Below are 53,038 nucleotides of genomic sequence, written 5' to 3' on the forward strand. Positions count from 1 at the left end.
TTAATGAGCAAATGCTCAGCTTTTTGAAAAACAGCCATAGCTGGCTTGCAGGCAGAGAAGTAACTGAAGAGCAGCCTCTTAACCTTGTAATGGCACAGCTTGATCAGAGCTATTATTTTCAAGACCGCATTCTCACTAGAGAATGGTTCGATACGCATTACAAGGACCGAGTTCGGTATAACGAGAAAGCCAGCTGTGATAACGATGCCTTAGCGGGGTGTTTAACTGATGACACCGATATATTAATTATCTCTCAGCATGAACGCGAAGGATTAAATATTGATAATGTGGTTGCAGCAGTAAAGCAGGCGCTAGCGAATGATATTGCCGTGATTTATGTTCAGCGCGATGGTAGTCAAACAGCGTTGGGTAACGCCTTGTTTGAGTTATTCCATGTCAGTGTTGCTGGTGATAACTATTGGCACCGATTAGAACTCGCAGAATGGAACCCAAGTGTAATCAGCAACAGCCTACCGAGTGATGTGCTCACCATTAAAGCCCTATTGAACCGCTTTAAAACAGGTGAATTCACTGTAGATTTAAGCACCTGTGATAACCGTAGTTGTCCGAGTGATAGTCAATACCAGCAACAATTCAGCGATGCAGCCACTAAAGTGAACTCATTATTTAGAGGCTTTGACCAAGCAAAAACCGATATTTTTGCAGAGCAAGGCTATCGCTTTTATCAATTATTAGCGCTGCTTGGCGATCATTATCGCCAAGATGTGCGTTTTCCGATGGATAAGCTCAGTACTGATAATAATGCTTTTTTTCGTTCGTTATTTGCTGATCATGCGGTATTAAATGTGCGTAAAGTGAACCCAACCCAAAGTGATATGGGAAATTTTAGCCGCAGTGACTTTAGCCATGTAACGCCAAAAAGCGTGACAGTAAACATGCAAAGTAAAGCGCATTTTCGCTCAACAGGTGTGTATGCGCTGCCCGGGCAAACATTCTCGATAAAGCGCACCGACAACCAAGCCGTTAACACCAAGGTGTTTGTAAATACCTTACGTGATGGCGCAACGCACTATATGAGCAGTAATGGTTATAATCGTCCTGCTAAATTGCAGTCGGTGCATGTGCCAGTGACAAGCAATGAAACCGTGTACTTTACCTCACCCTATGGTGGGCCAATTCAAATTGCGTTCGATCAAAATGATTTAGACGTCAGCTTTGAATTTAACAATGTTGGTGAGCATCCGTATTGGCGAAGCAGCAGCGATGATACACGTTTTGCTGAGCTACTTGAAAAAGGCGACTACGATTGGGCCGAAGTAGCAACAGGCGGTTTTGAAGTACACTCAAAGCTTGAGAAAATGCGTATTTCGATCAACGAAGGTTACTGGCCAATTGCCTCTGACTTTGCCCATGCCGTGGAGCGTTATACTCATAACTACCCGCATGTATTAGCGGGTTTTAAAGGCCCTGGTATTGATGTAGTTACCGAAATTCATGACTTTGCCAGCGCACGCAACCTTGAAATACAGACCATTGATATTGTTAAGCACATGAATGCCGACCAACCCACATGCGGCTGGGGCTGCTCGGGTAACCCGTATGACGCAGGGTGGAATTTTAATCCGACTGGGCATGGCGATATTCATGAGTTAGGCCATGGTCTTGAAAAAGACCGATTCCGTATCGAAGGCTTTGGTGGTCACTCCAATACCAATTTTTACTCTTACTACAGTAAGTCTAAATTTGAAGATGAAACGGGATTCTCGGCGTCGTGTCAAAACTTGCCATTTGAAGGTTTATTTAATCACTTACAGGCCAGTCAGCAAACGGCTAACCCCTATGCTTATATGCAAGAGTTAGCGATGTCAGAGTGGTCACAAAGCCATGCAATTTACTTACAAATTATGATGGCGGCACAGGCATACAATAAGCTTGAAAACGGCTGGCATTTATACCCTCGCTTACACATTATTGAACGGGCTTTTAATCTAGCTGATAACAGTGATGCTAATTGGCAGGCACAAAAAGATGGGCTTGGTTTTTCGAACTACAGTCTGTCGGAGGCACAGAGCATAGGTAACAATGATTGGCTATTAATAGCGTTGTCAGAAGTAACAGAGCTCGATTTGAGCGACTACTTCAGCATGTGGGGCATGGCAACCTCAGATAAAGCACAGCAGCAAGTGAAATCCAAAGGCTACACGGTGTTGGGCGATGTTTATTTTGCTTCTTCTGCGACAGGCTATTGCACAACGCTTAGTCATCCTATGCTTACTGTTGACGGGGAGCAAAGCTGGCCTGAATAACCAATAAACCTTGCTAAAAAGCGCCTGCGATCATGAATGTTCGTGGGCGTTTTTGTATATAAGTTAGTGATTTTGTGAACAACTGCTACCTTTAGAGAAGACACGTTCCAACACGAGGTTCAATATGGCTATATCTGCAATACCTAAAGGTTACCATGCGGTAACGCCTTATTTGATTATTGAAGGTGCCACGAAGGCAATAGAGTTCTATAAGCAAGCGTTTGCTGCTGAACTGGTGATGCAAATGCCTTTACCAGACGGTGGCGTGGCACATGCCGAAATTAAAATTGCCGATTCCCACATCATGCTTTCAGATATGTGCCCCGATGTGCAGTTTAAGTCTCCACATCAGCTTGGTGGTACACCTGTGAGTATTATGCTGTATGTTGAAGACGTTGATGCTGTATTTGCCAACGCGTTGTCGCTGGGTGCAAAAGAGCTGCGCCCAGTTCACGATCAGTTTTATGGCGACAGAGCTGGGACCTTAGAAGACCCTTTTGGTCATATTTGGACTATAGGCACACACAAAGAAGATCTCACTGAGCAAGAGTTGATGCAGCGTATGAGCGAGTTGATGAGTAAAGAGCAGGATGCTTAAAAAGTTGTTTCAACCGACATTCCTATTTGCCATGAATCAACGTCTTGGTAACTGCCAAGAGGCGTACTAAAGTCAATATGTATAACGTTGTCGTTACTTGAGCGCGATGAATATAGGCGAATACCAAGACCTGCACTGGTTAGCATTGAATCTGATATATTCGCAGTTTCAGTGCTGCCAAATGCTTGGCCTACATCAACAAAGCCAACAAAGCCTACATCTACAAACTGATACAGATTGATATTTGGGTACATTCTTAGCTCAGCGGTTGCTTGTACGCTTGAAGTGCCATGTTGGTAACTTTCAGGGAAGCCACGCATGCCTTCTTCACCGCCTACAGCCAGCGGTTTATCTGCAAACTCATGGTTTTGCCAATGACCATTTAAATGCGCATAAAAGGCAAATGAATCTGACCAGCGATAGTTCATTTGCGCTTTTGAGTAAATAGCTAAGCGGTCATCAAGCTCTGTACCAATATTGCCTTTGACTCCAGCGGCAAATCGATACAAGGCGTTATTGTTAAACCACGCTTTGGTGAGGTTAGTATCAAATAAAAAGCCTTGCCCCAAATTAACCGTATCGATGGCAAACTTTGAATTTAGCTCCCAACCGAGGTTAACGTCTTCGTTGTGGTTTATTAGGTCAATATCGTGCAACACAGCGTAATTGTCTTCTAACCAATGCAATCCTAGCCAAGGTGCAGCAATGCTGTAATCGTTGAGACCTGCAAGTAAAGGTTCTGTTTGAAAAGGGCGGTAGCTGACATCTTGGTAGTCAATCCCTGCAAGCCAGTGGAAGGTTTGCTGACTGTCTTGCGATAAAATACCACCATAGGCAAACTGGGCGATTAATTCATCAGTAAAAAACTCTGAACGAGTTATACCATTTTGATAGATATAACTTTTTTGCTTTTGAGATTGTGCAAAGTAGCGCATTAGTGCGTCACTGCTGCGTTGATAAAAAGGCTGATGATAATCCACTAAAAAGACTTGCCCGTCATCGTAATCATCAGCTTGTAAAGTGAGGGTCGCATGAGGCTGCCAAGGTACTGGCATTTGCAGTACTGAATGGAAGCCCGAGCGTTCGTGATCAGATTTATACTTTAATGATGCGCGAATACCGTACCCTAAAAAGTTTTCTTCTTTAAAGCCCAAGCTGTATTTATTGTTGCCACTACTTCGCCCAAAATTAACGGTTGGTAATAAACTCCAGGTATCCCAGGTATCTATTTGTACAACTTTAGGCTCATCCACAAGGCAATCTTTTGTATAGCTAACTTTGGCATCTCTTAAGTATTTTTTATTGCGCAGAATACGCTCTGCTTCTTGTAACTGACGCTCACTTACTTGCTCACCTTCTTTAAAGGTAATTTGCTCACTGATAACTTTGTTTTTGGTATCTATGTGTAACCAGTTAATAAAGCGGTGTAGGGCGGTCGTTTCAGGATCGTTTGGATCAAAAATAGTATGTGTATCAATGTTGAGTTTATCAACAGTGATGTCTTTGTCTTCGCTTAACTCAGCAGTGGGTTTGCTTTTTACCTCACAGACGACATCTAAGCTTAAAGGCTCGTTTGCATAAGCTGTCCCTGTAGCAGTGCATGTGAATAATAAAACAGGTGTTATTTTATACATTTGGAACTATGCCTACTTAATACTTAGCGATGAGGTTGTCATGCTACATCAACCTAAGTCGTTAAAAACGCTTCATTTTGAAAGCATAAAAGAACTAACTTAAGAAAAACTTAACTAAAACTGAAACTTAGTTGAAGATTGTAAGAGCTTGATAACTTTTGATTTAGATAATGCGTTAGCGTGAAATTAATCGGTAAAAGGCTGGCTTGCGTATGATTTATTAAGATTTCTAATAGAGTAAACAATGAAAAAGCGTGTTTTATATTGGCTGCAAAATGACTTAAGAATTAGTGATAACGTCATACTATCTGAACTTGAACACTTTAATGGTGAACTTGACCTTGTTTATGTGATTGAGCCTAGGTGGTTTAAACAAAGCAATTATCAACAACGGCCTGTTGGTAAGCATCGATATCGTTTTTTAATACAGAGCCTACAGGCTTTTTCTAACGCTGTGGAGGCGCTTGGGCAAACCTTACATGTGGTCACAGGTGAGCCCGAAGTGGTTATTCACGAGCGTATAAAAAAGCACGGTATTTCAACGCTTGTCTGTACAGAGCAAGTGGGCTATTACGAGCAAAAACAGCTTAAAAAAATAACTGAGTTATGCCCAGAACTTGACATTAAAACCTACCAGCAAGACACTTTATTTACAGCACCTGATTTACCGTTCTCAGTTGCCGATTTACCAAAAAATTTCACGGCTTTTCGTAAAAAAGTTGAAGCAGAACCTGCGGCTATTGCTGCACCGCGTGATGCGGTTTCGCGTTTGCCACACCCAGTGCAGCTTTGCCCAGCTCAACCAATCCCAGATGCAGTGACAGAGCCTGAAAGTGTGTCTGGTGGCTTGTTTGCTGCTCAACAACATTGCCTGCACTATTTTTCATCGCCCGCACCTGCCAGCTACAAAGAAACACGTAATGAATTAGACGGCTTCAGTAACACGACTAAGTTTAGTTTGTGGCTTGCGGGTGGGTCTATTAGTGCAAAACAAGTGTATGCTGAGGTTGAACATTATGAGCATATAAATGGTGCGAATGAGTCAACGTATTGGATTAAATTTGAATTACTCTGGCGTGAGTATTTTAAGTGGCATGCTAAGCATGTTGGCAGACAGCTATTTCGCTTTAAAGGGCAGAAAAAAACGGCGCCGCTAACAACATTTAATAGTCAACGTTTTGCATCTTGGTGCCAAGGAACCACTCCTTTTCCACTGGTAAATGCAATAATGCATGAGCTCAATGAGACGGGCTATATTTCGAATCGTTCGCGGCAAATTGCAGCCAGTTGTTTGGTCAATGAGTTAGCGGTTGACTGGCGTTTTGGAGCGGCTTACTTTGAGCAACAGCTCATTGACTATGATGTCGCTGCGAATTGGGGTAACTGGCAATATATTGCAGGAGTTGGCGTGGATCCGCGAGGTGGGCGTCATTTCCACATTAATAAGCAAACGGCATTATATGACCCAACAGGGTGTTATATTCGCAAATGGCAGGGTGATAAAACAGTGAGTCGTGTTGTTGATATATACGATGCTGCAGATTGGCCCTTAAATGAGTAATTTTAATTTAAATCAAAAATCTAAATGTCATTTTTAGTCTTTTTTTATTTTGTTATCTAAAATAGAAATAAAGGCTTACTTTTTCACCGTGATCCAACTCAAAAGGTTAACTATGGCATTTAGTAAAGGATACGAGGGGATCCAGTCGAAGCTCGGAATAGACATCGCCCAGCTTATACTTGATAGTAGCGATGCTGGGATATGGCTATGGAATATAAAAACAGGTGAAACCATTTTTAATGAAAAATGGGCGGCAATTATTGGTTATAGTTTAGCTGACTTACAGCCGGTATCTATTGATACGTGGCTTGTGCATGCACACCCTGATGATCTCGAAAAATCGCATCGACACCTTCAAGCCCATTTTAGTGGCGAAACTGAGCGCTATATATGCGAAGTCAGAATGAAGCACAAAAAAGGGCACTGGATTAAAGTACTCGACAAAGGCCAAGTGCAAACATGGGATGAAGAGGGGGAGCCTGAATGGATGTTTGGCGTTCACATAGATATAACCAATCAGTGGCGAAAAGAGTGCGAAATAGAGTCTTTACATAACAAACTGCAAAAATTTACTGATAACTTACCGGGCCTTGTTTTTCAGTATGTGATAGATAAAAAAGGTCACGGTTCATTTCCTTTCACAACGTCAAAAGTAATAGAAATTTATGGTTGTACGTCAGACCAATTGAAAGAGTCTGATGCTTTTGTCATGCAGGTAATACACCCTGATGATCTGCCTCGTGTGTTGACAAGTATTGAGCGTTCGCGAGTTGAATTATGTGACTGGCATCAAATCTATCGGGTAAATCACCCAAAAAAAGGGCTCATATGGGTAGAAGGTAAATCGTCGCCTATTGCGCGCCATGATGGTTGTTTTGAGTGGAATGGTTACTTAGAAGATGTCAGTGAAGAAGTGACGAGTAATGAAAAAATAAAATTGTTAACCGCCGTCTTTTCAACCACCAGTCGAGGAATTTTAATTACAACCCCAGAGCCACGCATTGTCGATGTTAACCCCGCATTTGAACAAATAACCGGATACAGTAAATCTGAAGTGGTAGGCCAAAGTCCAGCGATACTTTCAGCTAAAAAACAAGGAAAAGAAGTGTACCAACAAATGTGGGCAACACTACTGAGTAAAGGTCGCTGGCAGGGGGAGGTGTGGAACAAGCGTAAATCGGGCGAAATTTTCCCAGAGCTGCTTTCTATCGATGCTTTATATGATGAAAAAGGATGTGTAAGTCATTACATAGGTGCTTTTGATGACATTTCGCTGGCAGTTGAAAAACGTCAATTATTAACTGAGCTGGTTAATCAAGACCCGCTTACTAAGTTACTCAATCGACGAGGGTTAGATATTCAGTTACGTGCAATCACGCAAAGTACAACGGCAAATAACCCTAAGTTTGCGTTAATTTACCTTGATCTTGATAACTTTAAATTGGTTAACGACACCTTTGGGCATGAACAAGGCGATAGTTTATTGCTTACGATTAGTCAGCAGATAGCGTTACAGCTACGTGAGCAAGATATTCTTGCACGCATAGGAGGTGATGAATTTGTGATTGTACTACCTAGTTTAGCAAAGCCTGAAGTATGCGAAGAAATTGCATTGCGTTGTCAAAAAGCGGTGGAAGTAATTGCAAAAAACTATGCCACTGCCCAGCCTGTCAGCGCAAGTTTTGGTATTGCACTGTATCCGCATCATGGCAAAAATGTGAAAGAGTTGCTTACCATGGCTGATAAGCAAATGTATAAGATGAAATCGATACCAAAATCGTTACCATTCGGTTGATATTTCAACACTGGGCAGTTTATTGAGTAGCGGCAATAGCGCCCGTTCTTTGCGCAAGTCATTACGTTCATCTTCTAAACTTTTACGCTCATGGTAGAGGTTTTTACGCTGTTGATTATCGAGCTGATTACTGTTTAGTTCAGCACGAATAGTATGTAGCCGACGATCAATTTCTTCTATACGATCATCGATATCAATAAGTCGTTGCTGTACTTGGTAGCGGTCGTTACCTTCTTGCCATGCTTTACGAAACGCAGTACTGTTACACACGCCGTTATAAGGCATGCCTTGCATGGCCAATGTAAAGCCGTTTTCGGGTTCACAATACACATTGAGACCTTGATCATAACCCGATTTATATTCGCTTATGTCTGCACGCACGCCAAACTCACTGCATTGTGCTAACGCATTTACGCCATCTTGGTATTGGGTGCCATTAACACCATGTTGATAGCCAATGCCATACCAATTTGCTTGCAAACATTCATCTTTACTCAGTGATGTACAACCCGTTAAAACAACCAAAGGCAAAAGAGGGTAAAGCCATTTTTTCATGTGTTTAAGGCTCATAAAAATACGAAATAAGTTCAATAAGTTTAGCGTGTTATTCGTTTTTTGGGTACGTTTAGTTTTATTTTAAAGCAGCTTATTGTCGGTAGGGTAAATAATACATAGCGTGGCTTTCAGTAGAGTATAAAGGCCTTATTAAAAGGCCTTTGGTAACATTACAAAAGCATTTAGCGATTGTTTAGTTGTTGGTTGATCTCGTCAAAAATAGAGGCGTCATCAATCGTAGATGGAATGTTTAATTCTTCCCCATCGACTAATTGACGAAGGTTTTTTCTAAGAATTTTCCCTGAACGTGTTTTAGGTAATCGTTCAACATGCAGAATATTTTTCAAACAGGCGATTGCGCCAATTTGATGCCTAACAGCGTGGATTAACTCTTTTTCAACCTCTTTGCTATCACCGAGGTAATCATCTTTTAGAACGATCATCGCCATTGGCAATTGCCCTTTTAGTGAATCACTTACACCAAAAACGGCACATTCAGCGACGGCAGGGTGAGCCGCGACAATTTCTTCCATTTCCCCAGTGGATAGGCGATGACCCGCAACATTAATCACATCATCGGTTCGGCCCATAATGAATAAATAGCCATCGTCATCAATATAACCCCCATCACCAGAGAGGTAATAACCAGGGTACTCACTCAAGTAACCCGCGTTAAAACGCGCGTCATTTTGCCAGATAGTGGGTAAACAACCCGGAGGTAAAGGCAGTTTTATTACAACCGCGCCGTTTTCATTTGGTGCGCAACGCTCACCATTCATATCTAAAATTTGCACATCGAAGCCCGGTGTGGGCACCGTTGAACTGCCAGGTTTTGTGCCTAGCTGCTCAATGCCAATTGGATTACAAGCAATGGCCCAGCCTGTTTCTGTTTGCCACCAATGATCTAGCACCGGTAATCCCGTGTGCTCTTTAAGCCACTCATACGTCGGAGGGTCAAGGCGTTCACCGGCTAAAAATAAGCGTTCTAACGAGGAGGTATCGTATTTTTTAAAGCCTTCGGCTGTCGGATCTTCTTTTTTGATAGCCCTAAATGCGGTAGGTGCACTGAATAACGCGGTTACCTTGTGCTCTTCTACCACCCGCCAAAATGCGCTGGCATCGGGCGTTCTAATGGGTTTGCCTTCATATAAAACGGTGGTACAGCGATAAATAAGAGGTGCATAGACGATGTATGAATGACCGACTACCCACCCGATATCGGAAGCCGCCCAAAAGACCTCGCCCGGCTTCATGCCATAAACCGTCTCCATGCTGTAATGCATTGCAACTGCATGCCCCCCGTTTTCTCTCACCACGCCTTTTGGCGTGCCTGTGGTACCTGAGGTATAAAGGATATAAAGCGGGTCATCCCCATTTACTGCGACAGGCTCTATAGGATCGGCTGCATCGCTGGCCGATTGCCAGTCAATATCGCGACCTGCTTGCATATCGGCTTTTGCTTGTTCACGCTGGTAAATAATGCAGTGTTCAACATGATGCTTTGCGGTTTCAAGGGCTTCATCAAGCAGTGGCTTATATTCAATGACATGATTGATTTCGACCCCACATGATGCGCTAAGCACAAGTTTAGGCTTTGCATCATCGATACGCACGGCAAGTTCGTGGGGTGCAAAACCACCAAAAACCACCGAGTGAATAGCCCCTAGTCGTGCACACGCTAACATGCCAATAACCGCTTCGGGGATCATCGGCATATAAATAACCACGCGATCACCCTTACCAACGCCCAATGAATGCATTAGGCCTGCAAATGTTGCAACGCGATTTTGCAATTCTGAGTAGCTGATTTTTTGTTTTGTGTTTGTAACGGGTGAGTCGTAAATTAATGCTGTTTGTTCGCCGAAACCGGCATCTACATGCTGATCAAGTGCTAAATAACAGGTATTAAGCGTGCCATCGGCAAACCAATGATAAAAATTGTTTTCATCGTTTTGATACGGTGCGCTGGGGGCTTTAAACCACGCAATACGTTTACTTTGCTCAAGCCAAAACTGACCGGGATCGCGCTGAAACTGTTGATATTGTTGTTGATATTCGCCCGACATAAAGAGGCTCCTATACTTTATTTGTGAGAGATTTATATCCGCTCCCCTTGAAGATGCAATGTTAAGTGCTATCACGTGGGAGCGTGGATATTTAAAATGTAGGCGCTTTTTTGGTTAAATAATATGCGACCTTGGTCTGCACTTAATCAAGGCCTGAGAGGCGATAACAGGGTTGTTAGCAGTGTTTTAATCTTAATAATTTTTTAATTAATAAGGTTAAAGTGTTGGTGTGAATGCGTGTAAGAATAAGCGTGCTTGTTGCAGCATAAAGTGAAAAACTAATGTGGTTTTTTACTGCGTGGAGCACCCAGCAATATACCAATATGGCACAGACACACGGCGAGAAATGCACTGATCCCCAAAGCCCCACCATAGCCATTTAAAAGTGGCACAAGATACTCAAAAAGAAGAGAAAAAAGTAAGGCTGCAATGGTAATGGTAAAAATACCAAAGCGTTTAGGGGCACTCATGCCAATAAAAGTGCCGCCAAAAAACGCCACACTGTATAAATCAGCGTGAGGGGTGATATAAACCATCACACAGTAAGCAATAATTGTTAACGAGGCCGAGGCGCGGATGCCGTCAAAGCGATTTTGTTGTGCAAGAAGATAGGTGCCAAATGCGGCAAATATTGACAGTAAAGTAATCGAGAGGTTCATAAAAACGCACTTTTCGTAAACATGTAAAGAGCCACACTGGCAAATGCGACACTGCCTAAGCGACCACCAAAACCAGCAAAAAGATTCATTGTCATGACATATAAGCTCGCACCAAAAAATGAAATTAAACCCAGTTCCCAGTAATTATTAATTAAACTTGATGAGCACATACCTGCAAAGCTGCCCGCATAAATAGCTGCATAGGGGTGAGATTTATACACGCGTGAAAAAGGAATAAAGGTGCCAATTAACCCAGTCCCAGCTGCGGCCACTACAATGGGAACAGTGAATTTATCGTGCAAAATGAAGCTTAAAAAGCAGCCACAAAAGAAACAAATATACTTAACTAAAAAAAAGCTGAAGTGATATGAAATGCGCTGAGTGCACAGTTTAGACATGTGGGGTTGTAAAGCGGACTTAAGCGATTTCATACTTACTTTTAGGTAGTTATAAGGGCGCTAATTTTCACATTTTATACTCATAAAGTACAATACGATAAGGCACTGATTTACGCTCAGCGCCTTATTTTTTATATCGTATTGTTACTACTTATTCGTGTTTATGTGTATTTTTGGTGCCCCGAGTATGGTGGCCATAAAGAGAGACAATTAAAAAGCACAGAAGAGGAATAATAAATGAGCTGGCCGTATCCAATGTATCAATTAATGTTGCTTGGAGTAACGGTAAAAATGCGCCCCCTAGAATCGCCATTACTAATCCTGCAGCGCCAATTTTTGCATCATCGCCGAGTCCCTCGAGTGCCGTGCCATAAATAGTCGGAAACATAAGCGATAAGCAGCCAGAAATACTCACAAGTGCCACCACTCCCAGTAAATTAACTTGAGTGATAACCAAAACACACAGTGCAGCTGCGACTAAAGCCATAATCCGCAGTAATTTAGCGCCACTCAAAAAACGCATGAGCCACGTCATAATAAACCTAGAAATTAAAAAGACGAGCATCGAGTACTGTAGCACTTGACCCCCAGTGACTTCATTTGTTGTGAGTGCCTCCATGGTGTAACCGATAGTGTAGGTCCAGACACATGTTTGCGCTCCAACGTTAAAAAACTGCGCAACAACACCAAAACGATAATGCTTATTTTGATATAAGGTTTTAAAAGCGCTTGTTAAATTGCGTGATGGGGTGTGGGTGTGCGTTATTGTTTTAGGAGATTTACTAAAAAAGATACACAGCCATAATAAGATTAAACAACCCGCCATCCCCACGTAAGGCACCATCACTGCACTGAGCTCACTGCTCACAATCGCCTTTAATTGGCTTTCACTCATGAGTGCTCGGTGTGCATTATCGGCCTGATTTAAACTGGGTAAAATTAACGTGGCGGCCAGAAATACACCGATATTGGTGCCCACTGGGTTGAATGCTTGCGCCAAATTTAGGCGGCGAGTGGCCGATTTTTCGCACCCTAGCTGCATTACATAAGGATTTGCAGAGGTTTCTAAAATAGATAACCCGCCAGCCAGAATAAATAAGGCAAGTAAAAAGTGGCTGTATAGCATTGTTTGGCTCGCCGGATAGAACAACAACGCGCCACATGCGGCCATGGCCAAACCAACCAGCAGACCTGTTTTGTAATTAAAACGACGATTAATTAGAGCCGCAGGCAACGCTAAGCAAAAATAAGCGCCATAGTAACTAAATTGCACCAATGCTGATTGCAGCGCACTCATCGAAAACGTTTTACTGAAAACCTTTACTAAAGGATCGGTCATGTTTGCTGCTGTACCCCATGCAGCGAAACAGGTGGCGAGCAAGATAAATGGCCATAGCATTTGGCGCGATACAATAGCTGATTGTGTTGGCATAGATCACCAGATTGTTGTGTTCATATTGTTGTGGCCGATAGTATTCACGACTCCAGATAATAAATCAACATAGTTGATTTATTATTTTAACTAGCGGATAGTATGGCAAAAAGGTCTAATAGGTGGGTCTTTAACCGTATTAAGAAGGATGCTATGAAGCGTAGTTTATTGCCGACAAGGCGAAGTAATAATGAACGAGCTATTTTGAGCTTGATTAGGCAATGTGAAACGCTGCCCAAAGCACAAATAGCGAAAGCGCTCTCGTTATCTGCACAAGCTGCTACGGTGAATATTAATAAGTTGGAAGAAGATAAATTATTGCTTCGTGATGCCCCTGTAAAAGGGCGAGTAGGGCAGCCAAGTGTGCCTTTTCGACTGAATCCTGATGGCGCTTTTAGCTTTGGTTTAAAGATTGGACGCCGACGTTTTGATTTGATTCTAATTGATTTACAAAGCACGCAAAGAGCCAGTGTATCCGTTGAGGTCAATGTGCCTAACATTGACGAACTCAAGGCTTTTTTGAAAACCAATATCCCACGGCTATTGCGAGAGTTAGGCTGTGACTTAAGCACGCGAGTATGTGGTTTAGGAGTGGCAATGCCTTTTGATATTTGGCATTGGCATGCTGAGAATCCTGAGCAACAAGCGCAATTACTTGAATGGCAACATTTCGATTTAAAAACGTATCTAGAAACTGAATTTGAGCTACCTGTTTACATCAGTAATGACAATAATGCAGCGTGCTGCGCAGAGCTCAGCCTAGGTAATCGTCAAAATTACAGTGATTTTTTATATGTTTATTTGGGTGCGTTTTTAGGTGGCGCGGTCGTGATTAACCGCCAGCTTCTTGAGGGTAAAAGTGGCAACGCGGGCGCAATCGGTTCAATGTTAAATGCTCAGCATGAACAGTTGCTTACGTTATGCTCGTTGCTAGAATTACAAAAACAGTTTGACGCTGCACAGTTAAATTTATCGGTGTATCAGCTTACAAATAGTCAATTTAAAGAACATTATGCCCTGATACTACCTTGGCTTAAAAAGGCGGCTGAGGCGATAAGTGTGGCAATGCATCACAGTTTAAGTTTATTAGATATGCAGGCTGTTGTTATCGACTCACCGTTACCAAAAGACGCATTGGATGTTGTAAGGCAATTAACACTTGAAGCATTTGCACGCTTAGACAGCAGAGGGCTGCGTCTGTGTGACGTTAGTGTTGGGGTCTGTGGTGAAAAAGCGCAGTCAATAGGCAGTGCTCAACTTGCGCTTAGTCATCATTATTTTTGAGCAGCAATGAGTCACCCCATTACTGCTCAAAATGATTATTTCTTATATTGATTAAACCACGCAAGCGTGTATTCAATTTTAGAAATCATGCGTGATGGACGACCCGCAATACCATGCGGTGAACCCGGAACACGTATTAGCACAGTATCGACCTTACGTAGTTTTAAAGCTTGATAGAATTGCTCCGATTCAGAAATCGGTGTACGGCGGTCTTCTTCGCCAGTCATGATCAGTGAAGGTGTTGTTACATTTCCCACTAAAGACAGAGGCGAGCGTTGCCAATAGTGTTCAACATTATCCCACGGCATTCCAGGGAATTGGTTACGAATTTGACCAATGTAGCTGTCGGCTGTTAGCGTTTTACTTAACCAGTTGATAACCGGTTTTGTGATAGCAGCCGCATTAAAGCGATTTGTTAAACCCACCGCATACGCCGTTGCAATGCCGCCTGCTGAACCACCAGCAATGAACAAGTTGTCTTTATCAATAAAGCCTTTTTCAATCATGGCATCCACGGCGGTATTATGATCGGCAAAGTCTTCTTTTGAGCTGTATTTACCATCAAGAAGTAAGGCAAAGTCTTTACCGTAACTAGTTGAACCACGGTAATTTACATACACAACCACATAACCTTCAGCAGCATAGCGTTGCAGTTCGGCTGTAAAACTTGGGCCATAGGCTAAATGAGGACCACCGTGAATTTCAACCATCAGTGGGTACTGTTTGCTTTCGTCAAAGTCGGGCGGTGTGATGTACCAGCCTTGAATTGCTTGACCATCAAATTGTGATTTCACATTCAGTTCGTGCACTTTGCCCAGTTTTTTGTGGCCTAAAACGTCTTCGTTTAACGAGGTTAACGTTTTGTTTTTGCCTTTGTACAAGTAACCTAAATCAGCAGGGCGGTATTCACTGCCGGTCGTGTAGGCAATGGCACCATTGCGTGCCATGCTAAAACTACCACTGACATACGGGCGACCTATTGAGGTGCCTGAGACCGTGTCGGTTAAATCGGTGACTTTACCGCGGCTTGATACTTTAGCAAGCTTGCGCTTACCGAAGTCATCATACTGAATAACAAAATCGCCATCACCAAACCATTTGAAGTCAGCTACTGAACGATCCAGCTTTTCTGTTAGGTGTTTTACTGACTTATCTTCTAAGTCAAGCACCGACAGTGTCGAGTTTATGTAAGGCACGGGTGCGTTATCACGGGCAATAAAGGCCAGCTCGTCTGCATCTTTAGCGTAATGAGGGTTACTTTCACGACCCGGAAGGTCTGTTAATTGCGTAAGTTCACCCGTTTTTACATTTATTTCGTATAAATCAGATTCAGTGGTGCGGTACTCCCACTCGTCATGGCGGTCTGAAGAAAAGACGACTTTGGTATTGGTTGGATCCCATGCTAATGGACCGCGGTGTTGGTAATTGCCCGACGTTAATTGGCGGGGTGTACCACCCGAAACAGGAATCACAAATACATGGCGATAAGCGGGTTCTAAGAAACCGGCACCGTCGGCTTGGTAACGCGCTTTTTCAATGACTTTGACCGGTTTTGACCAATCGGCACCTTTCGGTTTTTTTGGTAACTTAACCGATTTCGCAAACGCCGATTTACCTTCAGGAATGCTCATTGTAAAAGCAATGTGCTCAGCGTCATGTGACCACGTTAAGTCGCCTACTGATTTTGGTAATTGCGTTAACAGTGCTTGTTTGTCTTGTGCTAACCAGTACACGTGTAATTGGTTTGAGCCACTTTTATTACTGGTGAACGCAATTTTTTGGCTGTCTGGCGACCACGTTGGCTGACTGTAATTGTGCTCATCAGAAAAAAGTGGAGTGTGTTGCCCTGATTTCAAATCGTAAAGCCAAAAGCTGCGTTTGTTACCATCTTTCATGATGTCGTAGCCACTTCGCACATAAACGATTTTTTTACCGTCAGGGCTTATTTGCGGGTCGCCCGCATATTCAAGTTGGAAAATATCCTCAGAAACAAATTTGTCGTTCGCGTAAACCTGCGCTGTTGTTGCAGCACACAGCAAACTGGCCCCAATAATGAAGTGTTTTTTTAATTGCATGTTAGCGTCTTTTTTTAGCCGTAAAATTTCATCCTAAAAGCTGACCATAAATCACGCAAGGACAATGAGATAAAGCAGCACTAACTGAAGTTGAAAAACGCATCCCAGCGTTTATCTAAGCGTTGTTTTGCTGTTTTTAAATCAACGGCAAGGTATTGACCCTTGTTTTCACTGACCAATTCAAGATTGACTAGTTTATTTATTGCATCGTCTATTTCAAAATCAACAGTGCAGTGGTGATTGTTGCTAAACCAAGTTTCAATGGTGTCATCGAGTTGCTTGGCAGTCATGGCTGCGTTTGCGTGCAGTAAAAAGGTGTAGGCTAGGAGTGCTTCTTTTACGTCTTCTTCTTCGGCCGCATCGACCAAAGTATGAAACACGCCTGCATTATTATCGAGGTTTTTAAAGTACAGGTTATCGGCTAAGGCTTTCATAAAGCGAATTTTACGGTTTTTAAATTTACTCCACTCTTTAAAGATAAAACTGCCGAACACCCCCATACCAATGGCAAAGGTGATAAAGTGCTGTTGGCTCATATGCACTTCTTCGCTGCGCCAGCCTCCCCAAAATGCAAGCATGGCAATTAACAGTAAAATTGATGCGCCAAGCTTAGTAACAAGCACCACCGCTCCCCCGATAAGGGCTGATGAGCCAATAATGAGTTTATCAATGGGGCGCATTTTTACTTCGCTGTTTGGAAACAGCATTTCTAAATCGGCTTTGGGGACGTTTTGAAACAATTTGACGATTGTTGAACTAGGCTCAAAACCCACCGGCATGCGGCCTTTATCGATAAAGTATTGTTGGTCTTTAAAGCGGATGAAAACCGCAACCCGATCGTAATTAGTAAACGATATGTGCTTTTTCTTCAGCCCCCACCAGGTGCGTAACGTTTCGGTTTTTTGTGATTCGCCTCGGCGATAAAACACCACTTCAGCGAAGTCATCAAACTCGACTTCTAAACGCACTTTAAACAAAGACTCTTCGGTTAATGCCTCTTGTAAGTCTTGAGTCGTGATGGTTTCAAAATTAGCGGCATTGAGTACTGTGGCAAAGTGCTTAGCAAATTCGTTTTGGTACTTTCTGCGCGCCTCTTCATTAATCGACGTGAGTGAGCGAGTGTCTGAGTTAGGATCAAATGGCGCATAGCTATTTTTTAATGACTCAAGTAAGCCGTGATACTGATAATGAATAACACTTTGCAATAAGCTGCAAAACTCTAGAAATGAGGCACGGTGTTGCGCATCTAAATAATCATTGCATAAGGTGATAATGTCGTGCTTTCGAAAGGGAATAAAACGTGCGTTAGTCATTACATTGGGTATGAGTCGTTAGTGATGGCACAGATAATAAGAAAATATCGACTTGAATGCGACACATTATATCCTATGGTACTAATTTGGGTAATTTTATTACCCCTTATGTCTTGTTTTTAGATTAATTACTCCAGCCCAAATGCTGGTTTTTAGGTGAACAGAGTGTAATTTTCTGTACATCTATTTACCCTTTGATACTGTTTGTTCACTTGCTGTAAATTGTAGTTATGCCTATGAATGAGACGATGATTCCTCTTGAGGGGAGTGCTAATTCTGCTCCTGCCCCGATATTTTTGAAGCAATTATTTATTAGCTTCTTTATTGTAACTCTGTTGTGTATTGTGGTGGGTTATTTATCAATTTTTAATCGTCTAGAAGTCAATATTTATATAAATGGCGTACTCTCTGATGTGATTAATTTATTGATCCTAATTTTTATCTTTTCATTTGTACAAACGTCGGCGGTTGCTAAGTTAAGTTACTTATTTTTGAGCAGTGGGATCTATTTATGGAGTATTGGCTTAACCTTCGACTTTCTTGATGAGCTGGTTTATCAACCGGTATGGATTGGTATTTATATCGAAGACATGTTTAGAACAATTGGCATGTTAGTCACCAGCTTTGGGTTGTTTTTGGCTTTGTCAGACTTAGCAAAAGCGCACAAAAACTTAGCCGAAGAGCTTAAAACAGATGTACTCACCAAAGCCTATAACCGCCGCTATTTTTACCATTTTGTTCAGTTAAACCAAACCAAAACACACAGCTTAGTTATTATCGATATTGATCACTTTAAAGCTATTAATGATGAACACGGTCATGATGTGGGCGATCAAGTCTTGATCGACTTTGTTTATCAGTGCCGACAACAGCTTGATCCGAGCATTTTATTTGCCCGCATAGGGGGAGAAGAGTTTGCGCTTTATATTCCCACAGATGATCTAAATGTGGTGCAAACGATATGTGAGCAGTTATTAGGTTTAGCAAATAATGTGATGATTTCACCCGGTAAAACGCTCAGTGTCAGTGCGGGATCAGCGATAAAAAGAGCAACCGAAACCTTTAGCAGCACCATGAAACGAGCCGATCAGGCGTTGTATCAAGCTAAAAATCAAGGACGTAGCCGCTATATCCACGCACCGTAAGCGACGGTTAATCATTTTTGCTGTAACCTTAAAAGCAACACGATTGTTAAGGATAAATGATGGGTATAGCAAAAAAGCTTAAGCAAAAAACACGGCAGTTTGTTGATTCTAAACATATGCTGAGATCAATCACGATCGCCTCGTTTTTAGAATCGACTATTGTGCCCATACCTCTAGAAGCGGTGCTTGTGCCACTTATGCAAGCGCGCCGCGAAAAGTTGTGGTTAATTGCGCTGATGGCGACAGTCGGGTGTATTATCGGTGCTGTATTTGGCTATGCGTTAGGGTATTACTTATTTGATGTAGTTGGGGATTGGGTTATCAATACCTTTTCAAACCCTGAGCAATTCGAGCAAGTGAAACAAAAGATGCAAGGTCAAGGATTTTGGTTTGTGTTGAGTCTTGGCATTATCCCCATTCCGTTTCAAATTGCGATGTTAGCCGCGGGGGCAACGAAGTTTTCGTTGGTGCTGTTTTTACTTGCGACCGTGATAGCACGCTCTATTCGATATTTTGGTTTAGCGCTTGTGGTGTATTACGCAGGTAATCATGCTGAACGCATTATTCAAAAGCATAAAACCAAAGCATTGGTAGGGCTGTCGATTTTAGTGTTACTACTTTGGTGGTTAAGTACGCTGATTTAATTTATTTCGTGCCTATAAATTTAGTTATTCTGTCTATACTTAGCGGGTAATGGACGCTAATTATAGACAGGATATATCATGAATACCTTTGTGGCTGCGTTGCCCATTTTTTTACTCATTTGGATGATGGTTAAGCGCAGTCCCGTGCCTTCTTATGTTGCACTCCCTGTGTCGGCATTGGCTGGTGTGCTGCTTCAGTTATTTTATTTTCAAGCCGACCCTCGTTTACTTCTCGCCAACTCCTTTATGGGCATGTTGTCGGTACTGACCCCTATTTCAATTATCGCCGGGGCAATTTTACTTAATCGGATGTTAGCGGTGTCGGGTGGTGAAACCACGATTAAGCATTGGTTAGAGTCGATTAGCGGTAATCACGTTGCGCAGTTAATGATTATAGGGTGGGCGTTTGCATTTATGCTCGAAGGCGCGTCGGGGTTTGGCACCCCCGCGGCAATTGCGGCACCTATTTTAGTCGGGCTTGGCTTTTCGCCTTTTAAAGTGATTGTGTTTACGCTTATTTTAAACTCGATTCCTGTGTCGTTTGGGGCTGTGGGAACGCCAACGTGGTTTGGTTTTTCGGCACTTTCGTTAAACGAGCAACAGGTGTTGGCTATCTCTCAGTGGACAGCGCTGTGTCATGTGGTTGCCGCTTTGGTGATACCCATGATTGCGCTGTGTTTAGTATTGCCTTTTCACACGGTGCGCAAAAACAGCGTTTTTGTTTATTTAAGTGTGCTGTCATGTGTTTTACCTTATTGGTTGTTTGCGCAGTGGAATTACGAGTTTCCATCACTCATTGGCGGAGCAGTGGGGTTATTGGTGACTATATTTTTGGCAAAAAAGGGCATTGGACTGGTTAAGTCACAACAGCCCCCCGTCTCTAATAAGCCAATAGATGGCAAGGCGTTATTCTTGGCTTTTTTTCCGCTTGTGTTATTGATTTTGGTGCTTGTGCTGACGCGTATTCATCAGTTAGGTATTAAAGCACTTTTAAATGATGAAACCGTTTGGTTGAGTATTCATTTAGGATTTGCCCAATTTGAGCTCAGTAAAGCACTGATAATATCGTTGCATGAGCTGTTCGGTACAGCCGTTAGTTGGTCATATAAAACCTTGTTTGTGCCAGCACTGATCCCGTTTGTGTTGGTGGTATTGGTGAGTGTTCCGCTGCTTAAGATGAATAAAAAGCAGGTGTCGCACATGGTTCATGACACCTTAAGCCGAATTGCATTGCCTTGTGTGGCATTAATTGGCGCGTTAGTGATGGTGAATGTGTTAATGCAAGGAGGGCATAAGGCGCCGATATTTTATATCGCCAATACGTTTGCTAATTTAACCGGTGAGCATTGGGTGTTATTTGCATCATACCTTGGTGCGCTAGGTACGTTTTTTTCGGGGTCTGCGACAGTGTCTAATCTTACTTTTGGGGGGATTCAATATGGTATTGCCCAACAGGTTGGGTTATCAGAAACCTTAGTGCTGGCTCTTCAATCGACAGGAGCGGCAATGGGCAACATGATTTGTATCAGCAACATTATTGCTGTGGCCAGTATTGTTGGGGTGAACAATCAAGAAGGCCCCGTGCTTAAAAAAACCTTTTTCCCAATGCTGATTTATGGGGCGCTGGTGGGCTGTTTTAGTTACCTGTTTTATCGCTAAGGTAATGCCACAGGTCGCCTTACTTAATAAAAAAGGTGTTGAGATAAGCCCAACACCTTAGCGGAGTCACTTTAGCGGTTATTTCAGCGCTTTTTTCACTTCACGCCAGTCAATAATCTTAAAGTTTTGCGGTGCTTGTGGCATGCGGTTATAGCCATCTTGCACAATTAACACTCCTTCAGGATAGCCCGGCAGAGGGGTTGCTGTGACCGTTAATCCGTCGGTTTCTGAAACGCCGTCAATGGCACGTTCAAGGTTATTACTAATTGCGAATTTACCAGCAAATTCAAGGCGTGGCACGTTGCCGTCGATGATTTTATACAGCACATAGCTGTTATCTCCTTGACTAGACACGACTAAATAACGCGTATCTGTGGCGTGATAAATTTCCATGCCTTCTATGTCATCAACCAACATGTCGTTGATTGTTTGTAACATCACGGGCTGTGTGCCTGCTGTTGGTTCAGCGCCAATAAACCAAATACCTTCGTCTTCTTCACCTAAAAAGAGTTCCCCGGTTTTATCATCCGCGCTGCAACCCTCTGGTTGGCTCGGTACATTAAATTCTCGCACCAGCTTGGCATTAACTGAGGTGGCGTTACCGGTTAATTTGTACTGTTGAAATAGCCCCGATTTATCATTCATGAACACGTAGTTACCCGTGGATGATGAATACATACACATACCGTAAATCTCAGTCAGTGTGGTTGGCAATTCGGCTAAGTGTTGCACCTTGTTTTGTGTATCAACGGTATACACACTGATACTGTTATGAGTGCGGTTACTGCCGGTGATCCACGTATGGGCTGGGTTATCAATGCTATTATTCTGGCGTACATCAACGTTATTTAAACGGCCCGTTTCTAATGCTTGAAGCTCGTTCCCTGCAAGGTTATACACCATTAAACCGCGGCGTTTATCAGTGCCAAGAATTAAGCTGTGCGCTTTATCATGTGTGTTGATCCATATTGCAGGATCGTCAGCGGCGTCTCCAAAAGCTCGCACAGCATCTGTTTGCGCTTGTGCGGTAATGTAAGTGACCGCCTGTTTGGTAGGTTTTACCTGTTCTTGATACGGCGTGTTGATGAAGCCTTTTACATAATGCCCCGATTCATCATCGTAAAAAACAATATCAGCTTTGGTGTTGTTAAAGTGGACCGCTGCTGATTCGAGTGCTAAGTCACCTGCAAATTGCCAGCTGCTGAAGCGTTTATCTTTGCTCTCATAGCGATGTAGCGTGTTATCTTCAGTGGTTGTAAACCACAGGCTGCCATCGCTTGTCGTGCTTAAGCCGCCAATCTCAGGAACCAAGTTGCCAAATGGGGCCATAAGTGCGACAGGCGTTTTATCTGCACGCGACTCGGCATCGGCATTAATTCGCCAAATACCCACCTCTCCCTCACTTAAGTAAAGGGTTTTATTGTGATCGTCGACCGCACAGCCAGATGTGTCACTTATTCCTGCAAATTCACGTAATTCAAGGTTTAAAGGGTGATTGTTTTTGACATCATAAACCAAGGTTTCGCGAATAAGGCCGCGCGCATCACTCACAAACGCCGACACCGCGTGTGTGGTTGAGTTTGAAAATAAACACACCGCTTCGGGTTTCGCTTTTGGTGGCGTAATTCTGCTTAACGTTTTTAATTGCCATTGGGCATCTTTTTGAAGTTTAAATATAACGGCTTGGTCTGTTTCATTGTCAATACTTGCGACAAGGTAGTGGCCGTTATCAAGCGCCTTCACCGACAAGGTTTCAAAGTTACCGCTTTGTAAAGTATGGCTGTTGCCCATTTCATCAATGAGTTGTAACCCTTGGCTTTCTGAGCTTATTAACCATGTGTTATTGGTGAGTGCTGCTGCTTGTGAACCTTGTACATTTTCAGTGGGTCCAAATGCGCGAACCTGATTAGCACTGTCGACAGGGGCGTTTGTTTGGCTACAAGCCGCCACTGTACTGAGCAAAATAGCACTGGCGATAAGGTTAAATGATTGTGTGATATTCATGTGATTTCCCAAGATAAAACAAGGCAGCAATGAGCTGCCTTAAAACGGTCTATTAAAATTAAAATGCGTAACGCAGCATTAATTGAATAACAGGCCCTGCTTCTTCAGACTCCAGCTCATACTCGTCAAAGTCACGGTTGACTTGATCATCAAGCGTATCGAATTTGTTGAACGTTTCGTCTTTGCTTGCATCGAGCAAATTTGAGCCGACTAATCGTAGGGTGATGTCTTGCCAGCGTTTTTCTACGAATACCTCAAGGTCGGCTCCGTAGTGTGTTGTTACTTCTTCACCCACTATGCGGCCATACGCATCGCCTTGTTTACGGTATGTGGCACCAAATGAAGCGCCCAGATCTGGTAAGTCTTGAATAAAGCCAACGTTAAATACGTAGTCAGATTGGTCATTAAACTTACGTGAACCAAAATTGTCATTAACGTCAGAGTCAAGCCATGAATAGTTAAAGAAAATCCCTGTATTTGGCATACTTAAGGCTGTTAAAGGTGTTGATAAATCAAGCTCAATCCCTTTTACATTACCATCACCGGTGTTGCGCGGTTGCAAAATATAGGTGCCTTCGCCTTCAGAACCTTGTTGGCTGGTATTGGCAACTTCAATTAAGTCACTTACATCACGGTAGAACACGTTAACACCCACTACACCGCTTTTACCTAACCGGTATTCGTAGCCAAGATCCATCCCCCACGATGATTCGGGTTGTAGGTCTGGATTACCTAAAAAGTCGTTATCACCCAGCTCTTTTTCAAGCAGAGCAGGGGTAATGTAGTCAAAATCTGGGCGACGTAAGCTACGAGCCACAGAGGCGCTAACACGGCCGTTTTCAGAAACGTTGTAGCGTAAGTGGGCCGATGGTAAGAAAAAATCGTAATCATTCTTCGCCGTCACATCATTGACATTATCCGTGATGGTTGAGTCGGTTGTTTCGTAGCGTACCCCCATTTCCCACGAGAAATCTTGGTCTTCGTGTTTGATGAGTGCGAATACATCTAGACGGTCTTCTTTAAGCTTATTTACACCCCCCGCGGCGGCTTCAAATTCATTGTTAAAGCCGGCAAGTGACAGTGGGTTTTGACTAAATTGATCCCAACTTGCAAAACTTTGCTCATTTTCATCTTCTGCTTGATAAACCGCTGTATCACGCTCTTTACCTTGCACAAATGCACCAAACTGAATGGTTTTATTTTCACCAGCAAATAGGCTATGTTGCCATTGCAGTGACCACTCTTTATCGTCGATATCAACGGTTTCTTCCTCTTCTTCGAACACCATTGGGAGTTCTGAGGTATCAATTTCGACCTCTTGCTCGTAGACCGACTCTTCGAAGCGGGCATAACCTACTTTAAATTTACTGGTGCCACCAAATAGCGGTAACTCGTACCCAGAGTTAATGTTGTAGTTAGTTTGATCAATGAAAGACACATTGGCGTTATCGGTTTCGAGGTTTCCGCCTTCTGCAATTGCGTTACTTGTTGCTGTTGGGTCATCGTATTCAAATGAGCGTTCATCTTCAGTCCGGTCGGTATCAACCCAAATGGCACTGATATCAAACTTGCTGCCATTATCAAAGGCAATTTCGTAACTGGCATTCAGTGACGTGTCGTCGCCATCGCGAATATCAGATTGATCTTCGCGGTTATCAAATTCTTCAGTTTTGTAATTTTCGTTGTTTTCAGGGCTGTCGCCATACCGCAAGCTAGATTTTTGTTTTGGGTTATAGCGTCCTTGTAAGTTTGCGCCAAGTAACAAACGCCCACCGGCAAATTCAGTACCGTACACACCTGCAAAGCTTTCTTTTAATTCGCCGTCGTCGTAACGCAGGCCGCCAGCACGAATATAACCACCGTCTAAGCTGTAGCCATCACGCAGAACAATATTAAGGGTTCCTGCAATTGCATCGGCAGAACGATTAGCACTTGAAGCGCGAATGATTTCTACACGCTCGATCAGTTCAGCAGGAATGCGGTCAACAAAGAATGAGCGATCAGCGCCTGCCCCTGGTACTTCTTCACCATTAATAAGTACTTTAGTGTAAGCCGGGCTCAAGCCACGCATACGGGCGCCATCTGACTCTAATACGTCAGATAAAAATGTCACACTAGGAACACGTTTTAAAGCATCACCAGCGGTAAGTGGCTCAAAACGTTGAAAGTACTCTTGTGAGTATTCAAGGGTTGGGGCCAGCTCTTGTGAACGGTTGCGATAACCTATTTCACCATACACAACGAGCTCTTCTGATACTTTTACTTTCTTTTCATTGTTGGTGTCTGACTCTTGTGCAAAGGCACCGAATTGACATAAGGCGAGGGCGCTTACAAGTGCCTTCGTTTTAAACTGTTTCATGGATTTGCTCCTACTTGTCCTTGGTTTGGTGAGCAAAGTACCCAGCTTAAATGACGCAAATGTGACAGAAAACCACTGGCAGCCTTTAAAAACAAGCTATTAGAGGCGTTTATAAAGCGTTTTGAGCTGTAATCACCCCGCTTAATCAAGGTAAATACAGCGATTAAAGTCATCAAAAAGGGGGGAGTGTCGTTTTGCTGTCACATCATTGAGCTAATATGACCCTGCTGCTAAAAATGCGAACGGGTTAGCATGGCAGCATGATTCATAGTTAGGTGTCTTTCATGCGATTTAATCCTTTTATTCATCACCGGTTTTTAACAAATGCGGTTATAGCGCTATTTGTGAGCGCTTTTATCCTCAGTGCATATGACGGAGAGCGAAAAGCGCTGGCCGACATATCATGGCTGGATATTGTCGGCGAGGGCGGCATTGTGATGATGACGCTAACATGGATATTTGCACTGCTCATTTCGAGACCCCCCGGAAAAGTCACCTGCTTTTTAGTGTTAGGGCTTGGTCTTTTTATGTTTTCGGCCTCGCTGGACTTATTTGATGAATGGTTACATCAGCCAACAAATACATGGCTAAGTCTGATTGAGTCTTTACCTGCCCCCATTGGTATGGTTTTCACAAGCCTAGGTTTGTATCAATGGCACCAAGAGCAGTTTGTGCTTAATCGTCAGTTAAAGCGCCGTGAAGCAATGCACCGTGAGCATGAATTAGTGTGCTCAATTACTGGGCTTTATAAAGCCGATTACTTACAAACGGTGTTAAAAGAGCAGTTGAATGAGTCGCAGCCGTTGCAACTTGCGGCCATTGATATTCGTGGATTTGCCGATTTTAATGCCGAGTTTGGTTTTATCGAAGGTGACAGGTTACTGCGAGAAGTCAGTGAGCTTATGATAATGAATTGTCGTCTTACTGATGTGGTATGTCGCTATGCGGGTGATTGTTTTATGGTGCTAATGCCAAACACCACCGCGTTACAAGGCAAAGAGCTGGTGGCACAAATATCTTCGGCACTGAGTCACTGCGCATTTAAGGTTGAGGGCGAAAAACACGCGAAGTTTCAGCATGCAACCGTTGCGTTAGTGGGCAGTGAGCAAGGAGATACAGCACACTGTTTGAGCGCGCGTTTACACGCCGCATTACAACAACAAAAACAACACAGAGTCAGCCATTGTGAAGCAGTATCTTAATCAAGATGATAAGTATCTAACCGCGCAAGGTCTGATTACGACTCTGGTAGAGCTTGCTCTAAGTCGCGGTATTGGTTTACATAAATTACTCAGAGGCACAGGGGTATTTGAGCAAGACTTAATGAGTGTACAGCATCAGTTTAGTCTCTCTCAGCAATTGCGTTTATTGATGCAGTTTAAGCTGTTAATGAAATCGGCCGACAGTGGCTTTTTGTTAGGTAGTCAACTTGCTAATGACACCTCGGTTGTGGCCCAAGGTGTTTTGCAAAGTTTGAGCATTGGTCAAGCTCTTAAGCAACTAAACGCCTTGCGTATGCAACTTGCACCGCTGTTATTTAGCCACAGTTATGTGCATAACGAGCAGTATTATATTGAGTTGCAAAATGCTGTGGGTCTTGATGATGAAATGAGCCAATATGTGCTCGAAATTTACAGTGCTGCATTTTATCAAACGCTTAAAAAAGTGGCTGGCGAGCGGGTGCCTTGTCAGTTTGATTTCGCTTATAAACGGGCAAGGCACAGCCAAGAGTATGAGCAACATTTAGGGCTAAACGTTGCGTTTGAACAGCCCATTACTCGCTGGGTATTAAGCAAACAAGCATTAAGGCTTACAAACCCTACCTTTAGTAGTTTTCGCTTTTCACAAGTTAACTCTCAATTGGCAACATTAAACACAGCAAACAGCACCTTTGTTGAAGCGGTGAGCAGAGTCATTTATCAAAACCCAGCGCTTAATTTAGAACAAGTCGCAAGCCAGTTTGCAATGAGCTCAGCGACGTTTAAGCGAAAGTTAAAAGCTCACGGTGTACGTTTTTCAGCGTTGTATGAAGAACAAAGTAAACGCAAAGCCATATACTTACTGACTATGCGTGAACAATGTAATGAGCAGGTCGCAATGCGCTTATCGTTTTATGATATTGCTAATTTCAGGCGCGCGTTTAAGCGCTGGACTGGGCTTACCCCAAGTCAGTTGAAGGTATAAGCCGGTATTTCGTTATAAAGATTAATAAGGTATACAGCGAAAAGTTAATGCACATGACTGAGATGATACAAGGAAAAATAAATCAATGATGGGGCAGTTATTTTAATAAAGCTGCGTTAGACTGTTGTTATTGATGTATTTAACCGAGCTCTTAGATGATTGAGTATCCTGTTGATCAACTTCCACAACTCATTGATGAGTTGCTTCAGTGTGACACCACAACGCGAAAAAATAAGTTACTTGCCGACGCCAAAGAAAAACTGTCGACAGAACATCTCTCGCTGCTGTTTGAAGCATTACCCAAAGAACAACGATTAGAAATTTGGCAACTGCTTGACGAAGACACACAGCATGAAATCTTCATTAATTTGGGGGGAGACAGCTGTCGGTGGTTATTACAAAGTTTAGACGAAGCGCAAGGGTTTAAATTACTTGATGAAGTGAGCGTAGAAGAGCTACTCGAACTTGAAGAAATTATTCCAGAGCGTTTTGTTGATTATGCGCGTCGCCAGCTTGATGAAGTACAAACAAAGCGTTACGAACTTGCTCAGCAGTATAACCCTGAGCAACTAGGACACTGGTTAGACTTTGATGCGTTAAAAGTGTCAGAAAAGCAGACGGTGGCGGGCGCTCGTAAAATTTTGCAAAAAGGCTTGCCGCAATACACCGAAGTAATTTATTTGGTAAGTCGTAAAGGCACGTTGATTGGTGAAGTGCCTGTAAACGCGTTATTTAAAGCCAATGATGCCGATACCTTATTAGAGCATGCAAACCTAGATACATCAGCATTACATGCTGATGATGACTTATATGAAGCGGCAGAGGTGGTGATCCACAGTGAAAAAATGGCGATGCCAGTGGTGAATGCCGACAATAAGTTGTTAGGGCGTCTAGCGGTGTCATCGGCCTATGAATTACGCCAAGAAGTGACCGACGAAGCCGCTGCGAAAGCGGGTGGTCTACGTGAAGACGAAGACCTGTTCTCAAGTGTCACCAAATCAGCGAAAAACCGCGGTATTTGGTTAGGCATTAACTTAGCGACTGCATTTTTAGCATCTTGGTTTATTGGTTTGTTTGGTGCCACGATTGAGCAAGTCGTGGCACTTGCGGTATTGATGCCAGTGGTTGCGTCGATGGGAGGCATTGCAGGTAGCCAAACATTGACCGTGATTGTGCGCGGTTTAGCGCTTGGACAGGTTACCGACTCTAACCGCAGAGCTTTATTGCAAAAGGAGCTTAGGGTAGGGGCATTAAATGGCTGTGTATGGGCATTGGTGATTGGTGTACTCACTTATTTTTGGTTTAACGACGGGATGTTGAGTGTGACTATCACTATTGCTATTTTACTTAATTTAGTGGCTGCCTCGCTGTCTGGCGTTGTGATCCCGTCTATTCTAGATAAGCTTAAAATTGATCCTGCATTGTCTGGTTCTGTAATTTTAACCACGGTGACAGATATTGTTGGTTTTGTGACCTTTCTCGGGTTAGGAAGCCTGTTGCTACTATAAATCACAGTGAAGCCAATAGTTCTTCATACTTATTGGCTTCTATTTAACGGTATCAGTGGATACGTTGTTTACTTATCTTGTGTAAAACTAAAAATTGATACTAATAATTTTTGTATATAAAACGGATACTTAGGGTTAGAGCAGTCTACAATAATACGCAATTTAGCCAATGGGTATAATAAACACGCGATTGCACGTTAAAATTATCAAACACGTCAAAAAGAACTGTCATAAAGTATTACTTTTTGTTATTTTTTTGGTTGTGTTCTCACTGAGATGTTAGTGAATGAAGAAAACGTTAACCTTATTGTTAGGCTTCGGCTGTTTTTATGCAGCCGCGTCTGAAAATTTTAGCGATCACGAGGTATATTGCGCTCAGCAGTCGCAGGTAAGCTGCTTAGACTTCATTGATCAGCAATTAGCCAGTGCGCAGCTTTATTCTGATAAATGGTATGAGATAAAGTCATACCAATTTGATTATTATTACGACAAACTGGCTTATCAAACGTTAAAAGACAGTACCGAACCTTTTATTGAAAAATCCGACTTACCCATCGTATTTCAAGTTCAAGTGTATTTTTACTATGCTAAATCAATGCACTATTTAGGTGACTATGAAACGGGTCGTAAATACGCAACGAAAGCCTTTGATAAACTACAAGCCATTTATGACTCGTTTGGTAACCCTATGCGTATGGTCGAATTGGCTAACTTACAGCATGTGTTTGGCAACAAAGAAACTGCTTTGCATATTCTTGATAGAGCTGAGCGTCGTTTTGGTAAAAGTAAAGATCCTATTTTTCATTTTGAGCTGGCGTCAAACAAAGCAAATGTGTTCCATTCGTTAGGCGATATTGAGCGCGCTTTGGTTAGTCGGGTTTCTGCGGTTGAATGGATTTTGAAAACTGACCATAGCCGAAAAATATCAGTGGCAATGGGGAATCTAGCCCGCACTCATCAATTATTGTCACAATACGATAAAGCAAATCACTTTTATGTCGAGTCGCTAAACTACATGGACGCGAAGTCAGACCGACTTGTAATAGCAATCTATAAACTTCGTTTGGCACAAATTCACTGGCAAGCGGGTAACCGAGCTCAAGCTGCACATTGGTTTAAGCAAGTGCATAAAGAAGACATTCGCCCATCTCATGCCAAACTTTATACACAGCTCAAAACGCAGCTTTAGGCTTTATATAGTGTAAAAACACCCCGGTTTTTCAGTTTCACCCGGCGCTAAAATTTGCAAATGGGTCGTCTCACCTTGCTCCATCATTGGTTTCATAGCCTCATCAAATAACGTGGCAGCTTTTTCCATGTGCTTAGCTTGTTCATCTAACGCTTTGAAATCGGCATCATGCGAGGCGATTAATTTATCAAGCTGTTTAGTTAGTTTATCTTGTTCTTTTAACAGACTTTTATTTATTCTAAGGTGGTTTTCATCTTCGACCACAGCTTTTTTTGTAATCGCTTCTATTTGCTGTGAATAGGCCGTGACTTGCTCTTCCAAGTCGCTTAGTGGCAACTCCAGTGATTCAAGCTTTTCTTGTTCACGTTTTAATTGTTGATAGGCGGCAATTTGCTCGTTGTTTAACGTGCCTTCATGAACTTTTTTACAGTCTTTAAACGTGATAACACGGTAGTTGTTATCGTCAATAGTCGTGCTTGCGCTTGAAAGGCCAATACAGGCTGTGGTGGCTGCGGCTAATAGAGCTGATGTCGTAATGCGTACTAAATTCATGATGCTGTCCTAATGGGTTAAGTTATTAAGTTAGTCGCAGCAGGTCTGAAAAAAGTTGGTTACAAGCGAGATATTTTTACTCGCGGGCTTTACTTACAAAGTAGGACGCGGTGCCAGCCTAAGCCAGCACCGCTTATTTTTAGAAGCTATAGGTGATGTTTCCGTAGATAAAACGGCCATCTAAGCTATAAGGTGTGAATGCACTGTAGGTGAAAATTTGATTAAAGTCGCTGTAGCCTATATTGCTTACAGTATCTTGTGGATACTGATCAAATAAGTTGTTTGCGCCAACAGCAAATTTCCACTGTTCAGATGGGCGGTACGCGACTTCTAAGTCCGTGATCCATTTTGCATCAATGACTTCATCACCTTCTGGTGTGCTTGATGTATCCACAACTTCACCATAACGCGTAGCACGTAATGTTGTTTGAAAGTTTTCAAAGTCCCAGGTTGCCGACAAGTTCCACTTATCTGCTGGCGTGCCATCTTCAAAGCGGGTGATTTCACGGCGTGCAAAGTACTCGTAGCTGTCACCAAGCGCTTCCAGCTCAGCGGGGTTTTCTTTAATATGAGTCACTTCAGTATCATTAAAATTAACAGCCGCACTTAAGCGTAAATCGCCGTAGCTTTCTAAGCCTAATGAATAGGTTGCAACAATATCAACACCTTGCGTACGTGAATCAATGGCATTGGTAAAGTAGCGAACACTTTGAGTATTAACTTCGCCTGCTTCGGCTAAAATAGCTTCTACTTCTGGGCCGCTTAAATTTTCAGACAAGACGATACGGTCATCAATGTCAATGCGATACGCATCAAGTGTTAAACTAAAACCGCCTTGCGTAAAGATAAAGCCTGCAGTCATGTTGACTGATTCTTCTGCATCAAGGTCACGAGCACCCAGTGCTTTTGCGGCAGGTTCATCAACAGGGAACAAACCAACTTCACTTGGAATACCATTTTCAAACACTGTGCTTACCGATTTGTAAGACGTTTGTGCAAGTGATGGTGCTCTAAATCCTGTGCTGATTGCACCGCGTAGCGACAGTGATTCATTAATGCTGTAACGCGAAGCCAGTTTCGATGTAAAGGTACTGCCAAAGTCACTGTAATCTTCAAAGCGACCCGCAAGAACCACATTCCAGTCGGTTGTTAGGTACGTATCAAACTCAGCAAATACCGCGACATTATGGCGGCTCTTGTCGGTGGCACTTTCTGGTGAAAAGCCCGCTAAAACTTGTGCGCCACCCGCCGCAACAGGGTTGCCTTCTTCATCAAGTACAGTGATGTAAGAGGCTTTTTCACCTGCTTTAATTTGGTAGTTTTCGTGGCGATACTCTGCACCAATTGTCACAAATACATCGTCGGGTAAACCTAAATCAAGGGTATTGCTGGCATCCATGTTAACGAGGTATTGCTCGTAGACAAGCGCACCGTTATCAAACTCAGTTGGGCTATTTACACCCATTGAGGTGTTCAAGCTATTGCTTACCCCTAACGCAAAGTCATTACGACCATAATTGCTGCTTATATCCCATGCCCAGTCATTGGTTTCGCCGTTAAGGCCAATAGCAAATGAGTAGTCATCTACGTCGGTATCAATTTCTGGTAAGAAACCGTCTGGGTAAACCTCAGTTAAGTTACGAGAGTCTTTGGCACGACGGTAAAAACCCGCTGAGTTACCTTTACGGTTTGAGTAACTGGCAAATGAGTAAAGTGATAGCGAGTTATCAAACTCGTAACCTAGGTTATAAAACACAGCAATATCTTCGATATCAGCTTTACCAAAACGGTGGTTATAACGGTCAAAGTCAAACTCACGTGGGTCTAGGTTACCGTTTGCATCGCGGCTATATTGCTCGCGCTGGTCAATACCTGAGCGGTTGGTTGGCTCGTTATTACGTGATTCAATTGAAATATTAATAAAGCCATTATCTGCAAATGAAAAACCCGCATTAGCGCTTGCGGTGCGTGAAATACCATCGTTTAATTTACGGTCAGCGCCTTTTGCAAAGCTTAAGTTGCCTTCGCTGTCTGTGCCTGTGCTTAATAACTGTGGCGAGCCTGCCATTTGCGTGTCGTACTCACCATAGGTGTAGCTTACACTACCGCCTTCATCGGCATCTTTTAGTACAATGTTAATTACACCAGCAATGGCATCGGAGCCATACTGTGCCGCTGCGCCATCACGCAGTACTTCTACGCGCTTAATCGCAGAGGTAGGAATATTATTTAAATCAACTGCCGTTGAACCACGACCCACTGTGCCACCTAAATTTAATAGTGCACCTGCATGACGGCGTTTGCCGTTAACAAGTACTAAGGTGTGATCAGGAGCGAGGCCACGTAATACAGCAGGTTTAGCGTGGTCGGTACCATCAGCAAGGGTCGCACTTGGGTAGTTGAAGCTTGGTAATTGAGAGGCAAGTACTTGGCTAATTTCAAGCTGACCTGTGCTTGCTAAGTCGCGGCTTGTTAATAAATCAACCGGTACTGTACTTTCAGACAGGCTACGTAAACTACGACGTGTGCCCGTCACTGAAATAACTTCAATGTCTTTTGCTGTATTTTCAGCAGGTTGCTCAGCAGCGATTGCAGTCACTGATGCAGCAAGCGTACTTGCAATTGCAAGTTGCAAAGGTAATTTGTTGAATAATGCCATTGTTGATTCCCATCTGACTTATCTATTTTAGCGCAGTGTAAAATGCAAAGTGGGAACAAACAAATAATATTAAAGTATAGTATATGCGTAACCAATACGACTTGTTAACTAGGTTTTTAGTTTGTTAATTAAGTGTTTATAGGCTCGTGCTAATTTTATTTCTGCCTTCTGTCTTTGCACGATATAACGCGGTGTCGGCTGCACAAATTAGCGCTTCTGATGTGCGATATTGATTATTATATTCACATGCAATACCTTGGCTTACACTTATTCTAAAGTCGCTCGGTAAACCAATGTCGGTAAATAGCGTATTATTTATTTTAATTTGAATATGTTTAGCGATGGCCTCTGCGGTGTCTTTTTGGCAGCGAGGTAATATAATGGCGAATTCTTCGCCACCATAACGCGCAGCTAAACAATCGCGAGAAGGCAATGATTCGGCAATTATACTCGCGACTTTTTGTAAGCATTTATCGCCTTTAACATGACCGAATCGGTCATTAAATAATTTAAAATAATCAATGTCGATTAATATAGTACTAATCGCTTGATTAGTTTGTACGCTTTCTTGCCAATGTTTTTTTAATGACTCTTCTAATGTAAGGCGGTTTGCAAGACCGGTTAAATGGTCAGTGGTGGCTTGTTTAACTAAGCGATTATATTGCTCTTTGTGTGATGATAAATCATGTAATACACAAATAAATAAGTTTTCTGCAATAGCTATATTTTTTGGCAAGCTTGAAATACATAAATCCGCTTCAAGGGTTTTACTATCGGCACGGTTAATTTTAACTTCGTTTGGCCCAAGGCTAATGGGCGAGTCTTTATGATCTAACCAATTGAGTAGGGTATACATGTATTTGTCACGGTCGGTGTCGTGTAGGTAATGTAACAGGTTTTGACCGATTAACGCTTCTTGGTTATCACCTAAAAGTTGTGCCGCCATCGGGTTTGCAAATTCAAATGTGCCTTGACCATTAATGATAAACACCCCTTCAGGAATGTTCTGAAACATTTGTGCAATTAGTGCAAGTTGCTCTGAATTGATAGACTGCGACAGTGTATTTTTCGCTTCTGATTTAGCTGTGTTTGGTTGTTCATTTTTGTTAGTAGACACGTTCGTTTCCTTTTTGCCGATGCAAACGATTTTGGTGTCTATAAAGTTACTTAAAAAAGTGCAAATTAACCTTCCGGTAATCTTCTGGTTTTAAGTTATTGTTTATAAGTAGTAAAAGGCTCCTTGATGGAGCCTTATGTGGGTGTTGTTTAGTTTTCTTTTTCATTGTTTACTTGCGGATCGGCACTTTCATAACTTATGCCATTGCACTCTACAGTGAAAACCATACATGCTTTACCGCTATTCTCATCAGAATCTGAAATCTGAATCGTTTGGCCATTATCAGTAACAGAGTGGCTAAAGTCTTGCGCACATTCGCCCTCAATATTTGAAAAGTTAGCACCTGTAAATACAAATCCTGCTGCACTCGTTGCTTCATCTAATGTATAGATACCTAGGCTGTTTCTTTGGTTAACAGTACCGCCACCAGAAACTTGCTGACCGTCTTGGAAGTATGTAAATACAGCTTCATTTTCAGTGTTAAGTGAAACATTCACTGTAAAATTGTAAGTTTGATTTTCGCTCATGTTTTTCCCTTTAATTTTTATAGTTCAAAGTTAGTGATACCTAACTCAATCAGTTTGTTTTTTAGTGTATTGATTTCACTTTCTTTATTTAAGCAAGTATATGCTTGAATTAGGGGGTAGGTCATTTTAATGCTTTTACTACCATTATTGTTTTCTTCGATTGTATTAATAGTTTCTTGGCATGCTTGTTGTTTTGATATTTTGTCTTTAGCGAGCTTTGCTTTAATTAAATTAGCTTTTATTAGTGCAGAGTTGTTTTCTATTTTGCTAGTGTCAGATATTCTCTCAATAAAATCTGAGTTGCTTTCTAGTTTTAATAGTAGCTCTTCAGCTTCATTTAAAAGGTTTCGATTTATTAAATAATGAATCACACCTATTTGAACGTTTATTAAAGTCGTATCTGAAAATCCCTGTTCATCAATGTAACTTAAAACTTCTGGTACTCTGTCACTTGTTTTACTTTTATCTAATAGCATTAATTGATATGCAAGCGTTCTATAAAAAGTGCGTTGAAACTTTTGATTTTTTGGATCTTGGATCCTAGCTCTATTAATCGCATTAGTTGCTTTTTCTGCTTTTAAAAATGCCGCTCTCTTATTTGGGAAGTAGCTCAATAAAAAGCTTTGTTGCATATAAGTGTTTGCTAAATAATTATGTAAGCTTGCATCATTCGGTGACGTTTCAAGCATGTTGACTAGTTCTTGAGTGGCTTGTTCAAGCAGTTCGAGAGCTGCGTTTAAATTACCTAGCCTTTCTTCTGTGGTTGCAATCCAACTAATGGTGTCTGTTTTATCGCGTAATAAATTTTTGTTATTAGGTTTTAGCTCAAGGGCTTGGTTTTTAAGTTTTAAAGACTCAGTAAAGCTCTGCTTTGCGAGTGCGTAATTAAACTGCTTTAAATACAGTGAACCCAGTGAATTGTGTGAGTAAGATAGCTCCATAATCGAATTAAAGTCATTAGGGGCAAGCTGATACATTTTTTCGCTGTAAGCCAAGTAACGTTTAAACATCGGTTCAGTAGCTAGGTAATTACTTTGCTCATAAGTTAAGTTACCAAGCCAAAAAGCATTAGCCCCTGCAAGCATTAAAACATCAAGGTTGTTGGGTTGAATTTTTAGTAAAGATTCTAGGCGCGTTCGCGCATTTTCAAAGGCGGTGAAGGCTTCGTCGGTTTTGCCGCGCGAATAGGCGACTTCGCCCATGGCCTCTAAGGTTTGAGCGTATTGAAAGCGGTTATTAAACTGAGCTTGTTTATCGCTAAAGTCAAACAACGAGGCAGCTTCTTCGTCTTGATTGGAAAAATACTCAAGAGCCTTATTGCTAATACCATCCAGTAAATCCATACGATTAACGCTTCTGAGTTTGTCGGCAAATTCACCGACCATAAAACCCAATAAACTCTCAGCTTCTTGGCGTTTTTGTTTTGCTACTTGCTCTGCATGGTAGCTGCGCACGCTCATAAATGTGGCAATAAAGGTTAAGCAAACAAGTGCAGCCACCGTTATTTGTAACACGCGTTTTTTACGTTTCGCTTTATTGCTAGAAGCTTTAATTAACGCTTGTTCGTCGCTTGATAAGCTAAACATAGGGTTTTTAACTAGGCTGTGTGCTTCTTGCAGCGGTTTGCCTTGGGCTAGTAGAAAGTCGGTGTGTTTTTGTTCAAGCAGCCAACGCTCGGTAGCTAGTTGCACGCGGCTCTTTATTGCTAAGCTTTGTTGGTGTTCTTGCACCCAATCGATAGCGCGTTGCCAATGGCGCAGCAACGCTTCGTGGGCAAGGCTAAAACAGGCTTGCTCATTTTTAAGGTGCGATACAAACAAACGGCTGTCGACCATGGCCTTAACAAGCTTGGTTGCAGCAGGGCTGGTTAATTCGCTCCAACGTGCTGCGCGGCTGGTGAGTGTTTCGCCATCTGGGTTTAAGGTGATCAGTTTAGAAAGTACAGCGGCAAGTTCAGTTTGTTGTTCTTTGGGTAATTGGCAAAATACCTGTTCGGCTTTTTGACCGATGGCTCCTTCGATGGTGCCTAGGGCTTGGTATTCAGTAAACAGCAGTTCGTTGTCTGGGCTGCGCTGCAAGTAAAGCTGTTGCAACGTGTATTGCAGCATCGGCAGTGCATCAGGGTTATTGGCGGTGTCGTTACAAAGTTGTTCATCAAGCGGTGTGTGATGCTCTGGGTGATGTTGCCAACTTAAGCCTGCTGCCAGTGCTGGCAAACGGATCATTTGCTTAAGCTCTGAACGCGTTGGCGCTAATAAGTCAAAGTGTGCGCCATTGGCTTTGCCCGCCATTAAACTTGGTTGGCTCACTACTTGCGGGTAAAAGTCATTACGACAGGCACTAAAAATGATCATGCAGTCACTTGTCGCTAAGCATTCTATGAGTTTTAAAAACTGACTGCGCTCGTCGTCGCTAAATACCGGTGATGACAATAGCACTTCGAGCCTGTCGATAAATAAAAATAAATAGGGCGTAGTGTGCTCTGTATTTAGCGTTGCAAGGGCTGCTTTACAGCGGGTAATAACCTGTTCTGGATCTGTTAATAACAATTCAGCCAGTGTATCGGCGCTTATATCGCGAAGTACAGGTGCGTCGTTTATTTCTAAATCGAGCAAGGTTGAGGCTAAATCAAGGAGTAAGCGCTCTTTACTCACATCGGCAAAGTCGAGTTGGCAGTAACTGTGTACTCTAATGCCATCGTAGCCATTACTCGACATTAAAGCGGGCAATACACCTGCGTTAACTAACGACGATTTACCTGAACCACTGGCCCCCAATATTAAGCAAAACGCGCGACCAAACTCTATTTGAGCCGATACCCTGTGTAATAAGGTTTCTATTTGTTTATTACGGCCGAAAAACACATCGGCTTGCTCAGGTGCAAACGCACTTAAGCCAACAAAAGGCGAATCACCTTGCCAACTGGTTTGGCTGGCTTTTTGTTCTTCGTTGAGCACAAAGTTGATTTCGGCAATAACGCGGTAACCGCGTTTACGAATGGTTTCGATGTACTGCGGATCACTGGCTTTATCGTCAAATGCTTTGCGTAGCTGCGTGATCACTTTATGTAGCGGGTTATCGCCAAGCGCTACATTTGGCCAACAGTGATTGATAATTTCATCGCTGGTTAACAGTTCACCTTGTTTTTCGCATAGCAGCAATAATACATCCATTGCTTTTGGCTCGATGTGTTTTACTTGCTCGCCACGTCGTATTGAATTTGTGCTGGGGGTAACTTGCCACTCACCAACGAAAAACAGCGCCGTACTCATAGTGTTATCTTCTTTTTATTAAAATTAATCGCCTGGACCGATTTTGTTCATGCCACGCACACTCTTGATTAATACTATATTATGAGATTGACGGCAAGTGTGTTGCCTTTTTTGAAACAAAAAAGTCAACATATCGAGTGTATATACGTTTTTATAAAGTGTATTTAACGTAAGAATCGAAGAGGTATTTCGGGATGAATAAAAAGAGAGTAGCAAGTTGAAGGAGGCGTTTTAACGCCGAATGGTAAGCCATTCTTGATTAAACGCCACTCCTTCTACGCGATATGAAATCGCGGCTACAAATTTGACTAACTGGTTAACTTTCAACGCGTAATTTTTTCATTTGTATTGCGCTTAATGACCACATCATAAAGCCGCCTAAAAAAAGGGCTGCCGAGACATAACCCGTTTGACTGGGCAATGCACCTTGGGCAATGGCCATACCACCAAGCCAAGGGCCAATGGCATTGGCTGTATTAAATGCGCATTGTACGAGTGCACCTATCATGGCATGGCCTTGTGGTGATACATCCATTAATAGTGATTGAATAACAGTACCCAAACCAACACTAAAACCAATAAAGAAAATCACCGCATAAAGTAGCCAAATATTGTGGCTGGCACTGACATAACTTGCTGCAAATACGACGGCACCTATAAGTGCTGCCCCTGTGGTTTTTAGTGGTGAATGGTCGGCTGCCTTTCCTAACACATAGTTGCCTAAGGTGCAGCCAATACCAAACATGATCATAGCGATTGATATAGTGTAAGCGGGCGTATGAGTCACAATTAAAATAGTGTCGGCAATGTAAGTGTAAACACAAAATACGCCGCCAAAACCAATAATAATGATGCCTAAAATAGTCCATACTAGCTTGTTTTTCAGCACACTTAATTCATCTAGAATTGAAGTGGGTGATGAGTTCTTAACGTTTGGTACGTATTTTACAATTAGCACTAAGGCAACAAGAGCAAGCACTGCGGTGCCAGCTAAACAATAGCGCCAACTAAAGTTTTGTCCCACTAACGTCACCATTGGTACACCCACGATGGTCGCCACGGTTAAGCCCATAAATACTTTTGACATAAAGCTGGCTCGTTTGTCGGCAGGGGCAATGTCGGCGGCCAGTAAAATAGCGGCGGCAAAATAGGCTCCATGGGGCAAGCCACTTAAAAAGCGAAATAAAATCAATTGCTCAAGAGAATGTGAAAAAGCACTTAAGCCATTGAATAAAAACATCATAGTAACAAACATAAGTAGGGCATTACGTTTTCGCATATTGGCTGTGGTGATCATAAAAAGTGGCGCACCCACCACCACACCAATAGCATAGGCGCTAATGGCATACCCACTTTGTGCCGGAGTTGATGAAAATGTTTCGCTAATAAGCGGCAGCATTGGCATCATTGAAAACTCAGAGAGGCCAAGAATAAATGTTCCTAAGGCTAATACGATTAAGATTGTAAAGGTGCTTTCGCGGCCTTGAGTTTTGGTGACGTTAGTCATGTAACTCCTTTAAAACATGTTTTAAGAGAAATAGAAAATGCCAGAACCATGTTGCGTTCTGATGATAAGAGGTGCTATGCGCTATTGTAATACAAATAAAATAGAGTAAACCAGCACTTTTTGGAACGTTCTATATTAGTTTGCTATAACGAATAAAGTTGAACTTCTTAAGGCTGAGCATTTCAAAATAAATACAAATATAAATCCCAACTATACTGTGTATATAGACTTGGCTTTGGAGGGAGTGGCAATGGAAAAGATATTCGCCTGTATTGATGGTTCAACTATCACCAGTGCAGTGACAGAGGCTGCTATTTGGATAGCCAAACGTACTTCGCACCCCATACGTTTTTTACATGCGCTAGAGCCTCCTTTGCAACAGGGTAGTGATGACCTTACGGCGATTATTGGCTTAGGTTCGCAAACATCATTACTTGAACAGCTTGCCAAACTTGAACAAGAGCGCAATAAAGTCGCTGCTCAACATGGCCATTTACTGTTAGAGGAAGCTGTAAAGAAAGCTGAGCATGCAGGGCTGACCGCTGTTGAAAAACAACAGCTTTCAATGAGTTTAGTCGATGCGTTACTGACACATGAAGACAGTGCCAGAGTAATGATTATTGGCCGTGCAGGAAAAGGACACGGTGATAATTTTAAGATGCTAGGGTCGCATATCGAAACCTTAATTCGTCAAGTTCATACTCCTGTGGCAATTGTGCCGCCGCAGTTTCATGCTCCCACTAATTTTATGCTGGCTTACGATGGCAGTGACAGTACTGACCAAGCAATAAGCCAAATTATTAAAGGGGGGATTTTAAAAGGCTTAGGTTGTCATTTAGTCATGGTCGATAAGCATGATGGTCATTGCCAAGATAAGCTGGACACCGCATCGGCACGCTTAGCAGAGCATGGGTTTAATGTGAGAGCACGCATGCTCGATGGCGATGTATATGAGGCGTTATGGCGTTACAAAAGCGACCATGCCGTTGATCTTATGGTGATGGGGGCATTTGGTCACTCTAAATGGCGACAATTCTTTTTGGGCAGCACCACATTAAAAATGCTTGAAGATAGCCGTATTCCGTTGGTGGTATTACGCTAGTATTTTTTGTGTTCTGTCAGTTTTGGCTGCGCAGCGGGTGCGACAATATGTCACGTGTTCAGCCAAATTAATGCGTTTTATAATCGGTTTATAAATTAACTTTTTATTTTATAGACTTATGAACACGCATTTAACTCCCCCTCGTTTTTTAGTTACTAAAGTTGCTGCATTGATTTGCGCTATTTTAAGTGTCTCTGCTGTTGCTGATGATTCGATTGAAGTGATCGAAGTGCAAGGTCATGCCCAAAATAGTCATCAATTGCTTGGCTCTGCCGATTCGCTGTTATCTGATTTAGGCGTTGATTTTTCAGCGGCGGGTGGTGTATCAAGCTTACCTGTATTAAATGGCATGATGGGAGACAGGGTTAAAGTATTAGTGGATGGTGCGGATGTCACTGCGGCGTGCGCTAATCAAATGAACCCACCCTTGTCCTATGTCTCAGCTAATCAAGTAACATCGTACAGTGTTGTTGCGGGGGTATCACCGGTTAGCAGCGGGGGCGATAATATTGCCGGGGTTATTCGTGTGAATACTATTGCGCCTGAGTTTAGCGATTCGGAGCAGCTGACTTGGCGCTCAGGTTATACCACCGCACAATATAAAAGCGTTAGCGACAGCCAAGCCTATGGGCTAGGTATGGGTATTGCGAGCAACAATGTAAGCGTGTCTTATCAAGGCAGCTTTGAAGAGGCTAACAGTTATAACGATGGTCATGGGGAGCGCGTACTCGACACGTTATATCGTGTGCAAAATCATGCATTAACAGGTGCTATTCGTGATGACAAACAGCAGGTTATAGTAAAATTTAGCCATCAAAAAATTCCCTATCAGGGTTTTCCAAATCAATACATGGATATGACGGATAACACAAGCTTTGGGATGGTGGCACAGTACCAACGTGATCTTGAAGAGGGCGCATTACATGTACAAGTAAATGCCCACGACGTGAAGCACAAAATGGGTTTTTTTAGTACAGAGAAACCCGGCATGATGCCTATGAATACCGACGCACAAGACTACAGTTATCAGTTGCACTGGCGTTTAGACTTATCTGCAGAATCGTCACTTTTGTTTGGGCACGAATATTACAGTTATCGTATCGATGATTGGTGGCCTGCTGTTGAAGGGTCAATGATGATGGGGCCGAACGAATACGTAAATATTAATGATGGTAAACGTAATCGTCTGGGTGCATTCGCAGAGTATGAAAGTCAAGTTAATCAAGCATGGTGGCTGTCGGCAGGCATGCGTATTGAACAGGTAACAACAAATACAGGCGACGTACAAGCCTATAACAAAGGGGCTATGGGCGGTGTGGGTCATATGAACTCAATGATGGACATGTCAAAAACCGATGCACAGGCTGCGATGGAATTTAATCAGCGGGATCGCAAACGTGACGATACTTTAGTTGATATTAGTCTGCTTGCACGCTACCAAATAAGTCGCAATGATGAGCTGCAATTTGGTTTTGCCCGTAAAAACAGAGCCCCTAATTTATATGAGCGTTACAGCTGGGGTGTTGGCACTATGGCAAGTACCATGATTGGCTGGTTTGGTGATGGTAATGGCTACATTGGTAATCCTGATTTAAAAGCCGAAACCGCTCATACGCTAAGCGCTAGCTACACTAAGCAGGCAAAAGATGATAGCTGGCAAATAACGGCGAATGCCTGGTACACGCAGGTAAATGACTATATTGATGCTGAAGTGACGCAAAGCTTTAACCGCACTGACAGTGCTCATACCAAGCGACATATTCTTACTTTTACTAATTTAGATGCGACGTTGTATGGGCTAAAATTAGCAGGCCTTATTGAGCTGTATAATTCGAAGCAAGCAGGTAAATGGCAGTTAAAAGGAGCGTATACCAGCAATTATGGCGAGCGCGATGACAGCCACGAAGATTTATATCAAATTATGCCATGGCACACAGAACTAAGCCTTGAACACGCGTATAAAGGCTGGGAAAGCACCTTGAGTTGGCAATGGGTTGACAGTAAAGACAAGGTGGATGAGCGCCGATTAGAAAACCAAACCGATAGCTATAATTTATTAGGCATTTCAAGTAAAAAAACATGGCAAAATTTAACCTTTAAGTTAGCAATTACTAACTTACTTGATGCGTATTATCAGCAGCCACTTGGCGGAGTGAACATTGCTAATTATAAGCACGATATGCGCACTGGCTTTGAGCAGCTAGCAGGACAAGGTCGCTCCTATAATGCCAGTATCAGTTATCGGTTTTAGGCAAGGGGTTTTGTATTTGTAGGCGCGATGTCAAATCGCGCCTACAACCTGCTTACACGCTTCGTGTCACTTAATCGGCAAATAAATATCAGTTTGCAAATCACATTCATCCACCTCATGAATTAAATTGAGGTAATGAAAGAAACACGGAAAATCACGCACTTCTTCACCACTTTGTGGTAGCCACTCGCGGTATAAATAATACACTGTATCGCTAATCGTATCGTGTGAACCATTATGGCGCACTACGGCACAGCGTCCCGCTGGGATCTCGCCATTTCTGACTCCTTGTGGGTTATCAGGAATTGGCTTTGTAATGCTGCCGGCAAAGTCAAAACGAAAGGCATGATCTTCAGTTGTTGCAGGGTCACTGTATGGAATACCATAGGTGTTGCTGGTTTTAACCGGTGATAATCCTGAGCTTTTTCGCCAGTCAATAAAATGTGCGGCGGTATTCATAAGGGTATTTGCAGCGCCTTGATGGGTTAATAAAGCAACGGGCTGGGCTTTTAAGTCGACAATGTTTACATTCATAAAACAGTCCTTTTTATCAGGTAAAGAAAATTCAAACTGAGAGTGCCAGTTAGGCCAGTTTGGTTTGCTTCTGAATTCACTAGGAGACTGTGTAAAAGTGCGTTTAAAGGCGCGGCTAAATGCCTCTGGGCTATCAAACTGTGCTTCGAGTGCAATATCAATCACTTTGACTTGATGCTCAAATGCTAGTCGAAATGATGCACGTTTTAAGCGAGCAAGTTGCGTGTACTTAGTCACACTGACTCCCACTGAAGCGGCAAATAAACGGTGAAAATGATATTTTGAACAACAGGCTACATCACTCAAAGTGTCGAGTGATAAAGAGTCATTGAGATGCTGACTAATATAATCACAAACATGCTCAATACGTTGTTGTTGCTTCGTTTTCATGATGACTCGTTAATGCTTATTCAGAAGTGTGTTAAGTGTGTCATGACCCTTAAATGGTTACCTGATTGAAATTGCGCATTTTGAGTTTAATTGATATTGAGTAAATAGGTAGCGTGCTAGCAGGTGTTGCTTTAGGGCAAAATAAAGACGCGCTAAAGCACGACCTAAAAATAGCGGGGATGAGATGTGCCCCAGGTTTATGCTAAAAAATTATGTGATGTAAAATCGCGGCTACATCTCATTTTCTTGTTGCGCTAGTTTTTCACGCTCAGCTTTTGAAACATACGCAGGCTTACTGCTTTTGTGTAATTTAGCATTGGCGCGTTTGTCTTTTTGTTTCAGTTTAGTGAAGATCTTTTTTCTACGGTTCATGGTACTTTGTAAGTTATGGGATAGGCCAGTCAGTATTGTACAGAGCAATTGCTCAGAAGCCGAGCAGTTTTCGTCGCACAAGAGATATCATGTCGCGATTATAACCGTTACAATCAAGGTCTACTTGCGAAAACCTTCTAAAACTCTGGAGCTTATCTTGAAACATTCATTACTTGCTGCATTCTTATTTAGTGCCTTTTCTGGTCAGGCTGCCATCGCTGAACAAAGTGAACAACTGGCTAACTATGCGGTCGAGCGCTATCAACAAGCACAAATTCATACCCTCGAAAATCTAGTTTCGTATCCAACGGTCAATAAAGAGGGCCTAGCTACGCCCGATAATCCAGACTTTATTGGCTTTAAATCATTTTTAAAAATGAAAGCGGCGCAGTTTGGTTTTGATTATCAAGATTTAGGCTACACAGTATTAATAGGCATGGGCAACCAAGCTGAGAAAGTAACGATTGTTACGCACGGGGATGTTCAACCTGCTGATGCCAGTAAATGGCAACAAAGCCCGTTTAAAATGGATAAAACCTCTGAACCTGGAAAGCTGATTGCCCGTGGTACTGAGGATGATAAGGGCGCAATTGCCACAGCACTCCATGCAATGAAAGCCATTAAAGATAAAGGGGTTACTCTAAATAACCGTATTGAACTGATGGTATACCTTGCTGAAGAGTCGGATTGGGCGCCACTTAAAGAGTTTATGAAAACCTACCAGCAACCTAAGTATGCGGTGACGATTGATGCGTCGTATCCGGTCGTAGTGGCAGAAAAAGGCTGGAGTTTAATTGCGCCAACATTTTCAGCCACTTCAGCGCAAACAGGCTTATATGTCACTGATTTAAAAGGCGGTGCTTTTGTAAGTCAAATACCAGAAGATGCCAGTGTGTTAGTGCATAATGCGGATGCCGCGACTGTGGCAAAATTACACGATAACGTTGGTAAACTTAAAAACGTGAAAGTGGCGATAAAAGAACAAGAAGAAGGTTTATTGGTGCAAGTAAAAGGGACCTCAGCTCACTCGTCTGAGCCGGAGTCGGGCGAAAATGCCATAGCGCATCTTGCTGAAATATTTAAAGGACTAGACCTTGAAAACAACAGCGACGGTCAAGCAATCGAGTTTATTAACCAGTTAATTGGCCTTGACTTATATGGCGCTCAGTTTGGTGAAATTGCTTATCAACATGATTTTATGGGGCCTATGACTGTGTCGCCAACATTGTTATCACGTGATGGGAATGAAATTAAGCTGTCGGTTAATATGCGTCGCCCTGTCGGAAAGCAAGAAGACGTATTAAAGCAGCAAATTAATAATGCGCTGACTGCGTGGCAAACACGTAATAACGTGACATTAAAAGACACTGATATTGTTATTGGCACGCCTATGCTGTTAGACAGCGCACCGCATGCACAAGCTTTATTGGATATTTTTAAGCACTTTACGGGTGATGAAGACGCGGGGTTTGTGTCGATTGGCGGGGGCACAAATGCAAAGCTGTTTGATAATGCTGTATCGTTTGGGCCATCAATGCCAGGTAAAAAATACACGGGTCACTCAGAACATGAGTTTATTACTGAGCAGCAATTAGCGCTGAATTTAAAAATGTACACCGCGATGATGATAAAGCTCGGAAATATGTAATCATTTGCAAACGTAAAAACGCCACTTCAATGAAGTGGCGCTTTTGTTTAGTTAATTTAATTTTTGGCTAAGGGAAATTTCTGCATTCATCAGTTTTGATATAGGGCAACCTTGTTTAGTTTGCTGGCACAGCTCGTTAAACGTCTCTTCAGAGATATCAGCTATTTTTGCTGTTACCTCAAGAGCGATATGGCTGACCTCAAAACCATCATCGACTTCATCAAGACTGACGGTGGCTTTGGTTGTAATGTCATCGGCAGTAAACCCTGCTTCTGTTAATGCCAGCGACAGTGCCATACTGAAGCAACTACTGTGTGCTGCTGCAACTAATTCTTCGGGGTTCGTACCAGCCTTGCCCTCAAAGCGGGTATTAAACCCATACGGTTGTTTATCTAAAGCACCGCTTTGGGTACTAATACTTCCTTTACCTGATTTAATGTCGCCAGACCAGCTCGAATGTGCGGTTTTTTTAATCGTCATAGTCATCTCCTTTGTAATTATTTCGGCGAGTGTGAAATGCTTTCATGGTTTTCGCCGAAAAAAGTGTCACTTACACGATACGTTGCAACTTAAAGGCCAAGGTGACTGTGCACAAGCCGTTCGCTATGAACAAGTTAGTATGGCGTTAGCTGATTGGTAAGACGTTATTTTCTGTTTGCGTTCAATCTAACTTGGGACAATTAACACCACATAAAAATAACGTCGATTTATTTTGTAAATTTAGAGGACCTGATAGGGCGATGTTAACTGGCGGTTTTGGAATGACAAAATAGCCTTATTTTTTACTATTCCGTTTTCAATATTGATGGCACGTCGAATTGTTTCATCTTTTTGCCATTGCGCTCTTCCCGCTAACACGCTGGGTAAATAAACAATTAACGCAGCAGAGATTGAACGTGTTGCACTTTCCCATAAATAGCTAGGCGTGTGGTCAACAGCGTAATAATCAATGGTTTTATAACGAAACATTGGTTCGGCAAATGACGTGGGTTTAGCAAAAAAGAACCCCATACCTTCATCGCAACTTACATCTATAATTAAGCTATTCGGTTTAAGGCAATCAGCCTCTGACTCAATCACAAAATGCACTGGGTTCGCTGTTTCTTGAAAAGTGCCATTAACAATAATATCGGCTTCACTAATGAGGTCGATTAAGGGTCTGTGTGTTCCGTCGTGTTCTACGACCATCATCCGGGCTTCTCCCTCAGAGCCTTGACGTACTTTAACGTAATGACAGTTTAAAACCTCTTCACGAACTTCATGATCAGGGCGTTGAATACAAATTGTAATGTCTCTAAAACCATGAGCTTGTAACGCATAAATTGCCCCACGACTAACAGCACCAAAACTAAAAATAACGGTTTTGCGTTGATTTCCGTAATGACCGTCAACCCCTTTTAATTGCAATGCATGGATAACGGCGCAGTAACCAGCCATTTCGTTGTTTTTATAAAAAGTGTGACGACCCGCATGCCCATTTGGTGACCAAACAAACATATCTTCAAAGGCTATTAAGGTTAATTTTCTATCTAATGCTGCTTGGGTAATATCGCGTTGTTGAACACAGTGAGCATACCCCCACAGAGTCCCGCCTTCTTTTAATTCGTTTAAATCGGCAAGAACGGGTTTAGCGATAATCACTGTGCCAAGGTCTTTTAAAAGTGCACTGCGAGAAGCGATACCGCCAGTAAGCGCTGCGATTTCATCATCTGTTATATTAAAGTCTTTTCCGTAGCCTTGTTCAAAAATAAGCTGCTTTCTGTGTTCTTCAGGAATCCGTTTTAAGTGCTCTGGGTGAATAGGGTAACGTCGTTCATCTGTTTTGCGTGAAGTGCCAATGACGCCGATCTTTAATTTATTCATGCTACAACCTTGATTATATGTTCATTAACGCATGTGTTAATAAACTCGAAAAGGATTCACAGGCAAGCGAAAGCCTACGCTGTAAAGTGATGCATAGTAAAAGGTGTTAATAAGTGCTGAATGTTAAGCAGTGATAAATCAGGATTTTAACGTGCTATGAGTAACACGTTGGTTGTGCTGTAGTGTGCGCACACCGTGAGTATAACAGGATAACTGTTTGCTTTGTGAGCTTTAAGCCTCCTTTTAAATTGTTTTATTCCGCTTTGTTTTTAGTGTATTTACAACGTTCTGAGCAGTATTTAACGTGTTGCCAGTCTCGTTGCCATTTTTTACGCCATGCAAAAGGGCGCTGGCATACAGGGCATATTTTTGTCGGTAAGTTCACTTTTTTATGTGCCATTGTGTTGCCTTTGTAAACTGAGGATGTGCTTTTTGAGTACCGCTCTGGCACCATGTTTTACATCATCACGCTCTCTAAATGCCCACAACCTTTCGCGGGCTTCCTTCGCTGCTTGCGTTAAATCAACCATGGGCTCAGGGTAATCTTCACCCAATTTAAAATTATTAAATAACGCTTCCATTGGTGGCTGTTGCCATGGCTGATGGATATATTCGATGGGTAAATTACTAAGCTCTGGGCACCATGTTTTAATAAATATGCCGTCTGCGTCTTTATCTTCAGATTGTTTTATGGGGTTGTACAGTCGAATCGTATTAGTGCCAGTGACAGAGGCTTGCATTTGTATTTGAGGATAGTGAATCCCGGGCTCAAAATCTAAAAAGTAGCGCGACAATATAAGACTGACACAATGCCAGTGAATATTTAAATGATGGGTCATAAAGCTGACTAACATCGCCCGCATTCTAAAGTTAATATAGCCTGTAGCTGCAAGACATCGCATACAGGCGTCAATAAGCGGGATGCCTGTGTTGCCGTGTTCAAACCGTGATAGGTGCTCGCTAACCTTGTCGTCATTTCGATAGGGGTAGTGTTGATACGCAGGGTTTTGCGGTGCGAACTCCATGCTGCATTGAGTTTCAAACTTTTGCATAAAATGACAGTGCCAATGCAATCGTGATTCGAATGCATGCAGCGAACGGCGCCAACTCGAAGGGCGTTTGGGTAAGTAGTATCTGAGAGTTTGATACACTTGACGAAGGCTTAAGTTTCCCCATGCTAAATAGGGTGAAAGACGTGAGCACGACTCTTTGCTTTTTGATGGGCTCGAAATACCTTGTTGATAGCTCTGAGCTCTTGTCTCTATAAAGCTTTTTAATACGGCTCTGGCTGCGTGGGGTCCTCCGTGCTGAAACTGCTCATCATTTGTTTGATACTGTTTTACATGCTCGCAAGCACTGTAGCCCGAAGGTAAAATAGCATTAAAAGAATGCCAGTTAGGCGTGATTAAAGGTTGCTGCATCACGGTTTGCCAATGCTGCTGCCAATCAAATTGTGCTGGTCGTGCCCTTACGACTGCGCCTAAGGGCGTTTCATGCCAAACAATAGCTTTTTCTTTGAGCCATTTATGCACTGCTTTATCACGTTCAAAGGTATTGAGTAAGCCAATTTCTTGATGACTGTATATGGCCTTAATATCAAACTCATTAGATAAAGATTCAAGCAAGGAGATCATGTCTTGATTGTAAATTGCAATTTCGGCTTGTTGTTTTTTTAGCTGTGCATTGAGATCGCATAATGACTGATAAACAAATCGCCAGTGACGGTGGCTATAATGAGGATCATCTAACAAAATTGGCTCAAAATTATAGATAAGCAAACAGGGTAAAGGTGAATCGGCGGCCTGTGCGAGTGGTGCATGATCAGAAAGCCGTAAATCACGTTTAAACCATACTATATTGATTTTTTGTTTCCCTGCAGTGGGCATAGCTTGATAGTTAATTGCTTGAACACGTGATTGATACGTATGAGAACGCAGATATGATTATTCAAGGAGAGAAATAGTTGATTATGAGGAGGCGTACGATTGAATGGCTTTTACTAAAAGTAAAAGCGGCCACTGTCATCGTGGCCGCCTCATTTTTACAGGTTATCTGTAAATGAACTAATTTGTTGCTCTGCAGCTTGCAAGCTTTGCTCTGCTCCCGGCATTGCTAAGCCTTCGGCATAGATAAAGTTAATATCTGAGATACCCACAAAACCAAGTACATCTTTTAAGTATTTAGTTTGTGTATCCATGTCGGTGCCTTGGTATATACCGCCACGAGCAGCGAGTACAACGACTTTTTTGTTTTCAAGCAAACCGACAGCGCCTTGCTCTGTGTATTTAAACGTAATACCAGCGCGTGCGATACGGTCAATCCATGCTTTGAATGTTGATGGAATACCAAAGTTATACATAGGCATACCAATAACAATTAATTCGTTATCAGTAAGTTCTGCAATTAACTCGTCAGAGATAGCCGCCAGTGCTTTTTGCTCGTCGCTACGTTCGTTAGCGTCAGTCATCCATGCTGCCATTTCTGTTTGCGTTAAGTGAGCAATAGCATCGTTGCTTAAATCGCGAGTGGTGACAGCAATTTGTTGTTTGCTTGATAGTTGCTCAACAAATAGCTGGCTAAGTTTAGTCGAATTACCTTGTTCACCATTTAAAGATGAATTTAACACAAGTACTTTTTTCATCATGTCACCTAAGAAACTGAATTGATGTAACGATTATAATGAGGGTATGAATGAAATAATAATGGTAAAAATTGAGTGATACGTTCGCTTTAATAGAACGGTTGCAACGCTGCTATAATTTCTGTTCGCATTTTTTAAATGCTTAATGTTATGCTCATTTAACAATTTTAAAAAAAAGGACTTTTATATGAAATACTTAATGCTAAGTATTTTTGTAGTACTGTGCTTGACTGCTCGCGCAGAAGAAAAGCCGTCACTGTCTGTTGAATCATTTGCTTCATTAAGATCTACCAGCCAGGTTAAATTGTCACCAAGTGGCACGCACTTATCCTTTATTCGTAATATAAAAGGTGAGCTGGTGTTAATGGTGTACAACCGCAAAACACAAGAAGCTGTTCCCATTATTCGCGCTGATAATCATACGATTTTCTTTGATTGGTATACGTGGGCAAACGATGAGGTATTACTTCTCGGTGCACGCTATATACAACGTCAAATTGGCGGCCCTAAATATTCATCTACTCGCCTTTATGCGTACAATATTAATGATAAAGGCAAAGCAAAGCTTGCCATTAAGCCTAACTATGGACGTGATGAGCGCCAACCCCAGTTTGCTGATCAAGTTATAAGTTTTTTACCTGACAAAAAAGATAAAATCTTGATTCAAGGCGACTTTGAAATAGCAAATACACCAGGAGTCTATGAGCTCGATCTTAACACGCTAAGAAAGAAAAGAGTTCAACGCGAGCGCAGCAAAGTGACCGATTGGATAGCTGACCGTCAAGGTAATGTGCGTATTGCTCGAAAAATGGATGAAGATGAATTTGAATATTTCCTGTATGACGAAGGTTCATTAGACCGCCGCTCATTATTCAAATTTAAAGCATTTAGCCAAGAGAGTGTGACAATATTAGGCTTTGATAAAGACCCCAATATTATCTATTTTAAAGCGCTTCAAAATGGCTATGACGCATTATTTAAAATGGATTTAACCACGAAAAAGCAAGAGCTCGTTTTTAGTGATGATAATTACGACTTTGATGGAGGGATTTTTTACTCTCCTCTGACGGGCGAAGTTGCAGGGTTTACTCATTCAAATATTGAAGAAGGGATCCGTTATTGGGATGACGATTTAAATAAGCTGTATACATCACTGCGTGCGGTATTACCGGCTGATAAGTTTGATATTGATATAATCGATACCAGTGAAAACCAGCGCCAATATGTACTTTACCTGACAGGTGATGGAAGCACGGGAACATATATGCTTGGTAACCGTGACACCAATGAACTCACCGTGTTCGCCAGCGCGTACCCAGACATTGATGACCGTGTTTATTCAGGGAAAGAAAAAATTAGTTATAAGGCACGTGATGGTTTAACGATTGAAGGGTACTTAACCTTGCCCGTGGGCTATAAAGAAGGGGATACGTTACCAACAATTATATTCCCTCATGGGGGACCTATGGCGCGTGACTACTCAGGTTTTGATTATTGGACTGCTTTACTTGCATACAATGGGTATGCCGTTTTACAACCGAATTTTAGAGGCTCAAGTGGGTATGGCCATGAATTTGAAATGGCTACAGTGCAAGGGTTTGGTAAAAAAATGCAAGATGATTTGCAAGATGCCGCTCTTTGGTTAGTTTCACAAGGTATCGCTAATAAAGATAAAATTTGCATCGGCGGCGCAAGTTATGGTGGTTACGCCGCGTTGATGGCTGTTGTTAAGCATCCTGAAACATTTACATGTGCCGCGAGTTTTGCGGGTGTCACCGATTTAGAACGCATTGTGAGTAAAGCGCGTTACTTTACAAATAAAGAAATTGTGCGTAAGCAATTTGGTACCGACGACGATGAGTTGGCAAAATACTCACCGGTTAATTTTGCAAAGCAAATTAACCGTCCAGTTTTGCTCGTGCATGGTTCAGACGATAACGTTGTGCCTGTTTATCATAGCCGTGAGATGGAAGATGAGCTGAGCGATGAAGGAAAAAATGTCACGTATATTGAACTCGAAGAGGGAGATCATTATCTGTCACATCAGCCTTATCGTATTACAACATTAAAAGCGTTTTTAGATTTCTTTGATGAACATTTAAAAAGCGACTAAAAAAGGCGACTTAGGTCGCCTTTTTATTTTCGGCCCTAAACCACCTACTTCAGTAGGTGGTTATCATCATTTAGGCTTTGCCTGAAAAAATACTCATGTTAATTCCTTACTTGATTTTTAGCGAAGTCATATAAGGAAAAAACATGAGTAGATACGAGAAA

General features: G+C 42.4%; 40 protein-coding genes (1 of these 40 running past the window's edge). 17 read left to right on the forward strand and 23 right to left on the reverse strand.

The window, feature by feature from the left end; genetic code table 11:
* Positions 1-2,267: the 3' portion of an ImpA family metalloprotease gene (locus JIG41_RS06380; protein WP_199524448.1), read on the forward strand. 1,294 nt of this gene lie to the left of the window's left edge; the window shows 2,267 of its 3,561 coding nt (coding positions 1,295-3,561); the start codon falls outside the window, past its left edge; the stop codon is at positions 2,265-2,267.
* Positions 2,268-2,391: 124 nt separating this feature from the next.
* A complete protein-coding gene (locus tag JIG41_RS06385; RefSeq protein ID WP_074988999.1) occupies positions 2,392-2,865 on the forward strand; it encodes a VOC family protein in 474 nt (157 codons plus the stop codon).
* Here the strand turns inward: JIG41_RS06385 and JIG41_RS06390 are convergent.
* Positions 2,862-4,499, reverse strand: coding sequence for a hypothetical protein (locus JIG41_RS06390; protein WP_199524449.1), 1,638 nt, complete (start codon positions 4,497-4,499; stop codon positions 2,862-2,864). The two genes, JIG41_RS06385 and JIG41_RS06390, sit on opposite strands and share 4 nt — an antisense overlap.
* A gap of 244 nt (positions 4,500-4,743) precedes the next feature.
* Between JIG41_RS06390 and JIG41_RS06395 the strand changes: the two genes are divergently transcribed.
* Entirely contained in the window at positions 4,744-6,060 is a 1,317-nt protein-coding gene (locus JIG41_RS06395; RefSeq protein ID WP_199524450.1) for a DASH family cryptochrome, read from the forward strand.
* A gap of 112 nt (positions 6,061-6,172) precedes the next feature.
* Positions 6,173-7,855 carry a sensor domain-containing diguanylate cyclase gene (locus JIG41_RS06400; protein WP_199524451.1) on the forward strand — a complete coding sequence of 561 codons (1,683 nt, stop codon included), beginning with the start codon at positions 6,173-6,175 and terminating at the stop codon, positions 7,853-7,855.
* Here JIG41_RS06400 and JIG41_RS06405 read toward each other — a convergent pair.
* From JIG41_RS06405 to fucP, 5 genes are all read right to left on the reverse strand, one after another.
* Positions 7,841-8,410 (reverse strand): DUF2799 domain-containing protein, encoded by a 570-nt coding sequence (locus JIG41_RS06405; protein ID WP_083202730.1) that lies wholly within the window; start codon positions 8,408-8,410, stop codon positions 7,841-7,843. The two genes, JIG41_RS06400 and JIG41_RS06405, sit on opposite strands and share 15 nt — an antisense overlap.
* 182 nt (positions 8,411-8,592) lie before the next feature.
* Positions 8,593-10,497, reverse strand: a complete 1,905-nt coding sequence (locus JIG41_RS06410) for a propionyl-CoA synthetase (RefSeq protein ID WP_302050714.1) — start codon at positions 10,495-10,497, stop codon at positions 8,593-8,595.
* Between the two features lie 257 nt (positions 10,498-10,754).
* Positions 10,755-11,135 carry a hypothetical protein gene (locus JIG41_RS06415; RefSeq protein ID WP_036966804.1) on the reverse strand — a complete coding sequence of 127 codons (381 nt, stop codon included), beginning with the start codon at positions 11,133-11,135 and terminating at the stop codon, positions 10,755-10,757.
* On the reverse strand, positions 11,132-11,533 hold the full coding sequence (locus JIG41_RS06420) for a hypothetical protein (protein WP_051501736.1): 402 nt from the start codon (positions 11,531-11,533) through the stop codon (positions 11,132-11,134). Before JIG41_RS06420 ends, JIG41_RS06415 begins: the two co-directional genes overlap by 4 nt.
* Before the next feature lie 151 nt (positions 11,534-11,684).
* Positions 11,685-12,965, reverse strand: a complete 1,281-nt coding sequence (gene fucP, locus JIG41_RS06425) for an L-fucose:H+ symporter permease (RefSeq protein ID WP_036969114.1) — start codon at positions 12,963-12,965, stop codon at positions 11,685-11,687.
* A 153-nt stretch (positions 12,966-13,118) separates the two neighbouring features.
* Between fucP and JIG41_RS06430 the strand changes: the two genes are divergently transcribed.
* On the forward strand, positions 13,119-14,249 hold the full coding sequence (locus JIG41_RS06430) for an ROK family transcriptional regulator (protein WP_199524452.1): 1,131 nt from the start codon (positions 13,119-13,121) through the stop codon (positions 14,247-14,249).
* 35 nt (positions 14,250-14,284) lie between these two features.
* Here JIG41_RS06430 and JIG41_RS06435 read toward each other — a convergent pair whose 3' ends face one another.
* Both JIG41_RS06435 and JIG41_RS06440 read right to left on the reverse strand, forming a co-directional pair.
* Positions 14,285-16,324: a S9 family peptidase gene (locus JIG41_RS06435; protein ID WP_199524453.1), complete on the reverse strand. Its 2,040-nt coding sequence runs from the start codon at positions 16,322-16,324 to the stop codon at positions 14,285-14,287.
* A gap of 80 nt (positions 16,325-16,404) precedes the next feature.
* Positions 16,405-17,637: a TMEM143 family protein gene (locus JIG41_RS06440; RefSeq protein ID WP_036966811.1), complete on the reverse strand. Its 1,233-nt coding sequence runs from the start codon at positions 17,635-17,637 to the stop codon at positions 16,405-16,407.
* A gap of 236 nt (positions 17,638-17,873) precedes the next feature.
* Here JIG41_RS06440 and JIG41_RS06445 point away from each other — a divergent pair, with 236 nt between their 5' ends.
* The 3 genes from JIG41_RS06445 to JIG41_RS06455 all read left to right on the forward strand — a co-directional run bounded on the left by JIG41_RS06445 (position 17,874) and on the right by JIG41_RS06455 (position 21,085).
* Positions 17,874-18,782 carry a GGDEF domain-containing protein gene (locus JIG41_RS06445; RefSeq protein ID WP_177222581.1) on the forward strand — a complete coding sequence of 303 codons (909 nt, stop codon included), beginning with the start codon at positions 17,874-17,876 and terminating at the stop codon, positions 18,780-18,782.
* Positions 18,783-18,841: 59 nt separating this feature from the next.
* Entirely contained in the window at positions 18,842-19,426 is a 585-nt protein-coding gene (locus JIG41_RS06450; protein WP_036966814.1) for a YqaA family protein, read from the forward strand.
* A 78-nt stretch (positions 19,427-19,504) separates the two neighbouring features.
* Positions 19,505-21,085, forward strand: a complete 1,581-nt coding sequence (locus JIG41_RS06455; RefSeq protein ID WP_206770716.1) for an L-lactate permease — start codon at positions 19,505-19,507, stop codon at positions 21,083-21,085.
* Between the two features lie 78 nt (positions 21,086-21,163).
* Here the strand turns inward: JIG41_RS06455 and JIG41_RS06460 are convergent, their stop codons facing one another.
* Entirely contained in the window at positions 21,164-23,089 is a 1,926-nt protein-coding gene (locus tag JIG41_RS06460) for a phytase (RefSeq protein ID WP_074988991.1), read from the reverse strand.
* Positions 23,090-23,147: 58 nt separating this feature from the next.
* The gene (locus JIG41_RS06465; protein ID WP_196857332.1) at positions 23,148-25,448 is read right to left on the reverse strand and encodes a TonB-dependent siderophore receptor; all 2,301 of its coding nucleotides are present in this window, start codon (positions 25,446-25,448) and stop codon (positions 23,148-23,150) included.
* 284 nt (positions 25,449-25,732) lie between these two features.
* On the opposite strand from JIG41_RS06465, the gene JIG41_RS06470 reads away from it, so the two are divergent.
* The 4 genes from JIG41_RS06470 to JIG41_RS06485 all read left to right on the forward strand — a co-directional run bounded on the left by JIG41_RS06470 (position 25,733) and on the right by JIG41_RS06485 (position 30,329).
* Positions 25,733-26,650, forward strand: a complete 918-nt coding sequence (locus JIG41_RS06470; RefSeq protein ID WP_036966826.1) for a sensor domain-containing diguanylate cyclase — start codon at positions 25,733-25,735, stop codon at positions 26,648-26,650.
* On the forward strand, positions 26,634-27,632 hold the full coding sequence (locus tag JIG41_RS06475) for an AraC family transcriptional regulator ligand-binding domain-containing protein (protein WP_036966829.1): 999 nt from the start codon (positions 26,634-26,636) through the stop codon (positions 27,630-27,632). Before JIG41_RS06470 ends, JIG41_RS06475 begins: the two co-directional genes overlap by 17 nt.
* Positions 27,633-27,787: 155 nt before the next feature.
* Entirely contained in the window at positions 27,788-29,140 is a 1,353-nt protein-coding gene (locus JIG41_RS06480) for a magnesium transporter (protein ID WP_036966832.1), read from the forward strand.
* A 286-nt stretch (positions 29,141-29,426) separates the two neighbouring features.
* Positions 29,427-30,329 carry a lipopolysaccharide assembly protein LapB gene (locus JIG41_RS06485; RefSeq protein WP_074988987.1) on the forward strand — a complete coding sequence of 301 codons (903 nt, stop codon included), beginning with the start codon at positions 29,427-29,429 and terminating at the stop codon, positions 30,327-30,329.
* 3 nt (positions 30,330-30,332) lie between these two features.
* Here JIG41_RS06485 and JIG41_RS06490 read toward each other — a convergent pair whose 3' ends face one another.
* The 6 genes from JIG41_RS06490 to JIG41_RS06515 form a co-directional block, all read right to left on the reverse strand.
* A complete protein-coding gene (locus tag JIG41_RS06490) occupies positions 30,333-30,881 on the reverse strand; it encodes a hypothetical protein (protein ID WP_199524454.1) in 549 nt (182 codons plus the stop codon).
* Between the two features lie 139 nt (positions 30,882-31,020).
* The gene (locus JIG41_RS06495; protein WP_199524455.1) at positions 31,021-33,540 is read right to left on the reverse strand and encodes a TonB-dependent siderophore receptor; all 2,520 of its coding nucleotides are present in this window, start codon (positions 33,538-33,540) and stop codon (positions 31,021-31,023) included.
* Between the two features lie 136 nt (positions 33,541-33,676).
* The gene (locus JIG41_RS06500; RefSeq protein WP_312000480.1) at positions 33,677-34,657 is read right to left on the reverse strand and encodes a sensor domain-containing diguanylate cyclase; all 981 of its coding nucleotides are present in this window, start codon (positions 34,655-34,657) and stop codon (positions 33,677-33,679) included.
* Positions 34,658-34,806: 149 nt separating this feature from the next.
* Complete coding sequence (locus JIG41_RS06505) at positions 34,807-35,184, reverse strand: DP-EP family protein (protein ID WP_065978591.1); 378 nt, start codon at positions 35,182-35,184, stop codon at positions 34,807-34,809.
* Between the two features lie 17 nt (positions 35,185-35,201).
* Positions 35,202-38,456: a winged helix-turn-helix domain-containing protein gene (locus tag JIG41_RS06510; protein WP_199524456.1), complete on the reverse strand. Its 3,255-nt coding sequence runs from the start codon at positions 38,454-38,456 to the stop codon at positions 35,202-35,204.
* A 316-nt stretch (positions 38,457-38,772) separates the two neighbouring features.
* Complete coding sequence (locus JIG41_RS06515; RefSeq protein WP_065978589.1) at positions 38,773-39,963, reverse strand: MFS transporter; 1,191 nt, start codon at positions 39,961-39,963, stop codon at positions 38,773-38,775.
* 250 nt (positions 39,964-40,213) lie between these two features.
* On the opposite strand from JIG41_RS06515, the gene JIG41_RS06520 reads away from it, so the two are divergent.
* Positions 40,214-41,065, forward strand: a complete 852-nt coding sequence (locus JIG41_RS06520; RefSeq protein ID WP_065978588.1) for a universal stress protein — start codon at positions 40,214-40,216, stop codon at positions 41,063-41,065.
* A 118-nt stretch (positions 41,066-41,183) separates the two neighbouring features.
* Complete coding sequence (locus JIG41_RS06525; RefSeq protein ID WP_118844488.1) at positions 41,184-43,316, forward strand: TonB-dependent siderophore receptor; 2,133 nt, start codon at positions 41,184-41,186, stop codon at positions 43,314-43,316.
* A gap of 66 nt (positions 43,317-43,382) precedes the next feature.
* Here JIG41_RS06525 and JIG41_RS06530 read toward each other — a convergent pair whose 3' ends face one another.
* Positions 43,383-44,240, reverse strand: a complete 858-nt coding sequence (locus tag JIG41_RS06530; RefSeq protein ID WP_065978586.1) for a GyrI-like domain-containing protein — start codon at positions 44,238-44,240, stop codon at positions 43,383-43,385.
* Between the two features lie 231 nt (positions 44,241-44,471).
* Positions 44,472-44,612 (reverse strand): DUF2986 domain-containing protein, encoded by a 141-nt coding sequence (locus tag JIG41_RS06535; RefSeq protein WP_074988980.1) that lies wholly within the window; start codon positions 44,610-44,612, stop codon positions 44,472-44,474.
* Positions 44,613-44,826: 214 nt separating this feature from the next.
* Here JIG41_RS06535 and JIG41_RS06540 point away from each other — a divergent pair, with 214 nt between their 5' ends.
* Positions 44,827-46,260, forward strand: coding sequence for a dipeptidase (locus JIG41_RS06540; RefSeq protein WP_230235588.1), 1,434 nt, complete (start codon positions 44,827-44,829; stop codon positions 46,258-46,260).
* A 51-nt stretch (positions 46,261-46,311) separates the two neighbouring features.
* Here the strand turns inward: JIG41_RS06540 and JIG41_RS06545 are convergent, their stop codons facing one another.
* Positions 46,312-46,740, reverse strand: coding sequence for an OsmC family protein (locus tag JIG41_RS06545; RefSeq protein ID WP_036966864.1), 429 nt, complete (start codon positions 46,738-46,740; stop codon positions 46,312-46,314).
* Positions 46,741-46,771: 31 nt separating this feature from the next.
* On the opposite strand from JIG41_RS06545, the gene JIG41_RS23035 reads away from it, so the two are divergent.
* Positions 46,772-46,900, forward strand: coding sequence for a hypothetical protein (locus JIG41_RS23035; RefSeq protein ID WP_256719279.1), 129 nt, complete (start codon positions 46,772-46,774; stop codon positions 46,898-46,900).
* An 80-nt stretch (positions 46,901-46,980) separates the two neighbouring features.
* Here the strand turns inward: JIG41_RS23035 and JIG41_RS06550 are convergent, their stop codons facing one another.
* From JIG41_RS06550 to JIG41_RS06565, 4 genes are all read right to left on the reverse strand, one after another.
* Positions 46,981-48,123, reverse strand: a complete 1,143-nt coding sequence (locus tag JIG41_RS06550; RefSeq protein WP_036966867.1) for a N(5)-(carboxyethyl)ornithine synthase — start codon at positions 48,121-48,123, stop codon at positions 46,981-46,983.
* A gap of 253 nt (positions 48,124-48,376) precedes the next feature.
* Positions 48,377-48,523, reverse strand: a complete 147-nt coding sequence (locus JIG41_RS06555; RefSeq protein ID WP_074988977.1) for a DUF2256 domain-containing protein — start codon at positions 48,521-48,523, stop codon at positions 48,377-48,379.
* Entirely contained in the window at positions 48,513-50,009 is a 1,497-nt protein-coding gene (locus JIG41_RS06560; RefSeq protein ID WP_118844486.1) for a cryptochrome/deoxyribodipyrimidine photo-lyase family protein, read from the reverse strand. Before JIG41_RS06560 ends, JIG41_RS06555 begins: the two co-directional genes overlap by 11 nt.
* Positions 50,010-50,164: 155 nt before the next feature.
* Positions 50,165-50,764, reverse strand: coding sequence for an FMN-dependent NADH-azoreductase (locus JIG41_RS06565; protein WP_036966872.1), 600 nt, complete (start codon positions 50,762-50,764; stop codon positions 50,165-50,167).
* Positions 50,765-50,951: 187 nt separating this feature from the next.
* On the opposite strand from JIG41_RS06565, the gene JIG41_RS06570 reads away from it, so the two are divergent.
* Entirely contained in the window at positions 50,952-52,877 is a 1,926-nt protein-coding gene (locus JIG41_RS06570) for a S9 family peptidase (RefSeq protein ID WP_199524457.1), read from the forward strand.
* The last annotated feature ends 161 nt before the right edge of the window (positions 52,878-53,038 follow it).

The sequence above is a fragment of the Pseudoalteromonas sp. bablab_jr011 genome, from assembly GCF_016464045.1.
In the GTDB taxonomy this organism is placed as follows: domain Bacteria; phylum Pseudomonadota; class Gammaproteobacteria; order Enterobacterales; family Alteromonadaceae; genus Pseudoalteromonas; species Pseudoalteromonas lipolytica.

Coding starts and splice junctions, on each gene's coding strand:
- JIG41_RS06385 (WP_074988999.1), top strand. CDS start 2,392: ATGGCTATATCTGCAATACCTAAAGGTTACCATGCGGTAACGCCTTAT.
- JIG41_RS06390 (WP_199524449.1), bottom strand. CDS start 4,499: ATGTATAAAATAACACCTGTTTTATTATTCACATGCACTGCTACAGGG.
- JIG41_RS06395 (WP_199524450.1), top strand. CDS start 4,744: ATGAAAAAGCGTGTTTTATATTGGCTGCAAAATGACTTAAGAATTAGT.
- JIG41_RS06400 (WP_199524451.1), top strand. CDS start 6,173: ATGGCATTTAGTAAAGGATACGAGGGGATCCAGTCGAAGCTCGGAATA.
- JIG41_RS06405 (WP_083202730.1), bottom strand. CDS start 8,410: ATGAAAAAATGGCTTTACCCTCTTTTGCCTTTGGTTGTTTTAACGGGT.
- JIG41_RS06415 (WP_036966804.1), bottom strand. CDS start 11,135: ATGAACCTCTCGATTACTTTACTGTCAATATTTGCCGCATTTGGCACC.
- JIG41_RS06420 (WP_051501736.1), bottom strand. CDS start 11,533: ATGTCTAAACTGTGCACTCAGCGCATTTCATATCACTTCAGCTTTTTT.
- fucP (WP_036969114.1), bottom strand. CDS start 12,965: ATGCCAACACAATCAGCTATTGTATCGCGCCAAATGCTATGGCCATTT.
- JIG41_RS06430 (WP_199524452.1), top strand. CDS start 13,119: ATGAAGCGTAGTTTATTGCCGACAAGGCGAAGTAATAATGAACGAGCT.
- JIG41_RS06435 (WP_199524453.1), bottom strand. CDS start 16,324: ATGCAATTAAAAAAACACTTCATTATTGGGGCCAGTTTGCTGTGTGCT.
- JIG41_RS06440 (WP_036966811.1), bottom strand. CDS start 17,637: ATGACTAACGCACGTTTTATTCCCTTTCGAAAGCACGACATTATCACC.
- JIG41_RS06445 (WP_177222581.1), top strand. CDS start 17,874: ATGAATGAGACGATGATTCCTCTTGAGGGGAGTGCTAATTCTGCTCCT.
- JIG41_RS06450 (WP_036966814.1), top strand. CDS start 18,842: ATGGGTATAGCAAAAAAGCTTAAGCAAAAAACACGGCAGTTTGTTGAT.
- JIG41_RS06455 (WP_206770716.1), top strand. CDS start 19,505: ATGAATACCTTTGTGGCTGCGTTGCCCATTTTTTTACTCATTTGGATG.
- JIG41_RS06460 (WP_074988991.1), bottom strand. CDS start 23,089: ATGAATATCACACAATCATTTAACCTTATCGCCAGTGCTATTTTGCTC.
- JIG41_RS06465 (WP_196857332.1), bottom strand. CDS start 25,448: ATGAAACAGTTTAAAACGAAGGCACTTGTAAGCGCCCTCGCCTTATGT.
- JIG41_RS06470 (WP_036966826.1), top strand. CDS start 25,733: ATGCGATTTAATCCTTTTATTCATCACCGGTTTTTAACAAATGCGGTT.
- JIG41_RS06480 (WP_036966832.1), top strand. CDS start 27,788: ATGATTGAGTATCCTGTTGATCAACTTCCACAACTCATTGATGAGTTG.
- JIG41_RS06485 (WP_074988987.1), top strand. CDS start 29,427: ATGAAGAAAACGTTAACCTTATTGTTAGGCTTCGGCTGTTTTTATGCA.
- JIG41_RS06490 (WP_199524454.1), bottom strand. CDS start 30,881: ATGAATTTAGTACGCATTACGACATCAGCTCTATTAGCCGCAGCCACC.
- JIG41_RS06495 (WP_199524455.1), bottom strand. CDS start 33,540: ATGGCATTATTCAACAAATTACCTTTGCAACTTGCAATTGCAAGTACG.
- JIG41_RS06505 (WP_065978591.1), bottom strand. CDS start 35,184: ATGAGCGAAAATCAAACTTACAATTTTACAGTGAATGTTTCACTTAAC.
- JIG41_RS06510 (WP_199524456.1), bottom strand. CDS start 38,456: ATGAGTACGGCGCTGTTTTTCGTTGGTGAGTGGCAAGTTACCCCCAGC.
- JIG41_RS06515 (WP_065978589.1), bottom strand. CDS start 39,963: ATGACTAACGTCACCAAAACTCAAGGCCGCGAAAGCACCTTTACAATC.
- JIG41_RS06520 (WP_065978588.1), top strand. CDS start 40,214: ATGGAAAAGATATTCGCCTGTATTGATGGTTCAACTATCACCAGTGCA.
- JIG41_RS06525 (WP_118844488.1), top strand. CDS start 41,184: ATGAACACGCATTTAACTCCCCCTCGTTTTTTAGTTACTAAAGTTGCT.
- JIG41_RS06530 (WP_065978586.1), bottom strand. CDS start 44,240: ATGAAAACGAAGCAACAACAACGTATTGAGCATGTTTGTGATTATATT.
- JIG41_RS06535 (WP_074988980.1), bottom strand. CDS start 44,612: ATGAACCGTAGAAAAAAGATCTTCACTAAACTGAAACAAAAAGACAAA.
- JIG41_RS06545 (WP_036966864.1), bottom strand. CDS start 46,740: ATGACGATTAAAAAAACCGCACATTCGAGCTGGTCTGGCGACATTAAA.
- JIG41_RS06550 (WP_036966867.1), bottom strand. CDS start 48,123: ATGAATAAATTAAAGATCGGCGTCATTGGCACTTCACGCAAAACAGAT.
- JIG41_RS06555 (WP_074988977.1), bottom strand. CDS start 48,523: ATGGCACATAAAAAAGTGAACTTACCGACAAAAATATGCCCTGTATGC.
- JIG41_RS06560 (WP_118844486.1), bottom strand. CDS start 50,009: ATGCCCACTGCAGGGAAACAAAAAATCAATATAGTATGGTTTAAACGT.
- JIG41_RS06565 (WP_036966872.1), bottom strand. CDS start 50,764: ATGAAAAAAGTACTTGTGTTAAATTCATCTTTAAATGGTGAACAAGGT.
- JIG41_RS06570 (WP_199524457.1), top strand. CDS start 50,952: ATGAAATACTTAATGCTAAGTATTTTTGTAGTACTGTGCTTGACTGCT.